Source organism: Micromonospora sp. DT227, from assembly GCF_049841835.1.
In the GTDB taxonomy this organism is placed as follows: domain Bacteria; phylum Actinomycetota; class Actinomycetes; order Mycobacteriales; family Micromonosporaceae; genus Micromonospora.
The window spans coordinates 187,012-243,051 of sequence record NZ_JBNCLA010000009.1; the positions used below are offsets into that span (position 1 = coordinate 187,012).

56 protein-coding genes (2 of these 56 cut by a window edge) are annotated in these 56,040 nt (G+C 73.5%); 43 read left to right on the top strand and 13 right to left on the bottom strand.

The window, feature by feature from the left end; translation table 11 throughout:
- The 7 genes from ACLQ2W_RS26955 to ACLQ2W_RS26985 form a co-directional block, all read left to right on the top strand.
- On the top strand, positions 1–721 hold the 3' portion of the coding sequence (locus tag ACLQ2W_RS26955) for an ABC transporter ATP-binding protein (protein ID WP_405092844.1). The gene continues 182 nt to the left of window position 1, outside the view; only the last 721 of its 903 coding nucleotides appear in the window; the start codon falls outside the window, past its left edge; its stop codon occupies positions 719–721.
- Positions 711–1,532 (top strand): ABC transporter permease, encoded by an 822-nt coding sequence (locus ACLQ2W_RS26960; protein WP_425789776.1) that lies wholly within the window; start codon positions 711–713, stop codon positions 1,530–1,532. The genes ACLQ2W_RS26955 and ACLQ2W_RS26960 overlap by 11 nt, the downstream gene beginning before the upstream one ends.
- A 20-nt stretch (positions 1,533–1,552) precedes the next feature.
- The gene (locus ACLQ2W_RS26965) at positions 1,553–2,674 is read left to right on the top strand and encodes a sensor histidine kinase (protein ID WP_425789778.1); all 1,122 of its coding nucleotides are present in this window, start codon (positions 1,553–1,555) and stop codon (positions 2,672–2,674) included.
- Positions 2,671–3,327 carry a response regulator transcription factor gene (locus ACLQ2W_RS26970; RefSeq protein WP_107156095.1) on the top strand — a complete coding sequence of 219 codons (657 nt, stop codon included), beginning with the start codon at positions 2,671–2,673 and terminating at the stop codon, positions 3,325–3,327. The genes ACLQ2W_RS26965 and ACLQ2W_RS26970 overlap by 4 nt, the downstream gene beginning before the upstream one ends.
- 119 nt (positions 3,328–3,446) lie before the next feature.
- A complete protein-coding gene (gene ffh / locus ACLQ2W_RS26975) occupies positions 3,447–5,003 on the top strand; it encodes a signal recognition particle protein (protein ID WP_425789780.1) in 1,557 nt (518 codons plus the stop codon).
- Between the two features lie 61 nt (positions 5,004–5,064).
- Entirely contained in the window at positions 5,065–5,652 is a 588-nt protein-coding gene (locus tag ACLQ2W_RS26980; RefSeq protein WP_425789782.1) for a Uma2 family endonuclease, read from the top strand.
- Positions 5,653–5,672: 20 nt separating this feature from the next.
- Complete coding sequence (locus ACLQ2W_RS26985) at positions 5,673–6,752, top strand: amidohydrolase family protein (protein ID WP_425789784.1); 1,080 nt, start codon at positions 5,673–5,675, stop codon at positions 6,750–6,752.
- 210 nt (positions 6,753–6,962) lie between these two features.
- Here ACLQ2W_RS26985 and ACLQ2W_RS26990 read toward each other — a convergent pair whose 3' ends face one another.
- Positions 6,963–7,538, bottom strand: coding sequence for a TetR family transcriptional regulator (locus ACLQ2W_RS26990; RefSeq protein ID WP_425789786.1), 576 nt, complete (start codon positions 7,536–7,538; stop codon positions 6,963–6,965).
- 92 nt (positions 7,539–7,630) lie between these two features.
- Between ACLQ2W_RS26990 and proS the strand changes: the two genes are divergently transcribed.
- The 12 genes from proS to ACLQ2W_RS27050 all read left to right on the top strand — a co-directional run bounded on the left by proS (position 7,631) and on the right by ACLQ2W_RS27050 (position 15,915).
- Complete coding sequence (proS, locus tag ACLQ2W_RS26995) at positions 7,631–9,037, top strand: proline--tRNA ligase (RefSeq protein WP_425789788.1); 1,407 nt, start codon at positions 7,631–7,633, stop codon at positions 9,035–9,037.
- A 76-nt stretch (positions 9,038–9,113) separates the two neighbouring features.
- On the top strand, positions 9,114–9,761 hold the full coding sequence (locus tag ACLQ2W_RS27000; RefSeq protein WP_425789790.1) for a DUF402 domain-containing protein: 648 nt from the start codon (positions 9,114–9,116) through the stop codon (positions 9,759–9,761).
- Positions 9,762–10,001: 240 nt separating this feature from the next.
- Entirely contained in the window at positions 10,002–10,478 is a 477-nt protein-coding gene (rpsP, locus tag ACLQ2W_RS27005; protein WP_107155951.1) for a 30S ribosomal protein S16, read from the top strand.
- A 1-nt stretch (position 10,479) separates the two neighbouring features.
- Entirely contained in the window at positions 10,480–10,713 is a 234-nt protein-coding gene (locus ACLQ2W_RS27010; protein ID WP_013732101.1) for an RNA-binding protein, read from the top strand.
- A complete protein-coding gene (rimM, locus tag ACLQ2W_RS27015; protein ID WP_425789793.1) occupies positions 10,713–11,252 on the top strand; it encodes a ribosome maturation factor RimM in 540 nt (179 codons plus the stop codon). The genes ACLQ2W_RS27010 and rimM overlap by 1 nt, the downstream gene beginning before the upstream one ends.
- A 13-nt stretch (positions 11,253–11,265) precedes the next feature.
- Positions 11,266–12,054: a tRNA (guanosine(37)-N1)-methyltransferase TrmD gene (gene trmD / locus ACLQ2W_RS27020; protein ID WP_425789795.1), complete on the top strand. Its 789-nt coding sequence runs from the start codon at positions 11,266–11,268 to the stop codon at positions 12,052–12,054.
- A gap of 143 nt (positions 12,055–12,197) precedes the next feature.
- On the top strand, positions 12,198–12,557 hold the full coding sequence (gene rplS / locus ACLQ2W_RS27025) for a 50S ribosomal protein L19 (protein ID WP_091064199.1): 360 nt from the start codon (positions 12,198–12,200) through the stop codon (positions 12,555–12,557).
- A 171-nt stretch (positions 12,558–12,728) separates the two neighbouring features.
- Complete coding sequence (gene lepB / locus ACLQ2W_RS27030) at positions 12,729–13,610, top strand: signal peptidase I (RefSeq protein ID WP_405092855.1); 882 nt, start codon at positions 12,729–12,731, stop codon at positions 13,608–13,610.
- Positions 13,607–14,239, top strand: a complete 633-nt coding sequence (gene lepB, locus ACLQ2W_RS27035) for a signal peptidase I (RefSeq protein ID WP_405092856.1) — start codon at positions 13,607–13,609, stop codon at positions 14,237–14,239. The genes lepB (ACLQ2W_RS27030) and lepB (ACLQ2W_RS27035) overlap by 4 nt, the downstream gene beginning before the upstream one ends.
- A 46-nt stretch (positions 14,240–14,285) precedes the next feature.
- Positions 14,286–14,753, top strand: a complete 468-nt coding sequence (locus ACLQ2W_RS27040) for an NUDIX hydrolase (RefSeq protein ID WP_425789798.1) — start codon at positions 14,286–14,288, stop codon at positions 14,751–14,753.
- Entirely contained in the window at positions 14,747–15,595 is an 849-nt protein-coding gene (locus ACLQ2W_RS27045) for a ribonuclease HII (protein WP_396775192.1), read from the top strand. Before ACLQ2W_RS27040 ends, ACLQ2W_RS27045 begins: the two co-directional genes overlap by 7 nt.
- A complete protein-coding gene (locus ACLQ2W_RS27050; RefSeq protein ID WP_007075222.1) occupies positions 15,592–15,915 on the top strand; it encodes a DUF2469 domain-containing protein in 324 nt (107 codons plus the stop codon). The genes ACLQ2W_RS27045 and ACLQ2W_RS27050 overlap by 4 nt, the downstream gene beginning before the upstream one ends.
- Positions 15,916–15,951: 36 nt before the next feature.
- On the opposite strand, the gene ACLQ2W_RS27055 is transcribed toward ACLQ2W_RS27050, so the two are convergent.
- Positions 15,952–17,058 carry a sulfite oxidase gene (locus ACLQ2W_RS27055; protein ID WP_425789800.1) on the bottom strand — a complete coding sequence of 369 codons (1,107 nt, stop codon included), beginning with the start codon at positions 17,056–17,058 and terminating at the stop codon, positions 15,952–15,954.
- Complete coding sequence (locus tag ACLQ2W_RS27060) at positions 17,055–17,705, bottom strand: SAM-dependent methyltransferase (protein WP_425789802.1); 651 nt, start codon at positions 17,703–17,705, stop codon at positions 17,055–17,057. The genes ACLQ2W_RS27055 and ACLQ2W_RS27060 overlap by 4 nt, the downstream gene beginning before the upstream one ends.
- 132 nt (positions 17,706–17,837) lie before the next feature.
- Between ACLQ2W_RS27060 and ACLQ2W_RS27065 the strand changes: the two genes are divergently transcribed.
- Positions 17,838–18,497, top strand: a complete 660-nt coding sequence (locus ACLQ2W_RS27065) for a murein hydrolase activator EnvC family protein (RefSeq protein WP_425789804.1) — start codon at positions 17,838–17,840, stop codon at positions 18,495–18,497.
- On the opposite strand, the gene ACLQ2W_RS27070 is transcribed toward ACLQ2W_RS27065, so the two are convergent.
- The 5 genes from ACLQ2W_RS27070 to ACLQ2W_RS27090 all read right to left on the bottom strand — a co-directional run bounded on the left by ACLQ2W_RS27070 (position 18,431) and on the right by ACLQ2W_RS27090 (position 23,953).
- A complete protein-coding gene (locus tag ACLQ2W_RS27070) occupies positions 18,431–19,612 on the bottom strand; it encodes an aminotransferase class V-fold PLP-dependent enzyme (RefSeq protein ID WP_425789806.1) in 1,182 nt (393 codons plus the stop codon). The two genes, ACLQ2W_RS27065 and ACLQ2W_RS27070, sit on opposite strands and share 67 nt — an antisense overlap.
- A 43-nt stretch (positions 19,613–19,655) precedes the next feature.
- Complete coding sequence (locus tag ACLQ2W_RS27075) at positions 19,656–20,684, bottom strand: tyrosine recombinase XerC (RefSeq protein WP_425789808.1); 1,029 nt, start codon at positions 20,682–20,684, stop codon at positions 19,656–19,658.
- 182 nt (positions 20,685–20,866) lie between these two features.
- A complete protein-coding gene (locus tag ACLQ2W_RS27080; RefSeq protein WP_425789810.1) occupies positions 20,867–22,075 on the bottom strand; it encodes a DNA-processing protein DprA in 1,209 nt (402 codons plus the stop codon).
- Positions 22,072–23,592: a YifB family Mg chelatase-like AAA ATPase gene (locus tag ACLQ2W_RS27085; protein WP_425789812.1), complete on the bottom strand. Its 1,521-nt coding sequence runs from the start codon at positions 23,590–23,592 to the stop codon at positions 22,072–22,074. The genes ACLQ2W_RS27080 and ACLQ2W_RS27085 overlap by 4 nt, the downstream gene beginning before the upstream one ends.
- A gap of 1 nt (position 23,593) precedes the next feature.
- Complete coding sequence (locus ACLQ2W_RS27090; protein ID WP_425789814.1) at positions 23,594–23,953, bottom strand: YraN family protein; 360 nt, start codon at positions 23,951–23,953, stop codon at positions 23,594–23,596.
- Positions 23,954–24,177: 224 nt separating this feature from the next.
- Here ACLQ2W_RS27090 and ACLQ2W_RS27095 point away from each other — a divergent pair, with 224 nt between their 5' ends.
- The 8 genes from ACLQ2W_RS27095 (at position 24,178) to ACLQ2W_RS27130 (ending at position 33,110) form a co-directional block, all read left to right on the top strand.
- Entirely contained in the window at positions 24,178–25,344 is a 1,167-nt protein-coding gene (locus tag ACLQ2W_RS27095; protein WP_425789816.1) for a hypothetical protein, read from the top strand.
- Positions 25,345–25,575: 231 nt separating this feature from the next.
- The gene (gene rpsB / locus ACLQ2W_RS27100) at positions 25,576–26,496 is read left to right on the top strand and encodes a 30S ribosomal protein S2 (RefSeq protein ID WP_425789818.1); all 921 of its coding nucleotides are present in this window, start codon (positions 25,576–25,578) and stop codon (positions 26,494–26,496) included.
- 141 nt (positions 26,497–26,637) lie between these two features.
- The gene (tsf, locus tag ACLQ2W_RS27105; RefSeq protein WP_425789820.1) at positions 26,638–27,465 is read left to right on the top strand and encodes a translation elongation factor Ts; all 828 of its coding nucleotides are present in this window, start codon (positions 26,638–26,640) and stop codon (positions 27,463–27,465) included.
- A 152-nt stretch (positions 27,466–27,617) separates the two neighbouring features.
- Positions 27,618–28,385 (top strand): UMP kinase, encoded by a 768-nt coding sequence (pyrH, locus tag ACLQ2W_RS27110; RefSeq protein WP_036345766.1) that lies wholly within the window; start codon positions 27,618–27,620, stop codon positions 28,383–28,385.
- 83 nt (positions 28,386–28,468) lie between these two features.
- Positions 28,469–29,026: a ribosome recycling factor gene (gene frr, locus ACLQ2W_RS27115; RefSeq protein WP_281935654.1), complete on the top strand. Its 558-nt coding sequence runs from the start codon at positions 28,469–28,471 to the stop codon at positions 29,024–29,026.
- Positions 29,027–29,285: 259 nt separating this feature from the next.
- Positions 29,286–30,563 carry a phosphatidate cytidylyltransferase gene (locus ACLQ2W_RS27120; protein ID WP_425789823.1) on the top strand — a complete coding sequence of 426 codons (1,278 nt, stop codon included), beginning with the start codon at positions 29,286–29,288 and terminating at the stop codon, positions 30,561–30,563.
- A gap of 104 nt (positions 30,564–30,667) precedes the next feature.
- A complete protein-coding gene (gene rlmN, locus ACLQ2W_RS27125; RefSeq protein ID WP_281935651.1) occupies positions 30,668–31,813 on the top strand; it encodes a 23S rRNA (adenine(2503)-C(2))-methyltransferase RlmN in 1,146 nt (381 codons plus the stop codon).
- 22 nt (positions 31,814–31,835) lie between these two features.
- Positions 31,836–33,110, top strand: a complete 1,275-nt coding sequence (locus ACLQ2W_RS27130) for a DivIVA domain-containing protein (RefSeq protein ID WP_425789825.1) — start codon at positions 31,836–31,838, stop codon at positions 33,108–33,110.
- Positions 33,111–33,201: 91 nt separating this feature from the next.
- Here ACLQ2W_RS27130 and ACLQ2W_RS27135 read toward each other — a convergent pair whose 3' ends face one another.
- On the bottom strand, positions 33,202–33,426 hold the full coding sequence (locus ACLQ2W_RS27135; RefSeq protein WP_107155975.1) for a DUF2631 domain-containing protein: 225 nt from the start codon (positions 33,424–33,426) through the stop codon (positions 33,202–33,204).
- Positions 33,427–33,684: 258 nt separating this feature from the next.
- Here ACLQ2W_RS27135 and ACLQ2W_RS27140 point away from each other — a divergent pair, with 258 nt between their 5' ends.
- Positions 33,685–35,265, top strand: a complete 1,581-nt coding sequence (locus ACLQ2W_RS27140; protein WP_281935647.1) for a Rieske 2Fe-2S domain-containing protein — start codon at positions 33,685–33,687, stop codon at positions 35,263–35,265.
- 109 nt (positions 35,266–35,374) lie between these two features.
- Positions 35,375–36,010 carry a TMEM175 family protein gene (locus ACLQ2W_RS27145; RefSeq protein WP_425789918.1) on the top strand — a complete coding sequence of 212 codons (636 nt, stop codon included), beginning with the start codon at positions 35,375–35,377 and terminating at the stop codon, positions 36,008–36,010.
- 53 nt (positions 36,011–36,063) lie between these two features.
- On the opposite strand, the gene ACLQ2W_RS27150 is transcribed toward ACLQ2W_RS27145, so the two are convergent.
- On the bottom strand, positions 36,064–37,659 hold the full coding sequence (locus ACLQ2W_RS27150) for a phytoene desaturase family protein (protein WP_425789828.1): 1,596 nt from the start codon (positions 37,657–37,659) through the stop codon (positions 36,064–36,066).
- A gap of 68 nt (positions 37,660–37,727) precedes the next feature.
- On the opposite strand from ACLQ2W_RS27150, the gene ACLQ2W_RS27155 reads away from it, so the two are divergent.
- Positions 37,728–38,147: a 50S ribosomal protein L7/L12 gene (locus ACLQ2W_RS27155; RefSeq protein WP_425789830.1), complete on the top strand. Its 420-nt coding sequence runs from the start codon at positions 37,728–37,730 to the stop codon at positions 38,145–38,147.
- Positions 38,148–38,238: 91 nt separating this feature from the next.
- On the top strand, positions 38,239–39,405 hold the full coding sequence (locus ACLQ2W_RS27160; RefSeq protein WP_425789832.1) for an alkaline phosphatase PhoX: 1,167 nt from the start codon (positions 38,239–38,241) through the stop codon (positions 39,403–39,405).
- A 5-nt stretch (positions 39,406–39,410) separates the two neighbouring features.
- Here ACLQ2W_RS27160 and ACLQ2W_RS27165 read toward each other — a convergent pair whose 3' ends face one another.
- On the bottom strand, positions 39,411–40,253 hold the full coding sequence (locus ACLQ2W_RS27165; RefSeq protein ID WP_405092874.1) for a YhjD/YihY/BrkB family envelope integrity protein: 843 nt from the start codon (positions 40,251–40,253) through the stop codon (positions 39,411–39,413).
- Positions 40,254–40,304: 51 nt separating this feature from the next.
- On the opposite strand from ACLQ2W_RS27165, the gene ACLQ2W_RS27170 reads away from it, so the two are divergent.
- Positions 40,305–40,850, top strand: coding sequence for a GNAT family N-acetyltransferase (locus tag ACLQ2W_RS27170; protein WP_425789834.1), 546 nt, complete (start codon positions 40,305–40,307; stop codon positions 40,848–40,850).
- Positions 40,851–40,935: 85 nt separating this feature from the next.
- Entirely contained in the window at positions 40,936–42,159 is a 1,224-nt protein-coding gene (locus ACLQ2W_RS27175) for a PP2C family protein-serine/threonine phosphatase (RefSeq protein ID WP_425789836.1), read from the top strand.
- A gap of 93 nt (positions 42,160–42,252) precedes the next feature.
- Here ACLQ2W_RS27175 and ACLQ2W_RS27180 read toward each other — a convergent pair whose 3' ends face one another.
- A complete protein-coding gene (locus ACLQ2W_RS27180) occupies positions 42,253–42,573 on the bottom strand; it encodes a peptidase inhibitor family I36 protein (protein WP_425789838.1) in 321 nt (106 codons plus the stop codon).
- 299 nt (positions 42,574–42,872) lie between these two features.
- Here ACLQ2W_RS27180 and ACLQ2W_RS27185 point away from each other — a divergent pair, with 299 nt between their 5' ends.
- The 4 genes from ACLQ2W_RS27185 (at position 42,873) to ispG (ending at position 48,956) form a co-directional block, all read left to right on the top strand.
- A complete protein-coding gene (locus ACLQ2W_RS27185; protein ID WP_425789840.1) occupies positions 42,873–45,146 on the top strand; it encodes an ATP-binding protein in 2,274 nt (757 codons plus the stop codon).
- Between the two features lie 166 nt (positions 45,147–45,312).
- Positions 45,313–46,527 carry a 1-deoxy-D-xylulose-5-phosphate reductoisomerase gene (gene dxr, locus ACLQ2W_RS27190; RefSeq protein ID WP_425789842.1) on the top strand — a complete coding sequence of 405 codons (1,215 nt, stop codon included), beginning with the start codon at positions 45,313–45,315 and terminating at the stop codon, positions 46,525–46,527.
- On the top strand, positions 46,524–47,771 hold the full coding sequence (locus ACLQ2W_RS27195; protein ID WP_425789844.1) for a M50 family metallopeptidase: 1,248 nt from the start codon (positions 46,524–46,526) through the stop codon (positions 47,769–47,771). The genes dxr and ACLQ2W_RS27195 overlap by 4 nt, the downstream gene beginning before the upstream one ends.
- 9 nt (positions 47,772–47,780) lie before the next feature.
- Positions 47,781–48,956, top strand: coding sequence for a flavodoxin-dependent (E)-4-hydroxy-3-methylbut-2-enyl-diphosphate synthase (ispG, locus tag ACLQ2W_RS27200; RefSeq protein WP_396775144.1), 1,176 nt, complete (start codon positions 47,781–47,783; stop codon positions 48,954–48,956).
- Positions 48,957–49,135: 179 nt separating this feature from the next.
- On the opposite strand, the gene ACLQ2W_RS27205 is transcribed toward ispG, so the two are convergent.
- A complete protein-coding gene (locus ACLQ2W_RS27205) occupies positions 49,136–49,732 on the bottom strand; it encodes a PadR family transcriptional regulator (RefSeq protein WP_425789846.1) in 597 nt (198 codons plus the stop codon).
- A gap of 136 nt (positions 49,733–49,868) precedes the next feature.
- On the opposite strand from ACLQ2W_RS27205, the gene ACLQ2W_RS27210 reads away from it, so the two are divergent.
- The 5 genes from ACLQ2W_RS27210 to ACLQ2W_RS27230 form a co-directional block, all read left to right on the top strand.
- Positions 49,869–50,708, top strand: coding sequence for a GNAT family N-acetyltransferase (locus tag ACLQ2W_RS27210; RefSeq protein ID WP_425789848.1), 840 nt, complete (start codon positions 49,869–49,871; stop codon positions 50,706–50,708).
- A 90-nt stretch (positions 50,709–50,798) separates the two neighbouring features.
- Positions 50,799–51,536 (top strand): ATP-binding cassette domain-containing protein, encoded by a 738-nt coding sequence (locus ACLQ2W_RS27215; protein WP_425789850.1) that lies wholly within the window; start codon positions 50,799–50,801, stop codon positions 51,534–51,536.
- Positions 51,533–53,683: a YhgE/Pip family protein gene (locus tag ACLQ2W_RS27220; RefSeq protein ID WP_425789852.1), complete on the top strand. Its 2,151-nt coding sequence runs from the start codon at positions 51,533–51,535 to the stop codon at positions 53,681–53,683. The genes ACLQ2W_RS27215 and ACLQ2W_RS27220 overlap by 4 nt, the downstream gene beginning before the upstream one ends.
- Positions 53,684–53,693: 10 nt before the next feature.
- Complete coding sequence (locus ACLQ2W_RS27225) at positions 53,694–54,287, top strand: TetR/AcrR family transcriptional regulator (RefSeq protein WP_107155991.1); 594 nt, start codon at positions 53,694–53,696, stop codon at positions 54,285–54,287.
- A gap of 90 nt (positions 54,288–54,377) precedes the next feature.
- Positions 54,378–56,040 carry the 5' portion of an ATP-binding cassette domain-containing protein gene (locus tag ACLQ2W_RS27230; protein ID WP_425789854.1) on the top strand. The gene runs 1,829 nt beyond the window's last position, so 1,663 of the gene's 3,492 nt are visible here — the first part of the coding sequence; the start codon lies at positions 54,378–54,380; its stop codon lies off the right edge, out of view.

The following is a 56,040-nucleotide window of genomic DNA, read 5'->3' on the forward strand; positions in this document are numbered from 1 at the left end:
GCGGCTGTTCGGCCGTACCCCCGGCGTCGGGCGGCTCAGCGGCGTCGGCGCGCTGATCGAGGGGCCGGCGTTCTACCCGTACCTGTCCGGCCGGGACAACCTGCGCGTGCTGGCCCGCTACGCCGGCGTCGGCGCGGACCGGGTCGCGGCGGTGCTCGACCAGGTCGACCTCGCCGACCGGGCCGGCGACCGGTACACCGGCTACTCGCTGGGCATGAAGCAGCGCCTCGGGGTGGCCGCCGCGCTGCTGAAGGACCCGCGCCTGCTGATCCTGGACGAGCCGACGAACGGCCTCGACCCGGCCGGCATGGCGGACATGCGGACGCTGATCCGGCGGCTCGGCGCGGCCGGGCACACCGTGCTGGTCTCCAGTCACCTGCTCGGCGAGGTCGAGCAGATCTGCGACCGGGTGGGCGTGATCGCCCGGGGCGCGCTGGTCGCCGAGGGCAGCATCGACGAACTACGCGGCGCGGCCGGGCTGCGGGTGCTCGCCGACCCGCTGGACGCGGCGGCGGAGCGGGCCCGGGAACTCGTCGGCGCGGACCGGGTCCGTGTCGTCGACGGCGGGCTGGAACTGGCGGTCGAGCCGGCGCGGGCCGCCTGGCTGAACACCGCGCTTGTCGGTGCCGGGCTCGCCGTACGCGAGCTGCGGCCCCGGGAACGGGACCTGGAGCAGATCTTCTTCGACCTGGTGGAACGGGGTACCGCCGATGTCGCGTAGTTTCCGTGCCGAGCTGGCCAAGCTGGTCCGGCGGCCGGCCGTCTGGCTGCTGCTGGCCATCACGCTGGCGTTGTCGCTGATCTTCACCTACCTCTTCCCGTACGCCGGGGTGGCCGGTGGCGCCGACGGCCCGAACACGGACCGGGCGCTGCCCGCCCTGCTCCCCGACCACCTGGTCGGCAACTCGCTCGGCGGCCTGCCGATCTTCCTCGGCGCGATCCTGCTGATCCTCGGTGTGCTCACGGTCGGCGGCGAGTACGGCTGGGGCACCTGGAAGACCGTGCTCACCCAGGGCCCGACCCGGCTCCAGGTGTACGCGGGCAAGCTGCTCGCGCTCGCGGTCGCCGCGCTGGGCGTGGTGCTGGCCGTGTTCGCGGTCGGCGCGGTGGCCGCCGCGCTGATCGCGTCCGCCGAGGCGCAGCCGGTGCGCTGGCCGTCGGCCGGTGATCTGGTGGTCGGCGTCGGCGCGGGGTGGCTCGTCGCGACGATGTGGGCCATGCTCGGTGCCGTGCTCGCGGTCGCGTTGCGTGCGGTGGCGCTCCCGGTCGGCTTGGGACTGGTGTGGATGCTCGCCGTGCAGAACCTGCTCGCCGCCATCGCCGCCCCGCTCGTCGACTGGGTGGCGACCGCCCAGCAGGGGCTGCCGGGCCCGAACGCCGGGGCGTTGGCCGCCGCGCTGGGCGCGCCCGGGGACACCCCGGGTGTCGCGGCCACCGTCGGCGGTGGACAGGCGGCGGTGGTGGTGGCCGCGTACCTGGTGGGCTTCGCGGCGGTCGGCGCGGCGCTGCTGCGCCGGCGGGACATCGGCTGAGCCGGGACGGGGGGAGCGAGGTGGACCGCGAGCGTCGGGGCCGGTGGTCCCTCGACGGCCTGCTCGCCCTGGCCCTGCTGGCGATCGGGCTGGCCGGCACCGGGCCGGCCGGCCTGAACCAGGACGTCCGGGCCGACCTGGGCGCCTATCCGCTGGTGGTGGTCGCCGCGCTCGCGGTGGCGGGACGCCGGCGGTGGCCGGTGCCGACCCTGGCCGTGGTCACCGCCGCGACCACGGCGTACCTGATGCTGGACTACCCGTACGGCCCGATCCTGCTGTCGTTCTTCGCCGCGGTCTACGCGGTGGCCGCGCACCGGCCGTTCCGCGACGCGGCGGTGGCCGGCGCGGTCGCGTTGGCCGCGCTGCTGGTCTACGTGTTCGTCGGGGTCCGGCCACCGGGGCCGGTCGGTCTGATGCCGGTCGCCGCGTGGGTGGTGGTGCCGGTCGCGATCGGTGTCACCGTGCGGATGGGCCGGGAGGCCACCGCGCGGAGCCGGGCGGACGAGGCCCGCCGGCTGGCCGACGCGGAGCGGCTGCGGGTGGCCCGGGAGGTGCACGACGTGGTGGGCCACGGGCTCGCCGCGATCCACCTCCAGGCCGAGATCGCGTTGCACCTGCTGGCCCGCAGGCCCGAGCAGGCCGAGGCGGCGCTCACCGCGATCAGCCGGACCAGCCAGGAGGCGTTGGACGAGCTGCGGGTCACGCTCACCGTGGTCCGTCGCGAGGAGTCCGTCGACGAGCGCGCGCCGGCACCCGGGCTGAGCCAGCTCCCGCAGTTGCGGGACCGGCTGGCCGGCGCCGGCGTGCCGCTCACCGTCGAGGTGGCCGGCGTGACGCGCGCGCTGCCGGCGGCGGTGGACCTGGCCGCGTACCGGGTGGTGCAGGAGGCGCTGACCAACGTGTTGCGGCACGCCGGGCCGGCCACCGCCGCGGTCCGCGTCGGGTACGCGCCGGGCCAGGTCACCGTGGAGGTCACCGACACCGGCCGGGGCCCCTCCGCCCGGCCTGCCCGGCCCACCGGCTCGGGCCTGGTCGGCATGCGCGAACGGGTCACCGCGCTCGGCGGTACGTTCAGCGCCGGGGCGGCCCCGGCCGGCGGTTTCCGGGTGCACGCCACGCTGCCCACGCGGGAGGTCACATGATCCGGGTGCTGCTCGCCGACGACCAGGACCTGGTCCGGATCGGACTGCGGGCCCTGGTGGAGAGCGAGGACGACCTGACGGTCGTGGGGGAGGCCGCCGACGGGCTCGCCGCCGTGACGGTGGCCCGCCGGGAACGCCCCGACGTGGTGCTGATGGACGTGCGGATGCCCGGCGTCGACGGCATCGAGGCCACCCGTCGCATCGTCGGCGACCCGACGCTGGCCGGCACCCGGGTGGTGGTGCTGACCACGTTCGAGCTGGACGAGTACGTCTTCGACGCGCTCCGGCACGGCGCCAGCGGCTTCCTCACCAAGGACACCCGCCCGGTCGACCTGCTGCGGGCGATCCGCCTGGTCGCCGACGGGGAGGCGCTGCTGTCCCCGTCGGTGACCCGGCGGGTGGTCCGGGAGTTCGCCACCCGGCCGGCCCGGGTGCCGCGTCCGCATCCCCGGCTCGGGTCGCTCACCGACCGGGAACGCGAGGTGGTGGGGCTGGTCGGGGAGGGGCTGAGCAACGCCGAGATCGCGGACCGGCTGGTGGTCAGCCCGGCGACGGCGCGTACCCACGTCAGCCGGGCGATGGTGAAGCTCGGTGCCCGGGACCGGGCGCAACTGGTGGTCTTCGCGTACCAGTCGGGCCTGGTCGTCTCCTGACCCGGTCGGAGGGCGGCCGGGTCGGAGCGGGGGTGCGGGCGGCGGGCTACCCTAACGGTGGGCTGGACAGCCGGCCCGGCCGCACTGTGCCCGCCGATGACGACAAACGGGATGTTCGCGTGTTTGACACCTTGAGTGACCGCCTGTCCGGGATCTTCACCAAGCTCCGCGGCAAGGGGCGGCTCACCGACGCCGACATCGACGCCACCGCACGCGAGATCCGGATGGCGCTGCTGGAGGCCGACGTCGCCCTGCCGGTGGTCAAGGGCTTCATCGCGAACGTCAAGGAGCGGGCCCGTGGGTCCGAGGTCTCCCAGGCGCTCAACCCGGCCCAGCAGATCGTCAAGATCGTCAACGAGGAGCTGATCAACGTCCTCGGCGGCGAGGGGCGACGGCTCCAGTTCGCCAAGAACCCGCCGACCGTGATCATGCTCGCCGGCCTCCAGGGCTCCGGCAAGACCACGCTCGCCGGCAAGCTGGCCCGCTGGCTCAAGGGCCAGGGCCACCAGCCGCTGCTGGTCGCCGCCGACCTCCAGCGCCCGAACGCCGTCGGGCAGCTCCAGGTGCTCGGCGGCCGGGCCGGCGTCGAGGTGTACGCCCCGGCGCCCGGCAACGGCGTCGGCGACCCGGTGCAGGTGGCCCGCGACTCGATCGAGCACGCCCGCCGCGCCGCCCGCGACATCGTCATCGTGGACACCGCCGGCCGGCTCGGCATCGACGCCGAGATGATGCGGCAGGCCGCGGACATCCGCGACGCGGTTCAGCCGGACGAGGTCATCTTCGTCATCGACGCCATGGTCGGCCAGGACGCGGTCCGCACCGCCGAGGCGTTCCGGGACGGCGTCGGCATCACCGGCGTGGTCCTCTCCAAGCTCGACGGTGACGCCCGCGGCGGTGCCGCGCTCTCCGTCCGGGAGGTCACCGGCCAGCCGATCCTGTTCGCCTCCACCGGCGAGAAGCTGGAGGACTTCGACGTCTTCCACCCCGACCGGATGGCCAGCCGGATCCTCGGCATGGGCGACGTCCTCACGCTGATCGAGCAGGCCGAGGCGGCCTTCGACTCCGATCAGAAGGAGAAGATGACCGCCAAGCTGATGGGCGGGGAGACCTTCACGCTGGAGGACTTCCTCGATCAGCTCATCGCGGTCCGGCGGATGGGTCCGATCGCCAACGTGCTGGCCATGATGCCCGGCATGGGCCAGATGAAGGACCAGATCGCCGAGCTGGACGACAAGCACTTCGACCGGGTCACCGCGATCATCCGGTCGATGACGCCGGGCGAGCGCACCAACCCGAAGATCATCAACGGTTCCCGCCGGGCCCGCATCGCAGGCGGTTCCGGCGTCACCGTGATGGACGTCAACCAGCTGCTCAACCGCTTCGCCGACGCGCAGAAGATGATGAAGCAGATGGGCGGCATGATGGGGCTGCCCGGCGGCGGCCGGCGCAAGGCGACCAAGTCGCCGAAGAACAAGCGCAAGGGCACCAAGGGCGGCGGCGGTCGGCCGCGTACCGGTGCCGGGATGCCGGGCGGCTTCCCCGGCGGCATGCCGCAGCTCCCGCCGGGCCTGGACCCGGGCGACCTGGCCGGTGGGCAGGGCCTGCCGCCCGGCTTCAAGCTGCCGAAGATCGACTTCAACAAGCTGGGCAAGGGCGGGGAGAAGGGTCCCCGCTAGCGTGTCGGTGACGGTGGGCGACGCCATCATCTCCTAGGGTGATGTCGCCCCCTGGGAGGAGATGTCATTGACCGCGGCCCCGATCCTGCCGGAGCGGCACGAGTGGACGGTCGACGACCTGGGCGACCTGCCCAAGGACCTTCCGTACGAACTGATCAACGGAAGGTTGATCGTGCCGTCGCCCACCGCCCTGCACCAGGAGTTGTGTGTCGAGCTGCTGCTCGCGCTCGAAGTCAACTGCCCGCCCGAGTTCCTCGTCACCATCGACCTCTCGATGCGGGTCGACCGGCGCAACGAGCCGCGACCCGACGTGGTGGTCATCCGGCGTAAGCACGCCAGCCGGTCACCGGTGCCGGTCGAGGACGCGGTGCTCGCGGTGGAGGTGGTTCCGCCGACGTCGCACTTCCGCGACCTCTACGACAAGGCGAAGGTCTATGCCCGCGCCGGAGTCGGCTCCTACTGGGTGGCGGACCCGCAGCACGAGCGGATCGCGCTCACCGAGTACACGCTGGGTGGCGCTGCCCGCGAGTACGAGCAGTCGACCCACACCGAGGACCTGTTCGTCACCGAGCAGCCCTGGAAGGTCTCGGTCGACCTGCCGGCGTTGACCGCACGACGCAACAACCTGCTGGCCGGCGAGGACGACTGAGATCGGGTAGGACTGTGCGCATGGCTCTGCACGTGCGCGGTGTGTTCCTCCCCGACGACGAGGTCCGGGACGTCTGGCTGGTCGGCGACCGGGTCACCTTCGAACCGGTGCCGGGCGCCGAGACGGTGGCCGACGGCGGCTTCGTGCTTCCCGGCCTGACCGACGCGCACTGCCACCTCGGCATCGCCCGGGGCGGCGCGCCGATCACCGGGCTCGACCAGGCCCGCGAACTGGCCCGGATCGACCGGGACGCGGGCGTGCTGGCGATCCGCGACGCCGGCTCGCCGTACCCGTACCCGGAGTTGGAGGACGAGCCGGAGCTGCCGCGACTGGCCCGCGCCGGCCGGCACGTCGCGCCGCCGAAGCGGTACCTGCGCGACATCGGCGTGGAGGTCGACGCCGCCGAGGTGGCCGCGACCGTGACCGCGCAGGCCGCCGCCGGCAACGGCTGGGTCAAGCTGGTCGGTGACTGGATCGACCGGGGCGTGGGCGACCTGGCGCCGGCCTGGGACGCCGACACGATGACCGCGGCGGTCGCCGCCGCGCACGCCGCCGGGGTACGCGCCGCGGTGCACACGTTCGCCGAGTCGGCCGTGGAGATCATGGTGCGGGCCGGGGTGGACTCGGTGGAGCACGGCACCGGGCTGAGCCTCGACCTCATCGACCTGATGGCCCGGCAGGGCACCGCGCTGGTGCCCACGATGATCAACATTCGGACGTTCGGCCACATCGCGGAGCAGGCCCGACCCAAGTTCCCCGGGTACGCCGACCACATGCTCGCCCTGCGGGACCGCTTCCCCGAGGTGGTCCGCGCCGCGCACGAGGCCGGCGTGCCGATCTACGTGGGCACCGACGCCGGCGGCGGCATCGACCACGGGCTCGCGGCCGAGGAGATGCTGCTGCTGCACGAGCAGGCCGGCATGTCCGCCGAGGACGTGCTGGCCGCCGCCTCCTGGCGGGCCCGGGAGTGGCTCGGCTTCCCCGGCCTGGTCGAGGGCGGCCTCGCCGATCTGGTGGTCTACGCCGCAGACCCACGCCGCGACCTGCGGGTCGTCCGGACGCCCAGCCGGATCGTGCTGCGCGGCCGCGTGATCCGCTGACACCCATCCGTCGACCCGCCCGCCGTCCGCCCGTCCGTCAGCGTGGCTGCTGTTTCACGGAAAGAGTGCTTATTCCGCGTCGAATGGCCACGCTTTCCGTAAATCAGGGCCCGGCGCGGGGTGGCGGGGGTGGCGCGGCGCGGCGGGGGTGGGGCATGGCGCGGCGGGGGTGGGGGGCACGGGGGTGGGGGTGGGGTGGGGGTGGGTGGGTCAGCGCGGTGGGGCGGCGGCCAGGAAGAGGTGGACGGCCAGGTCGGCCAGGTTGCCGGCGGTCTCGTCGACCGGGGCCCGGGGCAGCACGATGTGGCTCACCACCAGGCGCACCACGCTGTCCGCCGCGAACGCCAGGGCCGCCGGGTCGGCGTCGGGCAGGTGGCACCCGGCCCACTCCAGCAGCGCCGCGGTCGACTCGGTGAGCACCAGCTCGGAGCGGGTGGTCAGGTAGGGCAGCAGCTCGTCCGACCCGCCCCGGGCGCTGGTCAGGATCGCCTTGACCAGCGGGTTGTCGGCGGCGGCGGCGAGCGTGCGGCGGATCGCCGCGTACGCGGCCGCGCGCACGTCGGCGCCGTGCTCGCCGAGCGCGGCCCGGACGTCGCCGACGAAGCGGTCCACCTCGCGTCGGGCCAGCGCCTCGGCCAGGCCGGCCTTGGTGCCGAACTCGTTGTAGACGGTCTGCCGGCTGACGCCGGCGGCGCGCGCGACCGCGCCCATCCGTACGCCGTCCCAGCCGCAGGCCACGGTCTGCGCCCGGGCGGCCTCCACGATCGCGTCCCGTGCCTCACCCATCGCCGTCGAAGTCTACGGGTCGTCGGGGCGACACGGCGCGGGCCGGCTCCCCGGCGCAGCGGCGGCCCACGCGGCGCATAGGATGTGCGGTCATGGCACGCGTGCTCACTCCCCGTGCGGAGGACTTTCCCCGCTGGTACCAGGACCTGATCGCCAAGGCGAAGCTGGCCGACAACGGCCCGGTTCGGGGCACCATGGTCATCCGACCGGCCGGCTACGCCATCTGGGAGCGGATGCAGGCCGAGATGGACGCCCGGATCAAGGCGGCCGGCGCGGAGAACGCGTACTTCCCGCTGTTCATCCCGGAGAGCTACCTCAAGCGCGAGGCCGAGCACGTCGAGGGCTTCTCGCCGGAGCTGGCGGTGGTCACCCACGGCGGCGGCAAGCAGCTCGCCGAGCCGGTGGTGGTGCGCCCCACCAGCGAGACGGTCATCGGCGAGTTCATGGCCAAGTGGATCGACTCGTACCGGGACCTGCCGCTGCTGCTCAACCAGTGGGCGAACGTGGTCCGCTGGGAGTTGCGCCCGCGCATCTTCCTGCGTACCAGCGAGTTCCTCTGGCAGGAGGGGCACACCGCGCACGCCACGCGGGAGGACGCCCGCGCCTACGCCCGGCGGATCCTGCACGAGGCGTACGAGGATCTGATGGTCAACGTGCTGGGCATCCCGGTGGTGGTCGGCCTGAAGACCGCCCGGGAGCGCTTCGCCGGGGCCACCGCCACGTACACGTGCGAGGGCATGATGGGCGACGGCAAGGCGCTCCAGCTCGGCACCAGCCACGAGCTGGGGCAGAACTTCGCCAAGGCGTTCGACATCAGCTACTCGTCGGCCTCGGGCGGCCGGGAGCACGCCTGGACGACCTCCTGGGGCACCTCGACCCGGATGCTCGGCGGGCTGATCATGGCGCACGGCGACGACAACGGGCTGCGGGTGCCGCCGAAGCTGGCGCCGGTCCAGGCGTACGTGATGGTCGTCAAGGACGGCGAGGGCGTGAGCGAGGCCGCGACCAAGCTGCGCGACGCGCTGCGCGACGCCGGTGTCCGGGTGGCGCTGGACGACCGCACCGACACCGCGTTCGGCCGCCGTGCCGTCGACGCCGAGCTGCGCGGTTACCCGGTCCGCGTCGAGGTCGGCCCGCGCGACCTGGCCGTCGGCAACGCGGTGGTGGTCCGGCGTACGGACGGCTCGAAGGCCCCCACGCCGGTGGCCGACGTGGTCGGCGCGGTGCTGGCCGCGCTGGAGGCCGACCAGCGGGCGCTGCACGACCAGGCGCTGGAGTTCCGCCGGTCCCGCACCGTCGAGGTGTCGACGTTGGCCGAGGCGATCGAGGCGTCCGCCACCGGTTGGGCCATGGTGCCCTGGTCGGCGGTGGGCGTGCCGGGTGAGGCCGAGGCGAACGCGCAGGGCGTCACGGTCCGCTGCCTGCTCCGCGCCGACGGCTCGGTGCCGGACACCGAGGACGAGCCCGACCTGGTCGCCATCCTCGCCCGCGCCTACTGAGGGTGTAAGGAAGGGCCCCCTGTTAACGCATTCGGTAGAGGCGGGGCCCCCTCTTAACAAGTCAGGGATGGTGAGCGTGCGCTTCGAACCCGGCCGGCTGGTCCTGCACCGCAACGTGCGGCACGGGCGGATCGGGTGGGTCCGGACGGCCCGCGTCGTCTCCGACGACGAGCGCGGGCTGCTGCTCTGGGTGCCCCGCGACGCGCCGGTGGCGCACGAGGTGACCGCGGCGGGGTCGGGCATGCGCGCGGTGCCGTTCGCCGAGTGGATCGTCTCCTCGTACGCCCTGGCGGTCGGCACCTGGAACGGGCCGTCGGTGCTCAAGTTCCTGCCCGCCGGCGCCGCCCACTCGGTGTGGTGGTTCTCCGACGAGCGGGGCCGGTTCAAGAACTGGTACGTGAACCTGGAGGAGCCCGGCGTCCGCTGGGACGACGGCACGGTGGCCGGGGTCGACATGGTGGACCAGGACCTCGACGTGGTGATCCACCCGGATCTGACCTGGGAGTGGAAGGACGAGGACGAGTTCGCCGAGCGGCTCGCCTTCCCCGAGCACTACTGGGTGACCGACGAGAAGGCGGTGCGTGCCGAGGGGGAACGGGTGATCCGGATCGCCGAGTCGGGCGCGTTCCCGTTCGACGGGACGTGGTGCGACTTCACGCCGCCCGCGGAGTGGGACGTTCCGGACGAGCTGCCGCCCGGTTGGGACCGCCCGCCGGCGCGCTGAGGGTGTCCTTCGTCACGGACCGGCCGGTCCGGGGCGCGTGGTCCGGGTCCGGTGCGAGCGTTCCGGGTCGGATCTGGCAGAATGGACCGCTGGTATCCGGCACGCGTCCGGCGCCCTCTAACCCGGGCGCGTCGCCAGTTCACCGAGCAGTCTCCGGCCCAAACCCCACTGTGCCGGTCGGCGCTCACCCGCCACACCGCCCAGACGGGCCGGTGAGATCGCAACAGGAGCGAAACAACTGTGGCCGTAAAGATCCGGCTCCTGCGGATGGGCAAGATCCGCAACCCGCAGTACCGCATCGTCGTCGCCGACTCGCGCACCAAGCGTGACGGTCGCGCGATCGAGTTCGTCGGTGTGTACCAGCCGAAGGAGGACCCTTCGGTGATCGAGGTCCGGTCGGAGCGGGTCCAGTACTGGCTGTCCGTCGGCGCTCAGCCGAGCGAGGCCGTGCAGCGTCTGCTGGAGCTGACCGGTGACTGGCAGAAGTTCAAGGGCCTGCCGGCCCCGCCGCCGCTGAAGGTCGCCCCGGAGCGGGCCGACCGCAAGGCGGCGTACGAGGCCGAGGCGAAGGCCGCCGCCGGTGTGGCGGACACCCCGGCCAAGCCGGCCAAGAAGGCCGCCAAGACGGAGGCCGCGAAGCCCGAGGCCGAGGCGCCGAAGGCGGAGGAGCCGAAGGCCGAGGCGCAGACCGGCGCCGAGTCCGGCGAGCAGGCCTGACATGGCGCTGCGTCCCGCCCTGGAGCACCTGGTCAAGGGGATCGTCGACCACCCGGACGACGTCCGGGTGCGGATGGTCGATTCCCGTCGGGGCAAGCGGCTCGAGGTCCGCGTGCACCCGGAGGATCTCGGCACGGTGATCGGGCGGTCCGGACGGACCGCCAAGGCGCTGCGCCAGGTGATCGGCTCCATCGGCGGACGTGGAGTACGCGTCGACATCGTCGACTCGTACTGATGCTTCTCGTCGTCGGCCGGATCGGCAAACCGCACGGCATCCGTGGTGAGGTCACCGTGGAGGTGCGGACCGATGAGCCCGAAGCACGCTTCGCCCCCGGTTCGGTGCTGGTCACCGAACCGGGGGTGGTGCCGGCCGAGCCCGGCGCCTGGCGGGTGCCGCCGACGCTGACCGTGGAGTCGGCGCGCTGGCACCAGGGTCGCCTGCTGGTCGTGTTCGCCGGCGTGGTGGGTCGCGACGTCGCCGAGGCGTTGCGCAACACGCTTGTCGGCGTGGACAGCGCCGACGTCGCCGAGCCGGAAGACCCGGAGGAGTTCCACGACCACCAGTTGGTCGGGCTCGCCGTGGTCACCCGGGACGGGGAGCGGCTCGGCGAGGTGGACCGTGTCGACCACGCCCCCGCCTCCGACCTGTTGGTGGTGCGGCGTCCGGCGGGGAGTCCCGTGCTCGTTCCGTTCGTCAAGGCGATCGTGCCCGAGGTGGATCTCGCCGGCGGTCGCGTCGTCGTCGACCTGCCCGGCGGTTTGCTCGACCTCTAGCTGGAGCCACCGCATGCGCGTCGACATCGTGTCGATCTTCCCGGAGTACTTCGCCCCGCTGGACCTCTCGTTGATCGGCAAGGCGCGGGCGAACGGGCTGCTGCGGCTGGCCGTACACGATCTGCGGACCTGGACCCACGACGTGCACCGCACGGTGGACGACACGCCCTACGGCGGCGGTCCCGGCATGGTGATGCGGCCGGAGCCGTGGGGTGAGGCGCTGGACGCGCTGGCCCCCGACGAGCTGAGCCCGGACGGCCACACGCTGCCCCGGCTGCTCGTCCCGTCGCCGGCCGGCGTCCCGTTCACCCAGGCGATGGCGCACGAGCTGGCCACCGAGTCGCACCTGCTCTTCGCCTGTGGCCGGTACGAGGGCATCGACCAACGGGTGCTCGACCACGCGGCGACCCGGATGCCGGTGACCGAGGTCTCGCTCGGCGACTACGTGCTGTTCGGCGGCGAGGTCGCCGTGCTGGTCATCCTGGAGGCGGTCACCCGGCTGCTGCCGGGGGTGCTCGGCAACGCCGGCTCGCTGGACGAGGAGTCGCACGCGCACGGGTTGCTGGAGGCGCCGCTCTACACGAAGCCGGCGACCTGGCGTGACCTCGACGTGCCCGAGGTGCTCCGCTCCGGCGACCATGCCCGGATCGCGCGCTGGCGACGCGACGAGGCGCTGCGGCGCACCGCGGCCCGTCGCCCCGACCTGGTCGGCGCGCTGCCCCCGGAGAGCCTGGACCAGCGGGATCGGGCGGCGCTGGACCGGGGTGGGTTTCAGTCCCCGCCGGGGCATGTGGCAAAGTAGAGGGGTTGCCGCATCCGTTCACGCCGTGGGCGGCTGCGAGGACCCTCGACCGGGGCCGGCATCGCCGGTCACCACCCGAGGGTCAGAATCACCCGTTCGCGCATCGACTGACGATGCGCCGTGAGCCTCACGAGGACGCAGCGATGAACATCCTGGACGCCCTTGACGCCCAGTCGAAGCGCGCCGACCTGCCCGACTTCCGTGCCGGTGACACCGTCAAGGTGCACGCGCGGGTCGTCGAGGGCAGCCGGTCCCGGGTCCAGATCTTCCAGGGCGTGGTCATCCGTCGCCAGGGTGACGGCCTGCGCGAGACCTTCTCGGTCCGCAAGATCAGCTTCGGTGTCGGCGTGGAGCGGACCTACCCGCTGAACAGCCCGGGCATCGACCGGATCGAGATCGTGACCCGCGGTGACGTGCGGCGTGCCAAGCTCTACTACCTGCGCGAGCTGCGCGGCAAGAAGGCCAAGATCAAGGAGCTGCGGGAGAAGCAGCCGGCGAACTGATCCACTTTCGCCACGCCGTCCAAGCTGCGCGGATGTCGTATCGACCGGATCGCATTACCCTGGTCGGTACGGGCGCAGCCGGACGGCGCAAAGCGGTCCACTGCCGCCCGTGGGGTCTTCGAGGAGACTCCCGGGCGGTAGTGTCGTTTTCGCGGCGATCCGGAGAGTGGCATGGTGCAGATGCTTGACGAGGACGGCACCGTCGACCCCTGGCGCCGGCGGTCCCGGCGTTCCCGACGGCAGATGCCCCTCTGGCAGGAGTTGCCGCTGCTGCTCGTCGTGGCGTTCTGCCTCGCGGTGCTGATCCGCACGTTCCTGCTCCAGGCCTTCTTCATCCCGTCCGGGTCGATGGAGAACACGCTGCTCATCGGCGACCGGGTGCTGGTCAACAAGGTCGTCTACGACATGCGCGACCCGGTCCGCGGCGAGGTCGTGGTGTTCCGGGGGACCGACCGCTGGGTCGCCCAGGAGGCGCCGGCCCCGCCGACCAACCTCGCCGGCAAGGTCGGCCGCACGCTCGGCGACCTGGTCGGGGTCAGCCGCCCCGGCGAGAAGGACTTCATCAAGCGCGTCATCGGGGTGCCCGGCGACAAGGTCTGGTGCTGCGACGACGGCCGCGTCGTGGTCAACGGCACGCCGCTGGAGGAGCAGGCGTACGTCTCCGAGGACTCCCCGGTCGACCTGCCGCCCAACCCGAAGGAGTGCCGCTCCCGGCAGTTCACCGAGGTGGTGGTGCCGCCGGGGCAGATCTTCGTGATGGGCGACCACCGGCTGGTGTCGCAGGACGCCCGCTGCCAGGGGCCGGTGCCGATCGACAACGTGGTCGGCCGGGCCTTCATGATCGTCTGGCCGTCCGAGCGGTGGACCAGCCTGCCCGTACCCAAGACGTTCGCGGACCTGCCCCGCGCGGACGCCGCGCCGGCCCGCCCGGTCCCGGTCGATCCCGACCCGCTGGGGGGTGTCGTCCTGATTCTTCCCGTCGCGGCCACGCTGGCCGTTCTCCCGGGTTCGGGGCGACTGCGCCGCACCGGTGGACGTAGGCTCCTCCCGTGATTGACGAGCAGACCGAAAAGCCGCGCAGCTCCTTCTGGAAGGAACTGCCCATCCTCCTGGGTGTGGCGATCCTGGTCGCAGTGCTGGTTCGTGCCTTCGTGCTGCAGACCTTCTTCATTCCGTCCCCGTCCATGGAGAACACCCTCGCGATCGACGATCGGGTGCTGGTCAACAAGCTGGTCTACGACTTCCGCTCGCCGCACCGCGGTGAGGTGATCGTCTTCAAGGCGCCCACCGAGTGGAGCGGCAACCCCGACGGTGAGGACTTCATCAAGCGGGTGATCGGCGTCGGGGGCGACCACGTGGTCTGCTGTGACCGGACCGGTGGCCAGGAGCGGCTGGTCATCAACGGCAAGCCGATCGACGAGCCGTTCGTCTTCCCCGGCAACAAGCCCGCCGACCAGGACTTCGACATCACCGTGCCGAAGGGTCGGCTGTGGGTGATGGGCGACCACCGGGAGGCCTCCGGCGACTCGCTGGAGCACTGGCAGCAGTCCGGTGAGGACATCACCGAGGCCACCATCCCGGAGGGCGAGGTCGTCGGCCGGGCCTTCACGATCTTCTGGCCGGTCGGCCGGGCCACCTGGCTCACCGTGCCCAAGCAGTTCGACGGCATCCCCAATCCCTGACCGGAGCGCGTGGTCGTTCGTCGGAGGCGTCTGGCAGGCTGGTGCGGTGACCGTCTACACCCCTCGTCGCGCGGCCCGGGTGCTGCTGATCGACGCCGCCGACCGGGTGCTGCTGTTCGAGGGCAGCGATCCGGGCCGGCCGGGGCACCGCTACTGGTTCACCCCCGGCGGCGGGCTCGACCCGGGGGAGACCCCGGCGCAGGGCGCGGCGCGGGAGCTGGCCGAGGAGACCGGCCTCCGGCTGGCCCCGGCCGAGCTGGGCGCGCCGGTCTGGGCGGAGACCGTCGAGTTCCCGTTCGACGGCGTCTGGTACCGCCAGGAGCAGGAGTTCTTTCTCGTCCGGGTGCCCGGGTGGGAGGTCGACACCGCCGGCTTCGACGAGATCGAGCGGGCCAGCGTGCACGGGCACCGCTGGTGGGTGGTGACCGAGCTGGCCGCCACCGCCGAGCGCTACTACCCGCCGGACCTGCCCGACCGGCTCGGCCGGGTGCTGACCGGGGGTGGCACGTGCTGACCCCGCCGCGCACCGTGGTGCGCCGCGACGGCGGCCTCTACGCGTTGGAGCGGGCGCTGCAACGGCGCGGCTTCCGGCACGTGGCGGGCGCCGACGAGGCCGGCCGGGGCGCCTGTGCCGGGCCGCTGGTGGCCGCCGCCGCGGTGCTGCCCGAGGGGCGACGCGGCGAGATCGACGAGCTGGCCGACTCGAAGCTGCTCACCCCGGCGGCCCGCGAGCGGGTCTACCACGAGGTGGTGGCCCGGGCCCTGGCGTACGCCGTGGTGATCATCCCGGCCGAGGAGGTCGACGCGCGCGGGCTGCACGTGTGCAACCTGGCCGCGATGCGCCGCGCGCTCGCCTCGCTCGACACCCGGCCGGACTACGTGCTGACCGACGGCTTCGGGGTGGACGGGCTCGACGTGCCGGGGCTGGCGGTCTGGAAGGGCGACCGGGTGGCGGCCTGCGTCGCGGCGGCGAGCGTGCTCGCCAAGGTCACCCGGGACCGCATCATGGTGGAGCTGGACGGGCGCTTCCCGGGCTACGGCTTCGCCGAGCACAAGGGCTACATCACCGCGGAGCACAGCGCGGCGTTGCGGGAGCGGGGGCCCTGCCGGGAACACCGGTTCTCGTACGTGAACGTGGCGGCCGTCTCCGGGCGGGACGGCCGGCCGCCGCGGGCCCGCCGCCCGGCCGGCGGGGAGCCGACGGCGCCGCTCACCGGTCGTGGGGCCGGGGGTCGGGACGAGCCGATGGAGCACTCCGGCCCGCCAGGGGGTACCGTCGGCGTGGCGTTGGGCGAGCAGCCTCGACCTCCGGTGTCGGTGGGGGAAGATGTGGTCATGGAAGGCGGAGTGCGATGAGCGCGGAAGATCTCGAGAAGTACGAGACCGAGATGGAGCTGCAGCTCTACCGGGAGTACCGCGACATTGTCCGTCAGTTCTCCTACGTGGTGGAGACCGAGCGCCGTTTCTACCTGGCGAATCAGGTGGACCTGCACGTCCGCAACTCCGACGGTGAGGTCTACTTCGAGGTCGAGATGCACGACGCCTGGGTGTGGGACATGTACCGTCCTGCCCGTTTCGTCAAGAACGTCCGAGTAATGACGTTCAAGGACGTCAATGTGGAAGAGCTCGAAAAGCCCGACATCTCGCTCCCCGCGGATTCGGGCTTCGGCGGCTGAGCCGGGCGGGCCGAACCGCCCGCCGCCGGCCGCCGATCATTCCGCCGGCACGACCACCTCGACGCGCTGCACCAGGTTGTTCGCGAACCCACCCCGGTTCCACGGCTGCTCGATCGGCTGGGTCCGCCCCGAGGCGTCCGTCGCCCGCGCCCCCAGCACGTACCGCCCCGGCGTCGCCGTCCACGCCACCGACCACCGGCGCCACGCCCACCCGCCCCCGGTGGGCTCGTCCAGACGCGCCGGCGTCCAGGTGTCGCCGCCGTCGAACGTCACCTCGACCGACGTCACCGGCGCGTGCCCCGACCAGGCGCGACCGTCCACCGTGCACGGCCCCGGCCGCAGCACCCGCGTCCGGGACATGAAATCCGGGAAACCGGGCGGACGCACCAGCGCGCGCGGCTCGATCCGGGTCACCGGCACGCCCGGGTCGAGGGCGTCGGTCCGCAGCCGGTAGGCCACCGCGTTCTGGTAACCGTCGAACGGATCCGTCGTCACCCGGATGTCGCGCAGCCACTTGACGTGCGCCATGCCGTACCAGCCGGGCACGATCAGCCGCAGCGGGGCGCCGTGCTGCGGCAGCAACGGAGCGCCGTTCATCTCGTACGCCAGCAGCACCTCCTCGCGCAGCGCGTCGGCCACCGGCAGCGCGCGTTGGTAGTCCTGCTCGACGCCGCGCTCCACCCCGTGGTCGGCGCCGGTGAACACCACGTCGACCGCGTCGGCGGACAGGCCGGCCTCGCGCAGCAGCGGAGCCAGCGGGGTGCCCGTCCACTCGGCGTTGCCCACCGCCTCCACCAGCCACGGCTGGCTGACCGGACGTGGATGCAGCAACGCCCGCCCGTTGCCGGCGCACTCCAGCGTGACCTGCCGGGTGACCCGGGGCCGGGCGCGCAACGTCGCCAGGTCCAGCCGGAGCGGACGCTCGACCGCCCCGGACACGGTCAGCGTGTGCCCGGCCGGGTCCACGTCCGGGATGTCGTAGTGGATGAGCAGGTAGTGCAGGCCCGCCGGCGTCACGTCGTACCGCAACGCCTCCAGCGGGATGCCGTGGTTGCGCGCGGCGAGCTGAAGCTCCTCGACGCTGATCGCCTCGTCCGGCCCGGCGACCCGCGAGGGGCGGCTGACGTCGTCCACAGAGGTCATCGCTGCTCCAACTCGTCGTACCCCACGAACTCGAACATCCGCACCCCCGGGGCGAGCGGCCGGGGCGGGCCGGTGAAGCGGTGCGCGCCGACCCCCACCTCGTCGGCCGGGCTGCTCACCGCCACCGGCACGAAGCCCTCCTCGGCGAACCAGTCGCAGATGACCGGCACCAGGTCCGGCGCCCGCCGGTGCCGGGTCCACAGCACCGTGCCGCCGGTGGCGCAGAGCGATGCACAGTGTCGCACCGTCGAGCGGATGTCATCGTCGTCGATATTGCCGAAGATGCCGCAGGCCAGCACCAGGTTCGCCGGGACCAGGTCGGCGTAGCGGTCGGTCAGGGCCGCGTCGCCGGTGACGATTTCCACGCCGGTCAGCCCCGCCTCGGCGGCGGCCCGGCGGGCCGGTTCGGTGTTGCGCGGATCCAGCTCGACCAGGCGGGCGGTCACGTCCCGGCCGCGCGGATGGGTGGCGAGCACCGGGATCAGGTCGCGTCCCTGGCCGGCGCAGAGGCTGATCGCGCGCAGCGGGCCGGGCGGCGCCGCGTCCAGCGCCTCGACGATCCGGTGCCGCACCTCGACGAGCCGCCGGTACAGCGCCGAGTCGGGCTGGTCGTAGTCGCGGTGCCAGGCGTGCCAGTCCTTCGTCACGCGGCCAGCATAGGCGGATCCGCCGTAGCAGATCCGTCCCGATTTCGGGCGTCGTCCACAAGCGGGTGTCCGTCCACAGCGTCGGCCGCGAGCGGTGGCCGGACGCCGGGCGGCGCGGGCAGAGTGCGCGGCATGGCTACCCCGATCGGTCGCGCCGGTGCGGCCGTGCTGCTGGTGCTGCTCCTCACGCCGGGCCTGTCCGCCGAGCCGTCGCGCCGCCCGGCACCGGCCGGCGCCGCACCGCCGGTCGGTCGACCGGTGTCGGCGGCCAGGGTGCCGGGAACCGGTGCGGCGGCACGTTTCCGGTGGCCGTTGCCGGGCCCGCCCCGGGTGGCCCGGCGGTTCGACCCGCCACCTGAGCCCTGGCTGCCCGGGCACCGGGGCGTGGACCTCGTCGCCGCACCGGGTGCCGAGGTGCGCGCCGCCGGAGCGGGAACGGTCCTCTTCGCCGGCGTGGTGGCCGGCCGGCCGGTGCTCACCGTCGGGCACGGTGACGGGCTGCGCACCACCTACGAGCCGGTCCGTTCCCGGCTCACGGCCGGCACCCGGGTCGACGCCGGCACCCCGGTCGGCGAGCTGCTCGCCGGGCACCCCGGCTGTGCCGCCGCGGCCTGCCTGCACTGGGGACTGCGCCACGGTGACGACTACCTGGACCCGCTCGCCCTGCTCGGGCTGGGCCGGGTCCGACTCCTCCCCCTCGACCCGATGCCGGCCAGCCCGGGCGCTCAGCCCTGGGCGAGCAGCGCGGGCAGCCGTACCGCCAGCCGGTCGTACTCCTCCGGGGTGTTGTAGACCTGGCCGCACAGCCGCAGGTAGCCCCGGCCGTTCCAGCCGGCCACCGACACCTCGGCGGCCAGCCGGTCCGCGATCCGGGCCCGCAGCGCCCGGGCCGCGTCCAGCGTCGTCGCGACGCCGGGCGGCAGCGGCACCAGGCGCATGGCGACCGCCGGTCCGCCGGGCGTCGGCAGCCGCTCCGGCGCCACCCCGAGCGCGTCCCCGACCACCCGTTGCCCGTACGCGGCCAGCGTCGCGTTGTGCGCGCGCACCCGGTCCACGCCGAGGCTGCGCAGCGTGAACAGGCCGACCGGGGCGGCCAGCCAACCGGTGTAGTCCAGGGTGGCCTGCCACTCGACCCGGGTGGGGAACCCGCTGTCCTGCTCCCACGAGACGACGAGCGGCTGGATCCGCTCCCGCCACGGCTCCGCCACCACCAGCGCGGCGGTGCCGCGCGGCGCGTACGCCCACTTGTGCAGGTTGCCGACCCAGAAGTCGGCGCCGACCGACGCCACCGTGGCCGGCAGCATGCCCGGCGCGTGCGCCGCGTCCACCAGCACCGGCACGCCCCGTTCCCGGGCCACCGCGACGAGCGCCGCCGCCGGGAACAGCCGGGCGGTCGGCGAGGTGAGCTGGTCGACGATCAGCAACCGGGTCCGCCCGGGGCGCAGCCCGGCCCGGACGATCTCGACGATCTCCTCGTCGGTGGCCGTCAACGGCACCGGCAGGGTCCGGGACACCGCCCCGGTCCGCTCGCACTCCCGGGCCACCGACAGGGCGACCGCCCCGTACCCGTGGTCGGTGGTCAGCACCTCGTCGCCGGGGCGCAGCCGCAGCGACTGCAACACCACGGCCGCGCCGGTGGTGGCGTTGCCGACCAGGGCGGTGCCGTCCGGGTCGGCGCCGAGGAAGGTGGCCAGGTGCCGCCGGGCGTGGGTGATCCGGTCGACCAGGCCCTGGCCGAAGAACCGCAGCGGGTTGGCCTCCATCTCGTCGCGCAGCCGCTGCTGGGCGCGCTGCACGGCGATCGGCACGGCACCGAACGAGCCGTGGTTGAGGTGGCTGACGGACGGGTCGAGGGAGAAGAGCAGCCGAGCCCCGGGAATCGGCTCGGGCGGCTGCGGCACCGTCATCCGTCGATGGTAGCCCGCCGTGGATCACCGCCGGCCGGTTCCGTCAGGCCCGTGGGTGCGCCTGCCGGTAGGCCGCCCGCAGCCGCTCGACCGAGACGTGTGTGTAGATCTGCGTGCTGGCCAGCGACGAGTGCCCGAGCAGCTCCTGCACGGCGCGTAGGTCCGCGCCGCCTTCGAGCAGATGGGTGGCGGCCGAGTGGCGCAGCCCGTGCGGGGTCACCCGCGGCACGCCGGCCGCCGCGGTCCAGCCGGCCACGACCCGCCGGGCGGTGGTCGGGTTCAGCCGTCCGCCCCGGGCCCCGAGCAGCAGCGCGCGGCCCGAGCCGGGCACCACCAGGGCGGGCCGGCCGGCGTCGAGCCACGCGTCCAGTGCGCGCTGCGCCGGGACCCCGTACGGCACCGCCCGCTCCCGGCCGCCCTTGCCCAGCACGCGTACCACCCGGCGGGCCTGGTCGACGTCCGTGACGTCCAGGCCGCACGCCTCGCTGATCCGCACCCCGGTGCCGTAGAGCAGTTCGAGCAGCAGCCGGTCCCGCAGCAGCACCGCCTCCGGCGGACCGGCCCCGGCGCCCGCCCCGGCCCCGGCTTCGGTTTCGGCGGGCAGTCCTGGGTTCCGGTCGGTGGCCTCGGTGGCCTCGGCGGCCCGTGCCGGGGCGTCCATCAGGGCGGCGGCCTGATCGGCGCGCAGGACGGTGGGCAGGTCCCGGCGGGCCCGAGGGCTGGCCAGCGGCGCGGCGACGTCGTCGGGGAGCAGGCCGGCCCGGTGCGCCCAGGCGCTGAAGGTCCGGGCGGCGGCGGCCCGCCGGGCCAGCGTCGTCCGGGCGGTCCCCATGGTCCGCTGCCGGGCCAGCCAACTGCGCAGCACCGCGAGGTCCAGCTCGGGCAGGTCGGCGCAGCCCATCCGCGCCGCGTGGTCCAGCAGTGAGACCGCGTCCGTGACGTACGCCCGGACGGTGTGCGCGGAGCGGTTCCGCACCCGGGACAGGTGGTCGGCGAAGTCGTCCACCGCGGCGCGCATGGCGGTGGGCAGCGCCGCGTGGAGGTCGCGGGTGCCGCCGCGTCGTCCGCTCATGCCCACCTCGTCGTCGATCCCGCGCCGGCGGGGGCCCCATGGTCGAGATGAGCCTACGGGCACCGGGTGAGCCGCTCGGGTGCCGACAGGCGGACGCGCCGTCGTACGGTCCGTCCACCGTGGCCTGCCGGACGCGATCCGGGGTCTCGTCGCGGAGCTGGAGACCGGGGAGCGGAACCCGGTCACCCGTCTCCGGTCCGGGTGTCCGTCCGCCTGACGGTCGCCGGCGGGGGAGCCAACGCGTACCCGCCGTCACGGCGCACCACGAGGTGGAGCTCCTCCAGCAGCGACAGCTTCCGCATGGCCGCCCGGATGTCCACGCCGGCCCGGGCGGCCAGCGCCTCCAGCCCGATCACGCCGCGCCGCGGAAACGTCTCCACCAGCAGCGTGGCCTCGTCGTCGAGCTGGTCGGTGGGCCGGCTCGGCCCGCGTACGGGCGGGGCGAGGTCCGCGCCGATCCGACCCACCTCCTCCAGCACGTGTGCCACACCGGTGACCAGGCGGGCCCTCGGCTCCTCGCGGAGGATCTCGTGGGCGCCGACGGACATGGCCGACGTGACCGGACCCGGAACGACCATGGCTGGGCGGCTGAGGGCGAGCGCCCGTCTCGTCGTCTGGGTCGCTCCGCTGCGGGCGGACGCCTCCACCAGCACGGTGCCGAGGGTGCCGGCGGCGATCACGCGATTCCGGATGAGGAACCGGGGACGCAGGGGCTCCGCCCCGGGCAGCCATTCGCCGAGCAGCAACCCGGACTCGGCGATCCGGTCGAAGAGCGCGGCGTTACCCATCGGGTAGGGCCGGTCTATCCCGCACGCCAGCACGCTCACCGTCACCCCGCCGGCGTTCAGCGCGCCCCGGTGCGCCGCCGCGTCGACGCCGAAGGCGCCTCCCGAGACCACGGTCCAGCCCCGGTCGGCGAGACCGTAGCCGAGTTCGGTCGCCACGTGCAGGCCGTACGCGGTCGCGGCGCGGGCGCCGACCACGGCCACGGAACGCTCCAGGGATTCGTCCAGTCGCCGGGCGCCGCGCAGCCACAGGCACAGCGGCGGGGCGGTTTCCAGGTCCACCCGCCGACTGGCGTCGGGCAGCCGGAGACGGCGCAGGTCAGCGAGTCGAACCGGCCACTCGGCGTCCTCCGGGCAGATGACGCGGGCACCGAGCCGTTCCGCGCGGCCCAGCGCCTCGGCGGCGACGCCGCGTGCGTCACCGCTGGCGCGGCGGGCCGCCACGGTGGCGCGGAGCCGGTCCTCGGGTGCGCCGCCGTCGAGCAGCAGGTCCAGCGTGGCGATCGGGCCGATCGAGTCCACCAGCCGGTACACGGTCCAGGTGCCGGGCTCGGCGAGCCAGGTCAACGCCAGCCGGGCGAGCAGCCGCTCCTCCCCGGTGCTCATGCGCCCGCTCCCGTCCTGAGTTGGAGGGCCTCCAGCACGTCCTGCCGGTCCGGGCGTGCTCGCCCGTCCAGGTCGGCGACGGTCCAGGCCATTCGGATGACGCGATCGAAGCCGCGTGCGGAGATCGATCCGGAGTCCAGCCGGGCGCGTAGCTCAGCGGTGTCGTCGGCGGGGAGCCGCCACGGTGGACGGCGGAGGAGCGGCCCCGGTATCTCGGCGTTGAGCCGGTGCCCGGTGCCGGCCCACCGGTCGGCGGCAGCTCGTCGGGCCGCGGCGACGCGGGCGGCGACCGTCGACGAGGACTCGCTCACGGTCACCGTCTCCATCAGCTCCGCCGCGGTCACCGGCATCAGTTGCACCTGCACGTCGACCCGGTCGAGCAGTGGCCCGGAAAGCCGGCCGAGGTAGCGCCGCCGGGCCTGCGGGGCGCACTCGCAGTCGGCGTCGCCGGACGGCTTCGCGCAGGGGCAGGGGTTGGCGGCCAGCACCAGTTGGGAACGGGCCGGGTACTCGACGGCGCCCCGGGTGCGGGCGACCCGGACCCGTCCGCTCTCCAGCGGCTGGCGCAACGCCTCCAGCGCGCCCTTGCTGAACTCCGGCGCCTCGTCGAGGAAGAGCACACCCCGGTGGGCCAGTGACACGGCGCCGGGCCGGGCCAGCCCGGAGCCGCCGCCGACCAGCGCGGGCACCGTGGCGGTGTGGTGCGGCGCCTGGAACGGTGGGCGGCGCAGCAGCCCGCCGCCGGGCGGCAGCAGGCCGGCGATCGAGTGCAGCGCCGTCACCTCCAGGGCGGCCTCGTCGTCCAGCGCGGGCAGGATCGACGGCAGCCGTTCGGCGAGCATGGTCTTGCCGGCCCCGGGCGGGCCGAGCAGGGCGAGGTGGTGGCCGCCGGCGGCGGCGATCTCCAGTGCCCGCCGGCCGAGGGGCTGCCCGGCGACGTCGCTGAGGTCGGGGCCGGTGGGCGCGCCGGCCGGCGGCGGCTCCGGTGAGGTGAGCAGTGGCACGCCGCCGCGGATGTGCGCGACGAGCCGGTGCAGCGTGTCGACCCCGTGCACCCGTACGCCGGGGATGACGGCGGCCTCCGCGGCGTTGCCGGCGGGCACCACGACGCGCGGGCAGCCGGCCCGGGCAGCGGCGGCGACCATGGGCAGGGCGCCCCGGACCGGGCGGACCGCGCCGTCGAGACCGAGTTCGCCGAGGACGACGGTGCCCTCCAGGGCGACCGGCGGTAGTTCGCCGGAACCAGCGAGCACGGCGACGGCGATGGCGAGGTCGAACGCGGAACCGTACTTGGGCAGGGTGGCGGGGAGCAGGTTGAGCGTGATCCGCCGGTTGGGCCATTTCTGGCCGGAGTTGACGATGGCGGCGCGAACCCGGTCGCGGGCCTCGTGCAGCGCGGTGTCCGGCAGGCCGGAGATGAGCACCGCCGGCAGGCCGGGCGCGAGGTCGGCCTCCACCTCGACCACCTGCCCGGACACACCGGCCAGCCCGACGCTGAGGACCTTGGCGTAGCCCATGTCAGAACGCGCCCCGGAGGTGTTCCACGCGGGCGTGGCCGGCGGCCGGCAACCGGACCGAGAGCACGTCGAAACGGACCTCGTCGGCGGTGGTGCCGGTCTCGGCGAGCCAGCGGGCGGCCAGGCCGCGCAGCCGGCGTGCCTTGGCCCGGACCACGGCTTCGGCGGGGGAGCCGTACCGGTCGGTGCGCCGCGTCTTCACCTCGCAGAAGGCGAGGACCGGGCCCTCCCAGGCGATGATGTCGATCTCCCCGTCGGGGCAGCGCCAGTTGCGGGCGATCGGGCGTAGCCCGGTCTCGATCAGGTGCCGCAGCGCGCACCGTTCGCCGTAGGCGCCGACGGCCTGGTTCCGGTTCGTCATGCCGAGCAGGATGCGACCGACGGGCGGGGTCGTGCGGAGCTGCCGTCGCCGGTCTGTGGATGAGGGTGGGGTTGTGGACGGGCACCCGATCTCGCGCCCGATCTGCTAAAGGGACGGTCCGCGAAGACACGCTCCGTGATCGCACGACGACCGGGCGGTGTAGGGATGAGCTGCGGTGACGCTCCGGTCGACCCGAATGGCGTGGCTGGTGCCGGTCGCATACCGTGCCCGTCGTGGACGGACGACGGAGCTATCCCGAGGATCAGCAGGAACCGCGGTGGGGCGACCGCGGGTACGAGTCGGACTGGCGTGCCGCGGGCGAGCCGCGCTACCGCGACGACGACTACCGCGCCCCGGAGCAGCGGGCGGGCGAGGGCCGGTACGCGGACCCGGGTCGGTACTCCGCCGCCGATCCGCTCGTCGACGACACGAGTGGTTGGCGGTCACAGCGACCGGACGACCCGGAGGTCTCCGGGGAGTTGCCGGGGCGGGCCGGCCGGCGGGCGGCACGCGAGTCTGCGGCCGGGCACGGGGACGACCGGCTCGGCGCGGTGTCGCGCAGCGGCGTCGACGCGCTCGGCACCGCGTCGCGCGGCGCGCCGGACCCGCTCGGGTCGCGCGGGACCGACGCCCTCGCCGGGGGCGCCGACCCGGCCCGACCCGCCTCGTTCGGGAGTTTCGGCGCGGACGCCCCGGCCGGAGGTGCCGTTTCGGCCGGTTCGGGCTCGTTCGGGGGGTTCGGTGCGGACGCCCCGGCCGGGGGCGTCGTTTCGGCCGGTCCGGGCTCGTTCGGGGGGTTCGGCGGGGACGCCCCGGCCGGGAGCGGCGATCCGGCCCGTCCGGGCCCGCTCGGCGGCTACCCGATCGTGGAGACCGGCCGGTCGGCGGAGCCCGCCACGGCCGGCGGGACGCAGATCTCGGTGGGCGGCCGGCCGAGCCCGGGTGCGGCCACTTCGCTGACCATCGGCGAGCGCCCGACCGCCCCGACCGCCCCGACCGAGCCGACGGCGCCGGTGAACCCGCTGGAGATGCCGACCGGCCCGATGCCGGCGGTCGTGCCCCGGTCGGACGGACCGCCGCCCGGTGACGGCGTCTACCGGACCCGGCGCCCGGCGTTGGCGGTGCTGCTGGCGGCGCTCGTGCTGGTGCTGGAGGTGCCCGCGTTCCGGGTGCTGCTGCACGGGCTGGTGGGTGACCCGGTCTCCACGTCGCACGTCGTGGTGGGCACGTTCCTCGTGGTCGGGCTGCCGATCTTCGGTGCCGGGCTGTACGGCCTGCGCACCGGTGGGCTCGCGCTGGCCGACGGCAGCCGCGGCTGGCTCCGCCCGCCGACCGCGTACCTGACCGTGGGTCTGGTGCTCTTCGTCGCCGCCGCGCTCGCGGCCCGCTGACCGCCGGCGACCGCGTACCCCGGGGTCGGGGGGCGGAGAAGGCGCGTACACTGGTCAACTGGCGACCGCCTCGTGCGGTCGACCTCGCGCGCCCTCTCCATGGTCATTCCGTGGAGCGACGGCCTCCCTGGTCCCGGTCCTTCGTCCGGGCCCACCCTGGCCGGCGACCGGGCGCCAGGCGTCCGGCCGCCGGCCGGACGGACAACCAGGGACAAAGTAGGAGTACCCACCATGGCCGTCGTGACCATGCGTCAGCTGCTGGAGAGCGGTGTGCACTTCGGGCACCAGACCCGGCGCTGGAACCCGAAGATGAAGCGCTTCATCTTCACCGAGCGCAACGGTATCTACATCATCGACCTGCGCCAGACCCTCGACTACATCGAGAAGGCGTACTCGTTCATCCGCACCACCGTCGCGGGCGGCGGCAGCATCCTGTTCGTCGGCACCAAGAAGCAGGCCCAGGAGGCCATCGCCGAGCAGGCGACCCGGGTCGGCCAGCCGTACGTCAACCACCGCTGGCTCGGTGGCATGCTGACCAACTTCCAGACCGTGTACAAGCGGCTCCAGCGGATGAAGGAGCTTGAGGCCCTGGGTGACCTGAGCGGCACCGCCGCCGGTTACACCAAGAAGGAGACCCTCCAGCTCTCCCGCGAGAAGATCAAGCTCACCAAGACCCTCGGTGGTCTGCGGGACATGCAGAAGCTCCCGGCCGCGGTCTGGATCGTCGACACCAAGAAGGAGCACATCGCCGTCGACGAGGCCCGCAAGCTGGGCATCCCGGTGATCGCCGTGCTGGACACCAACTGCGACCCGGACGAGGTCGACTTCCCGATCCCGGGTAACGACGACGCCATCCGTTCGGCCGAGCTGCTGACCAGGGTCGTGGCCGCGGCCGTCGCCGACGGTCTGATCGCGCGTTCCGGCCGTGGCCGGGGCGGCGACGAGAAGCCCGAGGCGGGCCAGGTCGGCGCCGACGAGCCGCTGGCCGAGTGGGAGCGCGAGCTGCTCGAGGAGCCGAAGAAGGCTGACGAGCAGCCGGCGACCGCCGCCGCCGAGCAGCAGCCCGCCGCTGCCGCCGCCGAGCAGCAGCCGGCCGCCGCCGAGGAGCCGAAGAAGGCTGCCGAGCAGCCGGCGACCGCCGCCGCGGAGTGATCGCACCGTCGTGTCCCCGCCGGCCGGTTCTGCGCCGGCCGGCGGGGCGCGGCGGGCACACCGGGCGACACCGGCCCGGTTCCGGGTAACCGGCAGTCAGACCATCCCACCGCAGTAGTCACAGACACCGAAGAGAGAGTCATGTCCAACTTCACCGCCGCGGACGTCAAGAAGCTCCGGGACCTCACCGGCGCCGGCATGATGGACTCCAAGAAGGCGCTGACCGAGGCCGAGGGCGACTTCGACAAGGCCGTCGAGATCCTGCGCGTCAAGGGCGCGAAGGACGTGGGCAAGCGGGCCGGTCGCACCGCCGCCAACGGTCTCATCGCCCACTCCGGCCAGGCGCTGCTCGAACTCAACTGCGAGACCGACTTCGTCGCCAAGAACGACGCCTTCATCGCGCTGGCCCAGCAGCTGGTCGAGCACGGCGTGACCAGTGCCGCCACCAACGCCGAGGAGCTGCTCGCCAGCACCATCGACGGCAAGAGCGTGGCCGACCTGATCCAGGAGCAGTCCGCCAAGATCGGCGAGAAGCTGGTGCTGAACCGCTTCGCCAAGCTCGACGGCACCACCGCGGTCTACCTGCACCGCAAGAGCCAGGACCTGCCCCCGGCGGTCGGCGTGCTGGTGCAGTTCTCCGGCAAGACCGACGAGGCGGGCGACGCGGACGCCCGTGGCGTCGCGATGCAGATCGCCGCGATGCGGCCGAAGTACCTCACCCGGGACGAGGTGCCCGCCGAGACGGTCGAGTCCGAGCGGCGCATCGCCGAGCAGACCGCCCGCGAGGAGAACAAGCCCGCGGCGGCGCTCCCGAAGATCGTCGAGGGCCGGGTGAACGCCTTCTTCAAGGACTTCGTCCTGCTGGAGCAGGCCTCGGTCGCCGACAACAAGAAGACCGTCAAGCAGGTGCTGGCCGAGGCCGGCATCGAGGTGACCCGCTTCGTGCGGTTCGAGGTCGGCCAGGCCTGAGCCGCCACCCGGGCCGCGGGCCCGGGCAGCGAGAACGTGGACGAGGAGGCCGCCGGTGTACGCGACAGGCACCGCGGCCTCCTCGTCACATAGGGTCGGCAAGGGCAGGTACGCGACGCTCGCGCGGTGCGCGGGGAGAAGGGGCGGGGCGGATGACGCAGGTTGTGAGTGACCGGAGCCTGGCGGCGGATGACCCGACCGCCCCTCCGCCCGGCCGGTCCCGTCGGGTGGTGCTGAAGCTGTCCGGCGAGGTCTTCGGCGGCGGCGCGATCGGCGTCGACCCGGACGTGGTCCAGGGCATCGCCCGGCAGATCGCCACCGTGGTCCGCCGCGGCGTGCAGGTCTCCGTGGTGGTCGGCGGCGGCAACTTCTTCCGCGGCGCCGAGCTGCAGAAGCGCGGCATGGACCGCGCCCGCGCCGACTACATGGGCATGCTGGGCACGGTGATGAACTGCCTCGCGCTCCAGGACTTCCTGGAGAAGGAGGGCATCGAGACCCGGGTGCAGAGCGCGATCACCATGGCCCAGGTCGCCGAGCCGTACATTCCCTTGCGCGCGATCCGGCATCTGGAGAAGGGCCGGGTAGTGATCTTCGGCGCCGGCGCCGGGATGCCGTACTTCTCCACCGACACGGTGGCCGCCCAGCGCGCGCTGGAGATCCGCGCGGACGTGGTGCTGATGAGCAAGAACGGCGTGGACGCGGTCTACACCGCCGACCCCCGGATCGACCCGACGGCGAGCAAGCTCGACTCGATCACCTTCTCCGAGGTGCTGCGCCGCAACCTGCGGGTCGCCGACGCCGCCGCGTTCAGCCTCTGCATGGAGAACGGCCTGCCGATGCTGGTCTTCGGCGCCCAGGGTGACGACACGATCGTCCGCGCCGTCGGCGGTGAGAAGATCGGCACGCTGATCACCGCCTGACCGGCCCACCCGGACCGGCAGCGGTCCTCTGCCACAGCCCCAGCACAGCCCACGACGAGCGACAGAAGGAGGCGAGGAGACCGGTGATCGACGACACCCTCCTCGAGGCGGAGGAGAAGATGGAGCGTGCCATCGAGCACGCCAGGGAGGAATTCGGCGGGATCCGCACCGGTCGCGCCAACGCCGCCATGTTCGCCCGGATCGTCATCGACTACTACGGCAGCCCGACCCCGCTGCCGCAGATGGCGTCCATCGCGGTGCCCGAGCCGCGCATGGTGATCATCAAGCCGTACGACACCTCGCAGACCAATGCGATGGAGAAGGCGATCCGCGACTCGGATCTCGGGGTGAACCCGAACAACGAGGGCAACCAGCTGCGCATCGTGCTCCCGCAGATGACCGAGGAGCGGCGACGCGAGATGATCAAGGTCGCCCGGCAGAAGGGCGAGGAGGCGAAGGTCGCCGTCCGTAACATCCGCCGTAAGGGCAAGGAAGAGCTGGACCGCCTGGTCAAGGACGGCGAGGTCGGCGAGGACGAGGGCCGGCGCGCGGAGAAGGACCTGGACGACCTGACCCAGCGCTTCGTCGGCACCGTGGATGAAATGATCAAGCACAAGGAGAGCGAGCTGCTCGAGGTCTGAACGGCCCGCGCACTCCGTCACGGCACCGCGCCGCCGTCGCCCGGCACCCCGGGCGGCGGCCCGGTGCCGTCGTCGTGCCCGGCGGCGTCCACCCTCGACGCCGGCCGGTTGCAGTAGGCTCGGCACGATTCCCGACCACCACCGGGTGAACGGCGGGAATCGCCCGGCCGTCGGTCGGTCAACAGGAAGTCTCACGCCGGTAGGGGATGGTCTTGGTCTTGCGTCATGTGGTGGCTTTCGTACCGTCTGCCGGTGCGTGATGTCCCACCCCGACCCCTACGGCAGCACCGAGCCGCGCGGCTGGGACCGCTCGGCCCCCGCCCTGCCCTGGCCGGAGACCGGCCTGGAGCCCGGCCCGTGGCGGCGTCCCGCCCCCGGCCCGGACGGCTTTCCCGACGCGGAGGCGTACGCCGGGCCGGTCACCGACGCGTACCCGCTGGATCAGCGGCACCACGACGCGCCGTGGCCGCCCGACGGCCCGCCGGCCGCGCCGCGTGGCCGGCGGGACGAGCCTGGGCCCGGCGACCGTGGCCCGGCGGGCGACGACCGGCCGGACGACGACTACCCCACCGCGCAGATCGCCCCGGTCCGCGACGAGTTCACGGTCCGTGACGACCCCGCGGTACGCGACGAGCCCGCGCCCGAACCGCCGGCCGGTCGCCGGTCGAAGGGGCGTCGACGGGCGAGCGCGGACCGTCCCCCGACCACCGCGCCGCCGGCGTCCCGGGCGGGTCGCAACCTGCCGGCGGCGATCGGCGTCGGGGCGGCTCTCGGCGCGGCGATCGTGGTGCCGCTCTTCTTCTTCCTGCCGGCGTTCCTGGCCGTGCTCGCCGCCGCGGTGGCGATCGGCATCTGGGAGATGGCGCGGGCGGTCCGCCGCAGCGGCGCCCACCCGCCGCTGGTGCCGCTGGTCGCCGGTGGCGTGATCATGGTCGGGCTGGCCTGGTTCGCCGGCCCGGACGCGCTCTGCCTCGGGCTGCTGGTCACCGTGCTGGGCACGATGATCTGGCGGCTCGGCGACGGTCCCGGCAACTACCAGCGTGACCTGACCGCGGCCACGCTGATCGCGGTCTACGTGCCCTTCCTCGCCGGCTTCGCGGCCCTGCTCGCCGCCGCGCCCGACGACGGTCACCTGCGGGTGCTGGTCACGCTGGTGGCGGTGGTGCTCTCCGACACCGGCGGGTACGCGGCCGGGGTGGCCTTCGGCAAGCGTCCGATGGCCCCGAAGATCAGCCCGAAGAAGTCGTGGGAGGGCTTCGCCGGCTCGGTCACCGCCGCCGCGGCGGGCAGCGCGCTGCTGCTGTGGCTGCTGTTCGACGTGGCCCCGTGGTGGGGTGCGTTGTTCGGGATGGCGATGTCCTGCGCGGCGGTGCTCGGTGACCTCGCCGAGTCGATGATCAAGCGCGATCTGGGCGTCAAGGACATGAGCAACCTGCTGCCCGGCCACGGCGGCCTGATGGACCGGCTCGACTCGATCCTGTTCGCGGTGCCGACGGCGTACCTGCTGTTGGCGGTGTTCGTGCCGGTGGTGAGCTGAGGGATGGATCACGTCGTCACCACGCCCCCGACCGGCCGGTCGGGGGCGATTCGGCGCCGGTGCACAGGTGCGTCCGGCTCGGCGCGTGTCAGACTGGACGCGCCATGACGAGCCTCCCGCTGATCTCCGTAGACCCCGACGCCCGCGGCCGCCGGCCCGCGATGCCTCCCCGCCACCTCGCCGACCTCGACCTGCCGGGCCGGCAGGCGCTCGTCACCGAGCTGGGCGAACCGGCGTTCCGCGCCAAGCAGGTGTCGAACCACTACTTCGGCCGCCTGGTCCGTGACCCGGAGCGGATGACCGACCTGCCGGCGGCGACCCGGGAGCGGCTGGCCGGCACGTTGCTGCCCACGCTGCTCACCCCGGTGCGCGAGCTGGCCTGTGACGACGGCGCCACCCGCAAGGCGCTCTGGCGGCTGCACGACGGCTCGCTGGTGGAGAGCGTGCTGATGGGTTACCCGGACCGGGTCACCGTCTGCATCTCCAGCCAGGCCGGCTGCGGCATGGCCTGCCCGTTCTGCGCCACCGGCCAGGCCGGGCTGACCCGCAACCTCTCCACCGCGGAGATCGTCGACCAGGCCGTCTACCTGGCCGGCGTGGCCGCCTCCGGTGCGGTGGCCGGCTCGCCGCCGCGGCTGTCGCACGTGGTGTTCATGGGCATGGGTGAGCCGTTGGCCAACTACGCGCGGGTGGTGGCGGCGATCCGCCGGCTGGTCGCGCCGGCCCCGGAGGGGCTCGGCCTGTCCCAGCGGCACATCACCGTCTCCACGGTCGGGCTGGTGCCGGCCATTCGGCGGTTGGCCAGCGAAGACCTCTCCGTGACCCTTGCGTTGTCGCTGCACGCCCCCGATGATGAGCTGCGCGACGAACTCGTCCCGGTCAACCAGCGCTGGAAGGTGTCCGAGGTGCTGGACGCGGCGTGGGACTACGCGGCCACGACGGGGCGTCGCGTGTCCATCGAATACGCGATGATCAAGGACGTGAACGACCAGCCGTGGCGGGCCGACCTGCTCGGGCGGCTGCTGGCGGGCAAGCTGACCCACGTGAACCTGATCCCGCTCAACCCGACTCCGGGCAGCCGCTGGGACGCCAGCCCGAAGCCGGTCGAGCGGGAGTTCGTCAGGCGGTTGCGCGACGCCGGCGTGTCCACCACGGTGCGGGACACCCGGGGGCGCGAGATCGACGGGGCGTGTGGGCAGCTCGCCGCCGCCGAGGACACCGACAGCGACCCCCGCGCGGCAACGGCGTAGCGGTACGAGACCAGGAGACATAGTGGCGAGTCAGGGTCAGCGTTTCCGGCGGAAGGCGCTCCGTCGGGGATACAAGGTCGACGAGGTGGACGCCTTCCTGGACCGGGTCGAGGCGACCCTCGACGGCCAGCCGATCGGTGCGCCCGTCGCGTCCCAGGAGGTCCACGACGTCGTCTTCCGGGTCCGGTTCAACGGCTATGACGAGTGGCAGGTCGACCTGCACCTCGACCGGGTCGAGCGGCAGCTCGCCGAGCTGGAGGAGCGCGCCGGCGCCCCCGGCGGGCGCGGTGGCGATCCCCGGATGGCCGACCGGCTCGGGCCGCCGATGCGCGACGACCGTGGCCTGTCCCCGGTGCCGCAGCCGCCGATGCCGCCCCGGCAGATGCCGGCCCAGGCCGGCCCGCCCGTCGACCGCTACGGCAACCGCTACGACGAGCCGACCGGCGCGTTCGCCGGTGGGTACGACGGCCCCCGTGGCGGCTACGACGCGCCGCGCGGCCCGGCCGGTCCCGGCCCGATGGGCCCCGGGCCGGGCGCCCCGATCGGGCACGGCGGACCGCCGCCGCGCAGCCTGCCGCCCGGCCCGGGCGGCTACGGTCAGGACACCGGCCCCGGCGGTTACGGCCAGGACACCGGCCCCGGTGGCTACGGTCAGGACACCGGCCCCGGTGGCTACGGTCAGGACACCGGTCCGGGCGGGTACGGGCACGGCCAGGACACCGGTCCGGGCGGCTACGGTCAGGACAAGGGCCCGGGTGGGTACGGCGGCCCGAGCGACCGCTTCGACGGCTTCGAGGCCGGCCGGCACGGTCGGGCCGACATGACCGCGGAGATCCGGATGCCCGAGCGGGACCTGCGGGAGCTGCGTGGGCGCGGCCCGGCCGGCCCGCCGGCGCTGCCGCAGCAGAGCTACGGCCCGCCGGATCCGGGCTACGGCCCGCCGGACCAGGGCTACGGCGGCGGCCCCTCGATGACGGGCCCGCCGCTTGTCGGTCCGCCGGCCGCCGGCCCGCCGATGGTGGGCCCGCCGATGGCCGGCCCGCCCGGCAGCGACCTGCACCGGGTCGACCAGATCCGGCGCGGCTTCCAGGTCCGTCGGTTCGGCAGCGGGTACGACCCGGACCAGGTCGACCGCTTCTTCGACACGCTTCTCGGCGGCATGCAGGGGCGCAACCCGATGCCGGTGAACCCGAAGGAGCTGGACACGCTGCGCTTCGGGCTGGTGCCCGGCGGCTACTTCGAGGCGGAGGTCGACGCCGCGCTCAAGGACGTGCAGGACATCCTGCTCGGCCGCTGAGCCGCACCCGACGACGCACCGACGACGCACTGACGACGAAGGGCCCGCCCCCGAGGGGACGGGCCCTTCCGCGTACCGCTGGTGCCGGGTGTCAGGACCGCAGGCCGTTGCGGCGCAGCACGGCGTCGCCGATGACGATGGCGAGCAGCAGCGCGGCGATCCCGAACAGCCAGATGTGCTCCACCCGGCCCTCCTCGGTGCCGCAGAGCGCCATCAACACCAGGGCCACCGCCGACACCACCGCACCGATCCGTCCGGACCTGCGGTGCCCGGGCCTGTGCTGGTCTGGCGCGGTTACCGGCTCGTCTCCTGCCACTGTCGGTCCTTCCCTCGCGATCGGATCTCCGGTTAGTCTGGCACGCCGCGTGCCGGGCCCGGCGCAGGGTCCGACCCGACGGGGTCGGACGACCCGCACGGGCGACCGGCGGCCGGCGCGACGGGTGGGCGGATCGGCCCGGGCCGTTGGACCTGTTCCGCGGGGGCCGGCCGGCACTGTGGGCGTCGCGGGACGGCGACCACACTGTCTCCGGTAGCGTCTTGTCGTACGCCTGATGCCTTTTTGAGGGGGACTACGGTGCGAGTGACCGGTACGGGCCACGCCAGCATGCGGATCGACACGCCCGCGGGCAGCATCCTGTGCGACCCGTGGGTCAATCCCGCCTACTTCGCCTCGTGGTTCCCCTTCCCCGACAACTCCCAGCTCGACTGGGCGACGCTGGGCCAGGTCGACTACCTGTACGTGTCGCACCTGCACCGGGACCACTTCGACGCGAAGCACCTGCGGGACTTCGTCTCGAAGGACGCCACCGTCCTGCTGCCCGAGTACCCGACCTCCGAGATGGAGGACGAGCTGCGGGAGCTGGGCTTCACGAAGTTCCTGAAGGCCCCGAACGAGCAGGTGGTGGAGCTGCCCGGCGGCCTCAAGATCATGATCCAGGCGTTGACCAGCCCGACCGACGGCCCGATCGGCGACTCGTCGCTCTGGGTCGAGTACGACGGCGTCCGGCTGCTCAACCAGAACGACGCCCGCCCCACCGACCTGACCGTCTTCGCCGAGCTGGGCCACGTGCACGCGCACATGCTCCAGTTCTCCGGCGCGATCTGGTACCCGATGGTCTACGAGCTGCCGCAGTCGGCGAAGACCGCGTTCGGCAAGCAGAAGCGGGACCGGCAGTTCGACCGCACCTGGCGCTACATCGACGACCTGAAGGCCGACCACGTCTTCCCGATCGCCGGCCCGCCCTGCTTCCTCGACGACGAGCTGTGGCAGTTCAACGACATCTTCGGCGACGAGGGCAACATCTTCCCCGACCAGTCGGTCTTCCTGGCCGAGTACGCGAAGGTCGGCGGCCACAACGGCATCGTGCTGCTGCCGGGCAGCGTCACCGAGATCACCACCGAGGGCGCGACCACCACCCACCCGCAGCCGGTGGAGGAGTTCTTCGCGAACAAGGTCGCCCACCTGGAGGAGATGCGGGAGCGCAAGCGCGGTGTCATCGAGGCCGAGAAGGCGTCCTGGCGGCACCCGGAGATCGACGTGCTGGCCGAGATGAAGCGCCGGATCGAGCCGCTGCTCGACGAGTCGATCTACCTGGCCAAGGGCGTCGGCGGCCCGGTCCGCTTCGACCTGGTCAGCTACGACGGCGCCGACGTCGAGTCGATCGTGGTGGACTTCCCGGGCAAGGAGGTCCGGCCGTACGCGGACGAGAAGGTCCGCTACCGGTTCCGCACCGAGCGGGCGCTGATCGAGCACCTGTTCCACATCGGCGAGGTCGACTGGGTCAACTCGCTCTTCCTCTCCTGCCGGTTCTCGGCGGCCCGGATCGGCCAGTACAACGAGTTCGTCTACGCGTTCTTCAAGTGCCTCTCCGAGGAGCGCCTCCAGTACGCCGAGGGCTGGTACGACGAGCACGAGCGCGCGGTCGACGCCGAGGACATCACGGTCGACGGCTGGGTGGTGCAGCGGCGCTGCCCGCACCTGAAGGCGGATCTGAGCCGGTTCGGCATCGTCGACGGTGACCAGCTCACCTGTCAGCTCCACGGGTGGAAGTTCGACCTGCCCAGCGGTCGGTGCCTGACCAGCGTCGGGCACAAGATCCGCGCCCACCGGGCCGACGAGGAGACGCCGGCGCCGGCCGGGAACCCGGTCATCTGACGCTTTCGCCCCGCCCGCCGCCCCCGGCGCGCGACCATCTCCTGGTGAGGGGGGCGGCGTGACGGGGGCGGACCGGGAGCCGGCGTACCGGTTCGCGCGCAGCAGCGAGATGGCGCGGGACGCCTCCCGGGTGGAGGCGTTCAGCGACGCGGTGATCGCCATCGTGCTCACGCTGATGGCGGTCGAGCTGCTCCAGTTCGGCCCGGACGCCCCGAACGATCGGGGGCTGCCGGCCGCGTTGGCGCACGAGTGGCGGGCCTACCTGGCGTACGTGATCACGTTCGCGGTCGTCGGCCAGGTCTGGCTGACGCACCACAACATGTGGCGCTACGTCTGCCGGGTCGACCAGATGCTGCTGGTGTTGAACCTGCTGCTGCTGATGTTCGTGGCGGCCATCCCGTTCACCGCGAACCTGCTGGCGGACAATCTGCGCGGCTCCGTCGGCGACCAGCGGCTGACCGCGGCGCTGTACGTCGGCACGGTGCTCGGCGAGGCGGTGTTCTTCAACCTGAGCTGGTGGTGGGCCCGCCGCCGGGGCCTGCTGCACCCGGATCTCGACCCGCGGCTGGCCCGGGCGGTGGCCCGCCGGTTCCGGCTCGGCCCGCTGCTCTACCTGGTCGCGTTCGCGGTCGTGTTCGTCGACCCGATCCTCAGCCTGCTGGCGTACCTGCTGCTGATCGGGCTCTACGTGATCCGTGGCCCGGGCGACCTCCCGCGCGCCGGGCAGGAGGCCGCCTCGTCGTGAGGTGTTAAAAGGGGGCCCCTCCTATACCGCAGGCGTTAAGCGGGGGCCCCGCCTTACATGTCGGCGAGGATGCGGCGGGCGGCGTTGTGGCCGGCGGCGCCGATCACGCTGCCCGCCGGGTGGCAGCCGGCGCTGCCCGCGTAGACGCCGTCCACGCCGGTGGCGTACGGCATCCGGTCGGTGAACGACACCGTGTTGTCGACGTGGTGGATGTGCCCGCCGGTGATGCCGAAGTGGGCCTCGATGCCGGGCGGGGGCAGCGGCACCGCGTCCGCGATCAGGTCGGCGGTGCCCGGCGCGTACCGCTCGCAGATCGCGATCAGCCGCTCGACGTACCCGGGCAGCGCCGCGTCCCAGGTGGTGCCGGCCAGCTCGTAGGGGACCGACTGGACGAACAGCGCCGACGAGTGGTGCCCGGCGGGGTCCTGCAGCGACGGGTCGACGGTGGTGTGCACGTACCACTCGATGGTCGGCTCGTCCGGCAGCCGCCCGGCCTGGACGTCGGCCCACATGCCGCGCAGCGCCGCCATCGGCGACTCACCGCCGCCGCCGACCAGCGAGTCGGAGCCGGGCAGCAGGTGGATGGTCGAGCCGAACGGGCTCGGCGCGTCGGCCGGCAGGCAGGAGAAGCGCGGCAGCCCGGTGAGCGCCAGGTTGAGCTTGAGCGTGGTGCCGGGCCGGCGGACCGCCGCCATCCGCGCGCCCAGCTCCGCCGGGAGCACGCCGTCGGGCAACAGGTCGATCAGCCGGTACGGGTCACACGCGCCCAGCACCACTGACGCGCCGACCTCCCGACCGTCGGCCAGCACCACGCCCGACGCGGCGCCGGAGTCCAGCGTGATCGCGGTGACCGGGGCGCCGGTGACGATGCGGGCGCCCGCGCCCCGGGCCGCGTCGGCGAACGTGCGCGACACGGTGCCCATGCCGCCCTCGGCGATCATCCAGGTGCCGTCCGCGCCGGGGAGCCGGCACATGTTGTGCACCAGGAAGTTGTGCCCGGTGCCCGGGTCGTCCGGGCCGGCGTTGAGCCCGGACAGGCCGTCGGTGACCGCGTACATGCTGACCAGCAACTCGGAGCGGAAGTCGAAGCGGGCCAGGTGGTCGGCGACCGAGCCGCGGACCAGGTCGACGAAGACCTGTCGCAGGGCCGGCCGGACGTAGCGTTCGGCGGTCTCGTCGACCGGCAGCGGCTCGGCCAGCCAGGCCGGCGCGAGGTCCTCGCGGAGCTGGGCCAGCTCGGCCTGGAGCGCGTCGTCGGCCGCCACGTCCGCCGCCGAGAACATCTCGGTGAGCTGCCGCCGGGTGGCCGCCGCGTCGCTGCCGAAGAGGAGGTACGGCGCGCCGGGGCCGCCGGGCGTGGGCAGGAAGTAGTGCGGGTCGCGGCGCAGCACCGGAATGGTCACGTCGAGCGTGGCGAGCAGTTCCGGCGGCATCAACCCGAGCAGGTACGACCCGGTGGAGTGACGCAGCCCGGGCACCAGCGGGAACGGGTTCTCGGTGCGGGTGGCGCCGCCGATCACCTCGGCCGCTTCCAGCACCAGCACGTCGAGGCCGGCGCGGGCCAGCAGGATCGCCGAGACCAGGCCGTTGTGCCCGGAGCCGACCACGACGACGTCGGCGCGTGCCGGCAGCTCTGTCCCGTCACTCATGGGAACGGAGCCTACTGCCGGGCCGACCCCGGCGGGAGGGTTCGCGGCCGGGCGCTACCGTGGCCGGCATGCCCGAGGCAGTCCAGTTCGCGCTCCCGGCCGTGCTCGTCGTCCTGCTCCTGCTCTGGTTCGTGCTCCGGCGGTCCGCCGGCCGTCCCCGGGATCTGGTCGCCCCGGACCCGGTCGCCGGCGGTGGGCAGGGGGAGGTGCTGCGGCTGGCCCGTGCGGGGCACACGGTCGAGGCGGTCCGGCTGTTGCGCCAGCAGACCGGGCTGCCGCTGCTGGAGGCGAAGCAGGCGGTCGACGCGTTGCGGGCGGGCGGCCCGCTGCCGGCCCCACCCGGCGGCCCGGTCGACCCGGGCGGCGGCGTGCGCGCCGAGGCGACCCGGCTGGTGCACGCCGGGAAGAAGATCCACGCCGTCAAGCTGGTGCGGGAGCACACGAACTGGTCGCTGGCCGAGGCGAAGCGGTACGTCGACCGACTCTGACGTCACGCCACGTTCACCGGGCAGTGGCGGCGGTCGATGCCGTCCGAGGGCTACCGTCGGCGGGGAACCATCGTCTCGGGGAGGTCATCCGATGGATCGTCGTACCGTCCTGCGTGCTGCCACCGTGGTGGGCGGCACCGCCTTCGCGGGCAGCCTCTGGGCCGCCGCCGCGCCGGCAGCGCCCGCCCAGCCCGGCCCCGGCCCCTACGGTGACCTGCTGGCCGCCGACGCCAACGGCCTCCGGTTGCCGGCCGGCTTCACCAGTCGGGTGATCGCCCGTTCCGGCCAGCGGGTCGCCGGCACCTCGTACGTCTGGCACCCGGCGCCGGACGGCGGCGCGTGCTTCCCGGCCGGCGACGGCTGGTACTACGTCTCCAACTCGGAGGTGCCGCTGGTCGGCGGCGCCTCGGCGGTGCGCTTCGCGGCCGACGGCACGATCGTCGCCGCGTACCGGATCCTCGGCGGCACCAACAACAACTGCGCCGGCGGTCCCACCCCGTGGGGGACGTGGCTCTCCTGCGAGGAGGTGCCGCTGGGCCGGGTGTTCGAGACCTGGCCGGACGGCGGCCGGGGCGGCGAGGAGCGGACCCGGATGGGTCGCTTCAAGCACGAGGCGGCGGCCTGCGACCCGGTCCGGCAGGTGGTCTACCTGACCGAGGACGAGCCGGACGGCTGCTTCTACCGCTTCGTCCCGGACACCTGGGGTGACCTGCGCACCGGTCGGGTGCAGGTGCTCTGCGCCCCGGAGGACCAGGTGGCCGGCCCGGTGACCTGGCGGGACCTGCCGGACCGGGACGGTTTCCCGGTGCCCACCCGCTTCCAGGTGGGCGCCGCGAAGTCGTTCGCCGGCGGCGAGGGCTGCTGGTACGCGGACGACACCTGCTGGTTCACCACCAAGGGCGACAACCGGGTGTGGGCGTACGACGCGGCGCGGGAGCGGCTCGACCTCGCGTACGACGACTCGCTGGTGGAGGCCGGCGCGGCGCCGCTGACCGGGGTGGACAACATCACCGGCACCGGAGGCGGCGACCTCTACGTGGCCGAGGACGGCGGCGACATGGAGATCAACATGATCACGCCGGCCGGCGTGGTGACGCCGTTCCTGCGGCTGCTCGGGCAGTCGGCGTCGGAACTCACCGGCCCGGCGTTCGCGCCGGACGGCAGCCGGCTCTACTTCTCGTCCCAGCGCGGCACCAACGGCGCGAAGGCCGGCACCGGCGGCATCACCTACGAGGTACGCGGCCCGTTCCGGCGCTGACCGGCTCAGGCGCGGGCCGCCTCCCGGGCGGCCCGCCACCGGCTCAACGCCAGCGTGGCCGAGTAGCCGGCCAGCACGATCACGTGGAACAGGTAGAGCCAGAGCAGCACCGCCACCCCGCCGCCGATCTCGTCGAACCCGCCGAACGGCACGCCCAGGTTCAGCGGCAGCGAGCAGAACAGCACGAAACCGTGCAGGAAGCCGGAGAGGTTCGCGGCGGTGAACGAGCCCATGCCGAGCGTGGACAACCAGTCCGGGGAGGCCGGGCCGACCACCCGGAACACCCACACCAGCACCGGCGTGAGCACCAGCCACACCGCCAGGAACGACAGCACCACACCGAGCGCGCCGATCCAGCCGCCCTGCCGGACCAGCCGGGTGGTCAGCGGCAGCGCCAGCAGGATCGACAGCAGCAGGGCCGGGGCGGGCGCGAGCAGCGGCAGCAGCAGCAGCCGGCCGCGCCAGCCGACAAGCGCGCCGGACTCGGCGCGCGGCTCGGCCACCGAGACGAACGCCCGGCGCAGCCCCTCGCCGTAGAGCGAGGCCGGCAGCAGCGAGGCGAGCGCCAGCAGCGGGGTCAGCCCCAACCCGGCCTCGACCAGCGCGGCCACCGCCCGGTGCGCGCCGATCTCGGTGGGCAGCGTGTCGATCGCGTACGAGGTCAGCCGGCGCACCCGGTCGGCGCCGGCGAGCAGCCCGGTGAGCCAGATCGCCAGCAGCGCCACCGGCACCACGGCGATCGCGCCGTAGAACGTGATCGCGGCGGCGTGCAGCGAGAGATCCCGGCCCCGGACCGGCCGGAACGCCGCCGAGGTGATCCGCTTCGTGCGTTGCCAGCCGTCGCCCATCGCCCCCTCGTTCCCCGTGCGGTCGCCGGCCACGCATTACGATCCGGCGTCATGATGATCGCCTCGACCGAGCGGCTGGTGGTCCGGGAGTGGACCGAGTCACCCGACGACCTCGCCCGGGTCTACGACATCTACTCCCGTGCGGAGGTGATGCGCTGGCTGGGCGGCGGGAAGGGGCGGTTGACCCGGCCCGGCGACGCGCTGGAGCGGGTGCGTTCCTGGCGTGAGCGCAACGCGCCGTACGCCGGTCGGTGGGGCCTGTGGGCGATCGAACCGCACGCGACGGGCTGCGCGGCCGGCAGCGTGCTGCTCAAGCCGCTGCCCGGCCGGGACGGCGTCACGCCGACCGACGACCTGGAGGTCGGCTGGCACCTGCACCCCGACGCGCAGGGCCACGGCTACGCCACCGAGGCGGCCCGGGCGGTGCTGGAGCGGGAGTTCGCCACCGGCACCGGCCGGGTGTACGCGGTGGTGATGGCCGGCAACGAGCCGTCGACGGCGGTGGCCCGGCGGCTCGGCATGACGCACCTGGGCGTGCGCACCGACTGGTACGGCGGCGCGGAGCTGGAGACGTTCGTCCTGGACCGTCCCGCCTAGCCGGAGTTCCTCGTCTCGTCCGGTGCCCGTACGTTGGCAGTTCGCCGTCGGACTCCTACGGTGGTGGGGACGCGGGGGAGGTGCGGTGGTCGACGGCGGCGAGGCAGCACGTTGGCTGCAACTCCACGCGTCCCGGGGCGGGCCGGACGAGTTGTCGCTCCTGGTGAGCAGCGCAGCGCCGGCCATCGGCGCCAGCGAGATCGTGATCTACCTGGCCGACTACACGCAGTCGTCGCTCGTCCCCCTGCCCGGCGCCGGCCCGGCCCGGGGCGAGCTGACGATCGAGACGACGCTGGCCGGTCGGGCGTTCACCAGCCTCGAGGTGCAGCGCGCGCCCGCCCACCCGGACCGGCTCTGGGTGCCCCTGCTGCTCGGCTGCGAACGGCTGGGGGTGCTGGAGGTCGTGTCCCCGGCCGTCGGCGACCCGGCGCTGGAGCGGCCGGCCTGGGAGGTGGCGGTCAACGTCGCCCAGCTCCTGGTGAACCGCCGGCTCTACGGTGACGCCGTCGAACGGATCCGCCGCCGCCTGCCGATGCAGGTCGCCGCCGAGATCGTCTGGGGGCTGCTGCCGCCGCTGACGTTCGCCACCGACGACCTGGTGATCACCGCCATCCTCGAACCCTGCTACGACGTCGGCGGGGACATCTTCGACTACGCGCTCAACGGCGACGTGCTCAGCGTCGGGCTCTTCGACACCTGCGGGCACGGCATCAAGGCGAGCGCGTTGGCTTCGCTCGTGGTCAGCGCGTACCGCAACGCCCGGCGTACCGGCCTCGACCTGGTCGACACGGCGATCAGCATCGACAGGTGGGTGCGCTCCGAGCACCCCGGCACGTTCGCGACCGGGCTGCTCGCCGAACTCGACAGGCGCACCGGTCTGCTCCGGATCATCAACGCGGGCCACCCGGGCGCCATGCTGCTGCGCGACGGCCGGGCCGTCCGGGCGCTGCCCGGCCCGACCGTGCTGCCGCTCGGCCTGGGCAACCTGTCGGGCAAGCGCCCCCGGGTGCACGAGGAGGCGCTGCACCCGGGCGACCGCATCCTCGCCTACACCGACGGCATCACCGACGCGCGCGGCGACAACAGGGAGCGGTTCGGGCTGGACCGGCTGGTCGACTTCGTCGAGCGTGCCCTCAACGACCGGCTGCCCAGCCCGGAGACGATGCGTCGCCTGATACGGGCCGTCCTCGCGTACCAGCAGGACGAGCTTGACGACGACGCCACCGCCCTGTTCCTGGAGTGGCAGCCGCCGCACCTGCCCATGCGGCACCTGGAGCACCTCGCCGCGTCCGGTGACCGCGACCGCTGATGCCGCGAGGGCGGGCCTCGGATGATCAGTCCGTGGCCCGCCCGGCCTGGCGGCCGCGGCCCACGTTGACGCGGCCGCGGCCTCACCCCGCGGTCAGCAGGGGGAGGTGATCCACCTGTGCGAGAGCAGGTAGGCAGGGCCGATGTTGCCCTGCCAACCCTGCCCCATGCACCCGTTGTAGCCGGCGTAGTACGTGCCCGTGTAGAACGCCACCGCCGTGTAGGAGGTGGAGGTTCCGCGGTTGTACACCGAGCGGGCCGGAGTGCTCCGGGCCCAGGAGCACCGGTCAGTTCCCGACGTCCAGTCCGGGTCGGCGTTCGACCAGTTGCACATGTTGCCTGACCCGCCGCTGCCGGTGTAGAAGCACACGTTGGAAGCGGGGCAGTCGGCGTAGGTGGCGGATGGGGTCACCACGGCCGCGGCCGGAGAGCTGACTGCCAGAAGGGCCGCTGCCGCCGTTGCGGCCACGGCGAGAGCCCGGCTCGGTCGGGTGAGTGCGGACAGTGTTCGCTGGAACATGCAGAACCTCCTAGGGCCGCCGAAAAGGGCTTCCGGCTTGTCGGAAGGAACGCCGCGCGGGTGCCGGCCGATCTGCCCGCGCTGACGTTTGTCTATGACTTGTAGTGTCGTGAGCACACCGGAGCCGATCCAGGCGACTGACCGGCGATCCACCGGCGACTTCCTCCCACGACGGCTGAGGAACAGGACAAGCGATGGAGTTCGGTCCTTTGATCAAGTCGCGTCGACAGTCGCTGAACCTCTCTCAGGAGGAGCTCGCCGCTCGGTCGGGAATCAGCGTGCGGAACCTTCGTGACCTGGAAACCGGGCGGATCCGGCAACCCCGCCAGCAGACCGTGCGGTTGCTGGCCGAGGCGTTGGGGCTGTCCGGTGACGAGCGGCGCGACTTTCACGAGCGGTCACGGGCGGCTCCGGGACTCAGCTCGCCGACGGACGGGACAGCAGGCGCCTCCACGGCGAGTCGACCCCTTCCGGCTCAACTGCCGCCGGACACCGCCTCCTTCACCGGACGCGCCGACGCTCTGGCCGTGATGGACGCGCTGCTCAGCACAGAGACGCCAACCGTGGGCACGACGACCCTGGTGGTAGGTCCGCCAGGGATCGGTAAGACCTCACTCGCGGTGCACTGGGCGCACCGGGTGAAGGACCGCTTCCCGGACGGACAGCTCTTCGTCAACCTGTCCGGGTTCGACCCCAGCCAACCGCCGCTGGCTGCCACCTCGGCGGCCCACGCGTTCCTGGGCGCGCTGGGGGTTCCGGCAGCGGCTACGCCGGTCGACGAGACGGGCCGGACTGGCCTGCTGCGCAGCCTGCTCGCCGGCAAGCGAATGTTGTTGCTGCTCGACAACGCCCGCGACGCGGAGCACGTCCGACTGCTGTTGGTCGCGGCACCGGGATCCGTAGTCGTCGTCACCAGCCGGGACCGGCTCCTGGGGCTGGTCGCGGCGGCGTCCGCACACCCGGTCAGCCTCAGCCCGCTCAGCGACGACGAGTCGCGACAACTGCTGCGCCGCCGGGTCGGCGCCGGCCGCCTCGATGCCGAACCGACCGCCGCGAACGTGATTGTCGACCGCTGTGGCGGCCTGCCGCTCGCCCTGGCGGTGACGGCTGCCCGGATCGTCTCCCAGCCCGCGGTGCCGCTGGCCGTCGTCGCGGGTGACCTGACCGGTGCCGTGCCACGGCTCGACAGTCTGGCCAGCCACGACAGCCCGACAGACCTACGCTCCTGCCTCCTCGGCTCATACCGGTTGCTGCGCCCCGGGGCCCGGCAGGTCTTCCGGGTGCTTGGACTGCATCCCGGCGCCGCCAACGAGGCGGCGGCGGCAAGCCTGGTCGGGCGCCCACCCGAGCACGTGGGCCTGCTGCTCGCCGAGCTGGCCCGGGTCCACCTGATCGGCGAGACGGCCGACCGCCGGTGGCACCTGCACGACCTGGTGGCCGCCTTCGCCAAGGAACGAGGGCAGCGGGACAGCGATGCCGACCGCAGGTCCGCGCTGAGGCGGCTCGGCGATCATTACCTGCAGACCGCGGTTGCGGGTGCCCGTCTCCTCGAGCCTCGCCGGGAACCGCTCCCCACGATCACCCCGGCGCCGGGTGTCACCGTCCACCCGCTCGCCGACGAGGAGGACGCCAACGCCTGGTACCGGGCGCACCGGACAATCCTCGTCGCCATGGTGCACCTGGCCGCCGAGCACGGCATGGCGACCCACGCATGGCAGTTGGCGTGGGCGATGACCACGTTCCTGTCCCGCGGCGGCCACTGGGCCGACCAACTGGTGGTGAACCGCGTCGCCCTCCGTGCCGCCCGAGTGGGCTCCGACGCCCGCGGCATGTCGTACGCGCTGCGCGGTATGGGCCGCGCCTACCTGCGTCTCGGCGACCACGATGCGGCCGAGGCCAGCCTGCGTCGGGCGCTGCGGCTGTCGAGCCGGATCGGAGACCTCGGCGGGCGGGCGCGGGCCCACCACGGGTTGGCGTATGTGCGTCAACAGCGCCGCGACCTGCCCGGCGCCCTCCACCACTCCCGGCGGGCTAGGCTCCTCTTCCTGCTGGCGGGCAACCACAGCGCTGGTGCCGAAGCGCTCAACAGCTCTGGTTGGTACCACCTGCTGGCTGGCAATCTCCGCCAGTCGTTCCGTCAGACCCGGACGGCGCTGGTTCTGTTGCGGCGGTTCGGTGAGCGGCACGGCGAAGCCAGCGCCTGGGACACTCTCGGCCGGCTCTGCGCCCAGCTGGGCGATCCGGGCCAGGCGGATCGATGTTACGAGCACGCCCTTGCGTTGTTCCGGGATCTGGGGGACCCGTTCTTCGAGGCGGAGGTGCTGATGCACCGGGCGGAGGACCGGTGGGCGGCGGGCGACCGGGACGCCGCCAGAGCGGACTGGAGCGCCTCCGCGCGGATCCTTGAGGGCCTGCACCATCCGTGGGCCGCCATGGTGCGCGATCGGATCGGCAATCCGGGCAGCTAGCTGTACTGCCCTGGACCGGCCATGGTCGGGTCCAGCCGACGAACCGGGCGAAGTTCGTGCTGCGGCAGCCGTTCGAGTTCACCGTCGACCCGGCCGACCCGCGCGACGAGGAGGCCCCGGAACGGCCCGGGTGAGGCGTGCGGCGGCGCTGGGGAACAATGGGCGCGTGACCACTCCCCGAGACCTCGTGCTGCTCGGCTCGACCGGCTCCATCGGCACCCAGGCCATCGACATCGTCAAGCGCAACCCGGACCGGTTCCGGGTGGTCGCGCTCGGCGCCGGCGGCGGCAACGTGGCGCTGCTGGCCGCGCAGGCGCTGGAGCTGGGCGTGGCGGCGGTCGGGGTGGCGCGGGCATCCGCCGCGCAGGATCTCCAGCTCGCGTTCTACGCCGAGGCGAGCCGGCGCGGCTGGGCCTCCGGCGACTTCAAACTTCCCAAGATCGTGGCCGGGCCGGACGCGATGACCGAGCTGGCGCAGTGGCCGTGCGACGTCGTGCTCAACGGCGTGGTCGGCTCGCTGGGCCTGCCGCCGACGCTGGCCGCGCTGCGCGCCGGGCGTACCCTCGCGCTGGCCAACAAGGAGTCGCTGGTGGCCGGCGGCCCGCTGGTGAAGGCCGCCGTCGCACGGCCGGGGCAGATCGTTCCCGTTGATTCCGAGCACTCGGCGCTGGCGCAGTGCCTGCGCGGCGGCGCCCGGGGCGAGGTGCGCCGGCTGGTGGTCACCGCCAGCGGCGGGCCGTTCCGGGGCCGGCGGCGCGACGAGTTGACCGACGTCACACCGGAGCAGGCGCTGGCGCACCCGACCTGGCAGATGGGCCCGGTCGTCACGATCAACTCCGCCACCATGGTCAACAAGGCGCTGGAGGTCATCGAGGCGCACGAGCTGTTCGACGTGCCGTACGCCGACATCGAGGTGATGGTCCACCCGCAGTCGGTGATCCACTCGATGGTCGAGTTCGTCGACGGATCCACGCTCGCCCAGGCCAGCCCGCCGGACATGCGGCTGCCCATCGCGCTGGGCATCGGCTGGCCGGACCGGGTGCCCGACGCCGCCACCGCGGTCGACTGGACCACGGCGCACACCTGGGAGTTCGCCCCGCTCGACGACGCCGCCTTCCCGGCGGTGGCGCTGGCCAAGGCGGCCGGCGAGGCGGGACGGTGCCGGCCGGCGATCTACAACGCGGCCAACGAGGAGTGCGTGGCCGCGTTCGTGGCGGGCCGGCTGCCGTTCCTCGGCATCGTCGACACCCTCGGGCGGGTGCTGGAGGACGCTCCCGATTTCGACGAACCAGGTACCGTCGAGGACGTGCTCGCCGCCGAGTCGTGGGCACGGGCGCACGCCCAGGAGATCATCGTCGGGTCGGTGGAAGGAGCTCGATGAGCTATCTGCTCGGGGTGGTGCTGTTCGCCCTGGCGATCCTCATCTCGGTGAGCCTGCACGAGGCGGGGCACATGGTGACCGCCAAGGCGTTCGGGATGAAGGTCACCCGCTACTTCGTCGGCTTCGGGCCGACGCTCTGGTCGTTCAGGCGGGGCGAGACGGAGTACGGCGTCAAGGGCATCCCGCTCGGCGGCTTCTGCAAGATCGTCGGAATGACCCCGCAGGACGACGACGTCGAGCCCGGGGACGAGAAACGCGCCATGTGGCGCTACCCGGTGTGGAAGCGGACGATCGTGATGTCCGCCGGCTCCGCGATGCACTTCGCCATCGCGTTGGTCGCGCTCTGGATCATCGCGGTCTCCGCCGGCCTGCCGAACCCGAAGTTCCCCACCACCGAGGCCGGCTTCCGGGCCGAGCCGGCGGTGATCGCGCTCGCCCCGTGCGTGGTGGTGGAGAACGCCCCCCGCGCCTGCCAGGCCGGCGACCCGGCCAGCCCGGCCGGTCAGGCCCAGCTCAAGGACGGCGACCGGATCACCGCGGTGAACGGCCGCCCGGTCTCCACCTGGGGCGACATGCTCGACGTGGTCCGCGGCACGCAGCCCGGCCCGGCCACCGTCGCCTACCTGCGCGACGGCACCCCGGCCACCGCCACCGTCGACCTGGCCTCGGTGCAGCGCCCGCCGCTGAACGACCCCAAGGGCGCCACCTCGGCGGTCTCCGCGCTGGGCGTGGCGCTGCGGCCCAGCACGCCGACCCGGGTGGAGTACGGTCCGGTCGCCGCGTTCGGCGCCACCGCCGACTTCACCGGCAACATGGCGGTGCAGACCTTCCACGCCATGCAGCGCATCCCGCAGAAGGTGCCGGCGCTGTGGCACGCGATCACCGGCGCGGAGCGCGACGTGGACACCCCGATCAGCGTGGTCGGCGCCAGCCGGCTCGGCGGCGAGGCCGTGGAGAACAACGCCTGGCTGGTGTTCTTCATGCTCTTCGTGTCGCTGAACTTCTTCATCGGCGTGTTCAACCTGCTGCCGCTGCTCCCGCTGGACGGCGGCCACATCGCCATCGCCTGGTTCGAGCGCGCCCGCTCCTGGCTCTACGCCCGGATCGGCCGCACCGACCCGGGTCGCGTCGACTACCTCAAGCTCATGCCCCTCACGTACGCGGTGATCCTGGTGGGTGGCGTGTTCACGCTGCTGACCGTCACCGCGGACGTGGTCAACCCGATCACGCTCTTCTCAAGGTGAGTGCCTGAAGTGACCGCTGTCAGTCTCGGTATGCCCCCCGTACCGCCGCCGCCGCTGGCCCCGCGCCGGGCCAGCCGCCAGATCATGGTCGGTTCGGTGCCGGTCGGTGGTGGCGCACCGGTGTCGGTGCAGTCCATGACCACCACCCTCACCGCCGACGTCAACGCCACGCTCCAGCAGATCGCCGAGCTGACCGCGTCCGGCTGCCAGATCGTCCGGGTCGCGGTGCCGTCGCAGGACGACGTGGAGGCGCTGCCGGCGATCGCGCGCAAGTCGCAGATCCCGGTGATCGCCGACATCCACTTCCAGCCGAAGTACGTCTTCGCCGCGATCGACGCGGGCTGCGCCGCGGTGCGGGTGAACCCGGGCAACATCCGGCAGTTCGACGACAAGGTCAAGGAGATCGCCAAGGCGGCCGGTGACGCGGGCACGCCGATCCGGATCGGCGTGAACGCCGGTTCGCTGGACAAGCGCCTGCTGGCCAAGTACGGCAGGGCCACCGCCGAGGCGCTCGTCGAGTCGGCGCTCTGGGAGTGCTCGCTGTTCGAGGAGCACGGTTTCCGGGACATCAAGATCTCGGTGAAGCACAACGACCCGGTGGTGATGATCCGCGCCTACCGGCTGCTCGCCGAGAAGTGCGACTATCCGCTGCACCTGGGCGTCACCGAGGCCGGCCCGGCGTTCCAGGGCACCATCAAGTCGGCGGTGGCGTTCGGCGCGCTGCTGGCCGAGGGCATCGGCGACACGATCCGGGTCTCGCTCTCCGCCCCGCCGGTGGAGGAGATCAAGGTCGGCGCCGCGATCCTGGAGTCGCTGGGCCTGCGCGAGCGCGGCCTGGAGATCGTCTCCTGCCCGTCCTGCGGCCGGGCCCAGGTCGACGTCTACAAGCTGGCCGAGGAGGTCACCGCCGGCCTGGAAGGGCTGCCGGTGCCGCTGCGCGTCGCGGTCATGGGCTGCGTGGTGAACGGTCCGGGCGAGGCCCGCGAGGCCGACCTGGGCGTCGCCTCCGGCAACGGCAAGGGCCAGATCTTCGTCAAGGGCAAGGTCGTCAAGACCGTGCCGGAGGCGCAGATCGTGGAGACGCTGATCGAGGAGGCGCTGCGGATCGCCGACGAGATGGGCGCCGAGATCCCCGAGGAACTGCGCGAGTTGGTGCCCGGCGGCGCCACGGTCACGGTCCACTGACCCACCTGTCCGCGTCGCGTCGTGCGGCCGTCCCCTGACGGGGCCGGCCGCACGCGCGTCTCACCCCCACCCCGGTATCCCCGCTGATTCACGGAAAGCGTGGCCATGGCGGGCAGAATGACCACGCTTTCCGTGAATCCGGCGGGGTGAGGGGGAGGGGGAGGGAGGGCAGGAGGGGGTTACTCGGGGTCGGCGAGGATGGCGTAGAGCTTGCGGCGGGTCTCGTCGAGCACCTGGGCGGCGCGGGCGCGTTGGTCGTCCGTGCCGGTGGTCATCACCTGCCGCAGCGCGTTCATGGCCTGGGTCCCCGCGTCGCGGATGTCGTGCCAGCTGTTGACGGTCTGCTCGGCGAACTCCGCCCAGGGCGGGGCCTCCGCCGCCTGGGCGGCCTCGGCCTGCCCCTGCTCGGTGAGGGCGAACCGCTTGCGCCCGCCGTCGGAGTCGGGGGCGGTGGCGATGACGCCCTCGTCCTCCAGTAGTTGCAGCGTGGGGTAGATCGACCCGGGGCTGGGCCGCCAGGCCCCGCCGGTGCGGGCGTCGATCTCCTGGATCATCTCGTAGCCGTGCATCGGCCGCTCGGTGAGCAGGGCCAGCACGGCGCCGCGCACGTTCGGCCGCCGGCCGCGACCCCGGCCGCCCCGGCCGCGCCCGTGGCCGTGCGGCCCGTGCGGCCCGGGTGGGAACGGCGGCGGACCCGGGGGTACGGGCGGGAAGCCGAAGCCGCCGTGCCGGTGCATCTCGTCGTGCATGGTGTGGACGTGTCGACGGAAACCCATCGGACTCTCCTTCGCTGGGACTATCACTGATGCATCAACGATATATCGGCAACGCATCGTCGACAAGACGTGATGGGGGTGGGTGAGTGCCCGGTCGGCCCACCGGCTCCCGGCTGCGTCTGGCAGGCTGGTAACCGTGCTCACGATGCCGGTACGCCAACTGGGGGAGTCGGAGCGCCGTTCGGTCGAGCGGCTGCTCGACCTCGACCCCTACGCCGGCGCGCAGGTCGCCGAGCGGGTCGCGGCGCGGGGCCTGGCCTGGTGGCGGGCCGAGGCGCGGATCCTCGGCTACGGCTCCCGGCGCAATCTGGAGTCGATCTGCTGGCTGGGCGGCAACCTGACCCCGGTGCTCGCGTCCGAGTCGGCGGTGGCCGCGTTCGCCGAGCAGTTGGGCGAGGAGGAGCGGCTCTGCTCCTCGATCGTGGGTCGCGCCGACGCGGTGCTCGGCCTCTGGGACCGCCTCTCCGCGCAGTGGGGGCCGGCCCGGGACGTACGCCCGAACCAGCCGTTGCTGGCCACGGACGTGCCGCCGCCGGTGGCGCCCGACCCGCACGTGCGTCGGGTGCGGGTCGGTGAGGTGGACCGGCTCTTCCCGGCGGCGGTGGCGATGTACACCGAGGAGGTCGGCGTCTCGCCGCTGGCCGAGGACGGCGGGCGCGGCTACCGGCGGCGGGTGACCGAGCTGGTGCGCGCCGGCCGGGCCTACGCCCGGTTCGTCGACGGCCGGGTGGTCTTCAAGGCCGAGCTGGCGGTGGTGACCCGACGCACCGCGCAGGTGCAGGGGGTCTGGGTGGCGCCCGAGTGGCGTGGCCGGGGCATCGCGGTCGCCGCGATGGCCGCGGTGGTCCGCGACGCGCTGGCCCGGGTCGCGCCCACGGTCAGTCTCTACGTCAACGACTTCAACCAACCGGCCCGGCGCGTCTACGAGCGGTGCGGCTTCCGCCCGGTCGGCACGCTCGCCACCGTGCTGTTCTGAGGATCACCCCGCCTCGCCTTGCCCCGAACCGGACACCCGGCGCTATGCTGGTCATGTTTTTGTACTGACCAGTCAGTCTAGAAGGGCGCCATGGTAATCGTCGAGGCCAGCGGATTGGGCCTACGGACCCGTCGGGGCTGGGTCTACCGGGACGTCGACCTCACCGCGGCCCGCGGTGAGCTGCACGCGGTCACCGGCCCGCCCGGCAGCGGTCGCACGTCGCTGCTGCTCGCGCTCGCCGGGCGCTTCCCGCACAGCCACGGCGAGCTGCGCCGCCGCGGCCCGGCCGCGCTCGGCCAGGTGGCCGGCGTGCACGAGCCCGACCCGACGCTCACCGTCGCCGAGCACATCACCGAACGGCTGCTGCTGCTCGGGCCGGTGCCGCGCCGCCGCCGGCAGCTCGTCCCGGTGGCCGCGTCACGGGCCCGCCGCGCCTACCGCCGCGACGCCCACGCCACCGCCATCACCGGCGCCGGCTTCACCGACGCCCCGCTCGACCCGGACCGGTACGGCCGCGACCTCACCCCGGTCGACCGGCAGGTGCTCGGGCTGGTGCTGGCCAGCCTCGGCGGCCCCAGCCTGATCGTCGCCGACGACGTGGACGCCGGCGCCGACCGGGGCGAACGGGAGTGGATCTGGGCCGCGCTGGAACGCCTCGCCGACCAGGGGTACGCGGTGGTCGCCAGCGCCCGGGCCGTCGAGCCCGGCGTCGCCGCCACCGTGCACCGCATCGGCGACCCCGCCCTGCCCACCCCCGCCCTCGCCGGTCCCGTCCCGACCGCTCCCGTCCCGACCGGCTCCGACGTGACCGCCGAGGTGACCGCATGAGCGTGCTGCGACTGGCCCTGTTCGAGCTGCGCCGGATGACCCGGGGCCGGCTGCCGCGCGCCGCGCTCGCCGTGCTCACCGTGGTCCCGCTGCTCTACGGCGCGCTCTACCTCTACGCGTTCTGGGACCCGTACGGGAACCTCGACCGGATCCCGGTCGCGTTGGTCAACGCCGACCGGCCGGCGAAGGCGGCCGACGGCAGCGAGGTGCACGCCGGCCGGGACCTCGCCGACGAACTGATCGACCGCAAGGTCTTCGGCTGGACCGTCACCGACCAGGCCGACGCCACGAAGGGCCTCCGCGACGGCCGCTACCACCTGGTCTTCTCCATCCCGGCCGAGTTCTCGGCCACGCTCGCGGCCAGCCCCGAGCCGGACCGGCCGGCCCGGCAGGGCGAGCTGAAGGTGGTCAACGACGACGCCACCAACTACCTCTCCGGGCTGCTCGCCCGCTCGGCGTTCAGCGAGATCCGGGCCGCCGCCGCGGAGAGCACCGCCGCCTCGTACTTCGACAAGATGCTGATCGGCTTCACCGACGCCAAGGCCGAGACCGGCCGCGCCGCCGACGGCGCCGGGAAGATCTCCGACGGGCTCGACGCCTCCCAGCGGGGCGCCGGGCAGCTCGCCGACGGGCTCGGTGACGCCGAGAACGGCGCCGGGCAGCTCGCCGGCGGGCTGAACACGTCCGTCCAGGGCGCCGACAAGCTGGCCAAGGGGCTCGACCAGTTGCAGACCGGCGCCGCCCAGCTCGCCGACGGCGCCGGCCGGGCCGCCACCGAGACGAAGGCCGCCGCCGCCACCGTCGACGCCGCCGCGGACAGGTACGAGCCGGTGCTGCGCCGCAACGCCGACAAGATCCAGCAGGCGGCCACCGCGGTCGCCACCGGCGCGCAGCAGCTCGCCGCCGGCCTGGACGCGCTGCCCGCCAAGGCCGACGAGGTGGTCAGGCTGGCGCAGGAGATCTCCGACCGGCTCGACGCGGTCGCGAAGGAACACCCCGAGCTGGCCGACGACCCGAACCTCGCCGCCGCCCGCACGGCCGCCGACCGGGCCGTCACCCAGGCCGAGGCACTGGCGTCCGCCGTGGACAAATCCGACCTGGCCGCGCTGAAGAAGCAGATGACCGAGGTCGCGAAGACCGCCCGGGAGGTGGCCGCCGCCGCGCCGCACCTGGCCGACGACGTCGCCGCCGCCCGGGCCAAGGTCGACAAGCTGGCCAGCGGGCTCGGCACGCTGGCCCAGGGCAGCGCCAAGCTCCGCGACGGGCTCGGTGACGCGTCCACCGGCGCCGACCAGTTGCGCGGCGGGCTCTACCAACTGTCCACCGGCGCCCGCGCGCTCGACGGCGGCCTGGCCCGGCTCGGCACCGGCAGCACCTCGCTCGTCGACGGGCTGACCAAGCTGGAGGGCGGCGCCGGCGACCTCGCCGACGGGCTCGCCGCCGGGGAGAAGAAACTGCCCGGGTACGACGACGCGGCCAGTCGCGCCGACGTGCTCGGCGATCCGGTCGGCCTGATCCGCGACTCGCAGCACCCGGCCGGCTCGTACGGCGTGGGCTTCGCCCCGTACTTCCTGGCGCTGGCGCTCTGGGTCGGCGCGATGATCACCTACATGCTGTTGCGGCCGGTCAACCGGCGCCACGTGATGTCCGGCGCGCCCGGCTGGCGGGTGGTGCTCGCCGGCTGGCTGCCCGCCGCCGCGATCGGCCTGGCCCAGGTCGCCGTGCTCTACACCGTGGTGACGCTGGCGCTCGGGCTGCACCCGACGCACGGCGCGGCGACGTTCGGGCTGCTCGCGCTCACCTCGCTGGCGTTCACCGCGATCATGCAACTGCTCGGCGTGGCGCTCGGTCCGGCCGGCCGGCTGGCCGCGCTGGCGCTGCTGATGCTCCAGCTCACCTCGTCCGGCGGCACCTACCCGGTGCAGACCTCGCCCGGCTTCTTCCAGGCCATCCACCCCTGGCTGCCGATGACGTACGTGGTGAGCGGCCTGCGGCACACCGTGAACGGCGGGCCGGCCGGCCCGGTGGTCACCGCCGCGTCGGTGCTGCTCGCGTTCGGGCTGGGCGCACTGGCGCTCAGCGTCGGCGCAGCGCGCCGCTCCCGCCGGCTCACCCCGGCCAAGCTGCACCCCGAACTGACCATGTGAGGATGGGCCGGTGACGGACGGACGGACCCGCCGGCGGGAGGACACCCGCCAACGACTCTTCGTGGCCGCGGTGGACCTGATCGCCGAGCAGGGCTTCTCGGCGACCACTGTGGACGACATCGCGGCCCGCGCCGGGGTGGCGAAGGGGACCGTCTACTACAACTTCGAGTCCAAGACGGTCCTCTTCGAGGAGCTGCTGCGACACGGCATCGGCCTGCTCACCGCCGAGTTCCGGGCCGCCGTCGACGGGCTGCCGCCGCGCGAGGCGCTCGCCGCGCTGGTCCGCGCCGAGCTGGACTACATCCGCCGCTACCGGGCCTTCGCCCAACTGCTGCTCTCCGAGATGTGGCGCACCAACCGGGAGTGGCAGCAGACGCTGCGGCTGCTGCGCGGCGAGGCGATCGAGGTGATCGCCGAGACGGTCCGGGCCGGGGTGGACAGCGGCGACCTCCCGGCCGACCTGGACGTGCGTACCGCCAGCTCGGCGCTGTTCGGCGTCGGGCTGGTGGTGGCCGTGGACTGGCTGGTGTTCCAGCCCGAGCGGCCGATCGGCGACGTGCAGGAGGCGCTGCTCGGCATCGTCCGCCGGGTCGCCCGGACCTGACCGGAACGCGGTAATTCGGTTGAACCACGCCGGTCCGGCGGGAAGGCTGGGTGCACCGCCCCCACCCGTCCGAGTCCGGAGGACCGTCCTATGCGCCTGCTCCGAGACCTCTGGGCCACCGCACCCCGGCGGATGGCGGCCGTGCTGCTGCTGATCGTGCTGGGCGCCGGTGGCCAGGCCGCCGCCTCCGCGCTGGCCGGGCCGGTGCTCGTGCACCGCTCGTCCGGCTGGTTCGTCGCGCTGGCCGTGGCGCTGGTCGCCGCCGTCGTCACCGACCTGCTGATCGGGCTGATCATGGCCCGGCTCACCGCCGACTGGTCCGCCGACGTGCGTCGCCGGCTCTGCCGGGTCGCGCTCGGGCAGGAGCTGCCCGCCCTGGAGACCACGCCGGTCGGCGAGCTGCTCGACCGGATCGACAACGACGTCTACCAGGTCGCCGCCGAGATGCGGAACACCGGCGTACGGCTGGCGCAGGGCATCGCCGTCTGTGTGCTCGCCACCGTCAGCGCGCTCGTCGTCTGGTGGCCGGCCGGCGTGGGGATGGTGCTGCTCACCACGCTGCTCGCGGTCGTGCTGCGCCGGCCCACCGCCCGCATCGCCCCGGCCCGGATGGCCGAGGAGGAGGCCTGGTCCGACCTCGCGGCCGTGATGGAGGAGGCGGTGCACGGGCAGGACGACGTGCGCACCAGCCTGGCCCGGCCGTACGTGATGCGGCTCTACGCCCGCCGCGCGGCCGAGGTGATCGCCCGCTGCGGCCGGGTGTTCCGGCTCTCCGCCCGGGTCACCTCGGTGGCCGCCGGTGGCGTCCGGGCCGGCATCGCCGGTGTGGTGCTGGCCGGCGCGTGGGCGCTGTCGACCGGGCGGGTCGACGCCGCCCGGCTCACCGCCGTCTGGCTGCTCGCCATCGCGTTCGGCGCCACCGTCGAGCACATCGCCCGTTGGGTGCCGCACCTGCAACAGGCGTTCGGCGCGTGGGCCCGGGTGCAGTTGCTGGCCGGCGCGCGGCAGGAGCCGGTTGGCGGGGCCGCCCCGGCCGACGGCGACCTGAGCGTGCGCGGGCTCACCTTCCGCTACCCGGCCGTCGGGGAGGAGCGCGGCCCGGCGCTGCGCGACGTGCGGCTCGACTTCGTCCGTGGCCGCTCGTACGCGCTGGTCGGGCGCACCGGCTCGGGCAAGTCGACGCTGGCCAAGGTGCTCACCCGGGCCGTGGAGGTGCCCCGCGGCACCGTCTTCCTGGGCGACACCGACCTGGTCGACCTGGACGTCGAGGAACTGCGCCGGTGGATCGCCGTGGTGCCCCAGCGCACCGAGATCCTCGCCGGCACGCTCGCCGAGAACGTCGCGCTGCACGACCCGGAGCTGCTCGACGCCGCCGAGCGGGCGCTGGCCGAGCTGGGCCTGGCCGGCTGGATCGCCGAGCTGCCCGACGGCGTGCACACCCGGCTCGGCGAGGGCGGCCACGTGCTCTCCGCCGGCCAGGAGCAACTCGTCGCGTTCGCCCGCATCCTGGTCCGGGACCCGCACGTGGTGATCCTCGACGAGGCCACCGCGCGACTCGACCCGGTCACCGAGAACCGGGTCCGTGAGGCCACCGAGCGGTTGCTCACCGACCGGATCGGCATCGTCATCGCGCACCGGCTCTCCTCGGTGCGTCGCTGCGACGAGGTGGTGGTGATGGCCGACGGCGCGGTGCTGGAGGCCGGCCCGATGCGTGAGTCCGCCCGCTTCGCCGAGCTGCTCGCCACCAGCCACG

Coding starts and splice junctions, on each gene's coding strand:
- trmD (WP_425789795.1), top strand. CDS start 11,266: ATGCGCGTCGACATCGTGTCGATCTTCCCGGAGTACTTCGCCCCGCTG.
- ACLQ2W_RS27205 (WP_425789846.1), bottom strand. CDS start 49,732: ATGGGTTTCCGTCGACACGTCCACACCATGCACGACGAGATGCACCGG.
- lepB (WP_405092855.1), top strand. CDS start 12,729: ATGGTGCAGATGCTTGACGAGGACGGCACCGTCGACCCCTGGCGCCGG.
- ACLQ2W_RS27075 (WP_425789808.1), bottom strand. CDS start 20,684: ATGAGCGGACGACGCGGCGGCACCCGCGACCTCCACGCGGCGCTGCCC.
- ACLQ2W_RS27185 (WP_425789840.1), top strand. CDS start 42,873: ATGGAGTTCGGTCCTTTGATCAAGTCGCGTCGACAGTCGCTGAACCTC.
- ACLQ2W_RS27070 (WP_425789806.1), bottom strand. CDS start 19,612: ATGACGGTGCCGCAGCCGCCCGAGCCGATTCCCGGGGCTCGGCTGCTC.
- ACLQ2W_RS27155 (WP_425789830.1), top strand. CDS start 37,728: ATGCCCGAGGCAGTCCAGTTCGCGCTCCCGGCCGTGCTCGTCGTCCTG.
- ACLQ2W_RS27215 (WP_425789850.1), top strand. CDS start 50,799: ATGGTAATCGTCGAGGCCAGCGGATTGGGCCTACGGACCCGTCGGGGC.
- tsf (WP_425789820.1), top strand. CDS start 26,638: ATGTCCAACTTCACCGCCGCGGACGTCAAGAAGCTCCGGGACCTCACC.
- ACLQ2W_RS27010 (WP_013732101.1), top strand. CDS start 10,480: ATGGCGCTGCGTCCCGCCCTGGAGCACCTGGTCAAGGGGATCGTCGAC.
- ACLQ2W_RS27195 (WP_425789844.1), top strand. CDS start 46,524: ATGAGCTATCTGCTCGGGGTGGTGCTGTTCGCCCTGGCGATCCTCATC.
- ACLQ2W_RS27065 (WP_425789804.1), top strand. CDS start 17,838: ATGGCTACCCCGATCGGTCGCGCCGGTGCGGCCGTGCTGCTGGTGCTG.
- ACLQ2W_RS26980 (WP_425789782.1), top strand. CDS start 5,065: ATGTCATTGACCGCGGCCCCGATCCTGCCGGAGCGGCACGAGTGGACG.
- proS (WP_425789788.1), top strand. CDS start 7,631: ATGGCACGCGTGCTCACTCCCCGTGCGGAGGACTTTCCCCGCTGGTAC.
- ACLQ2W_RS26990 (WP_425789786.1), bottom strand. CDS start 7,538: ATGGGTGAGGCACGGGACGCGATCGTGGAGGCCGCCCGGGCGCAGACC.
- ACLQ2W_RS27090 (WP_425789814.1), bottom strand. CDS start 23,953: ATGACGAACCGGAACCAGGCCGTCGGCGCCTACGGCGAACGGTGCGCG.
- ACLQ2W_RS27050 (WP_007075222.1), top strand. CDS start 15,592: ATGAGCGCGGAAGATCTCGAGAAGTACGAGACCGAGATGGAGCTGCAG.
- pyrH (WP_036345766.1), top strand. CDS start 27,618: ATGACGCAGGTTGTGAGTGACCGGAGCCTGGCGGCGGATGACCCGACC.
- rlmN (WP_281935651.1), top strand. CDS start 30,668: ATGACGAGCCTCCCGCTGATCTCCGTAGACCCCGACGCCCGCGGCCGC.
- ACLQ2W_RS26970 (WP_107156095.1), top strand. CDS start 2,671: ATGATCCGGGTGCTGCTCGCCGACGACCAGGACCTGGTCCGGATCGGA.
- ACLQ2W_RS26985 (WP_425789784.1), top strand. CDS start 5,673: ATGGCTCTGCACGTGCGCGGTGTGTTCCTCCCCGACGACGAGGTCCGG.
- ACLQ2W_RS27080 (WP_425789810.1), bottom strand. CDS start 22,075: ATGAGCACCGGGGAGGAGCGGCTGCTCGCCCGGCTGGCGTTGACCTGG.
- ACLQ2W_RS27055 (WP_425789800.1), bottom strand. CDS start 17,058: ATGACCTCTGTGGACGACGTCAGCCGCCCCTCGCGGGTCGCCGGGCCG.
- ACLQ2W_RS27160 (WP_425789832.1), top strand. CDS start 38,239: ATGGATCGTCGTACCGTCCTGCGTGCTGCCACCGTGGTGGGCGGCACC.
- ACLQ2W_RS27220 (WP_425789852.1), top strand. CDS start 51,533: ATGAGCGTGCTGCGACTGGCCCTGTTCGAGCTGCGCCGGATGACCCGG.
- ACLQ2W_RS26960 (WP_425789776.1), top strand. CDS start 711: ATGTCGCGTAGTTTCCGTGCCGAGCTGGCCAAGCTGGTCCGGCGGCCG.
- ACLQ2W_RS27120 (WP_425789823.1), top strand. CDS start 29,286: ATGTCCCACCCCGACCCCTACGGCAGCACCGAGCCGCGCGGCTGGGAC.
- rplS (WP_091064199.1), top strand. CDS start 12,198: ATGAACATCCTGGACGCCCTTGACGCCCAGTCGAAGCGCGCCGACCTG.
- rimM (WP_425789793.1), top strand. CDS start 10,713: ATGCTTCTCGTCGTCGGCCGGATCGGCAAACCGCACGGCATCCGTGGT.
- ACLQ2W_RS27145 (WP_425789918.1), top strand. CDS start 35,375: ATGGCGCGGGACGCCTCCCGGGTGGAGGCGTTCAGCGACGCGGTGATC.
- ACLQ2W_RS27165 (WP_405092874.1), bottom strand. CDS start 40,253: ATGGGCGACGGCTGGCAACGCACGAAGCGGATCACCTCGGCGGCGTTC.
- rpsB (WP_425789818.1), top strand. CDS start 25,576: ATGGCCGTCGTGACCATGCGTCAGCTGCTGGAGAGCGGTGTGCACTTC.
- ACLQ2W_RS27150 (WP_425789828.1), bottom strand. CDS start 37,659: ATGAGTGACGGGACAGAGCTGCCGGCACGCGCCGACGTCGTCGTGGTC.
- ACLQ2W_RS27170 (WP_425789834.1), top strand. CDS start 40,305: ATGATGATCGCCTCGACCGAGCGGCTGGTGGTCCGGGAGTGGACCGAG.
- ACLQ2W_RS27085 (WP_425789812.1), bottom strand. CDS start 23,592: ATGGGCTACGCCAAGGTCCTCAGCGTCGGGCTGGCCGGTGTGTCCGGG.